The sequence below is a fragment of the Microcoleus sp. OTE_8_concoct_300 genome (assembly GCF_031383065.1).
GTDB lineage: Bacteria > Cyanobacteriota > Cyanobacteriia > Cyanobacteriales > Microcoleaceae > Microcoleus.
Genome location: NZ_JANMZH010000391.1, coordinates 1 through 57671, shown reverse-complemented (window position 1 = coordinate 57671; position 57671 = coordinate 1). Strand labels below are relative to the sequence as shown.

Genomic DNA, 57671 nt, shown 5'->3' with positions numbered 1-57671 from the left:
GAGGATTATATCAACCACCTTACTCCCTATCACTTCCAATTCTTCACCGATCCCCCAGCGTTTATTGATGAAAAATGGTATCGCAACAATTGGATGATGGTAGAATTTACTTTAGTTTATCGTTGGCATAGTATGCTGCCCGATAAGCTAATCCATAACGGGAAGGAAATGCCTATGCCCGAGTCGATGTGGAACAATGATATGATCATTAACAAGGGTTTGGGAGCTATGTTTGAAGAAACTTGTTCCCAACCAGCAGCGCAATTGGGTTTATTCAATACGCCTGATTTCCTAATTCCAACCGAAATCGCCAGTATTAATGCAGGTCGTGCAGCCAAATTAAGAACCTATAACGATTACCGCGAACTGTGTAAGTATCCACGGGTGACCGATTTCAATCAAATTAGTGGCGATGAAGATGTCCAAAAAGAATTGAAACGATTGTACGGTCACGTAGACAACATTGAGTTGTATGTTGGACTCTACGCAGAAGATTTGCGGCCAAATTCAGCCTTACCTCCTTTAGTCGGACGACTGATAGGAATTGATGCATTTTCTGAAGCTTTCACCAATCCTCTATTAGCCGAAAATGTCTTCAATCCCGAAACTTTTTCACCAGTAGGTTGGGAAGAGATTAAGAAGACCAAGACCCTCGAGCAGGTGCTGAACCGTAATGTTCCTGGCGGTAAAGAGTACAAAGTTTCTTTTTATAATGATGGTTGGAAACGATCTTAATGAGCTGACAGAACACGAGGAAAGTGGGGTTACAAATTGTAAAGTGTACGCCTTTTTTTCCAATGTATAACTCCTGTTAAATAAAAGCCGACAGTCGCAGTGGTGAGTTGTTCGCGGTTTAGAGGATTACGCAATTAACCGCGAACAACTTACACCTGAGTTCCCTCGACATTAGGTGAAAAATCAGGTAAAATAGAAGGGAAAAATGCCAACCATTATCGCCACAATTAGCTTCTCAAAGGTTATTTATGAGCAAGAAGTTATTTACCGAATATCCCGAACAGGACGAACGCAAATACTACGATCTTTTGGTTGAGCAGGCCAAGCTTCGGATGGATAATCTTTACGGGGATAAGGAGCGGGCGCTGCGAGATACTCACGCCAAAACTCATGCGTGCGTTAAAGGAACTCTGGAAATTTTTGACTTTGATCAGGAAGCGATTAAACAGGAATTGGGCAAACGCGCTTCGTTAAGTTCTTCGCGACTCAATGCTATTTCCCTTAAGCAAGGTTTGCTAGCAAAACCCAAAGAATATCCTGTTTGGTTGCGATTTGCTAACGGGGCTACCAAAGTATACCCTGATTACCAAAAAGATTCGCGCTCAATGTCAGTGAAAGTGATGGGGGTGGAAGGGGAACGACTGGGGCAAAGCCACGAGTCAAAAACCCAGGACATCATTGTTCACAATTCAGAGATATTTGTGAGCCAAACCATCAAAGACTACTACGGCTTTTTTTCTGCTCTGGTTGAATCACCAGAGACATTGAAAAAGTGGCTAATACGACATCCCAGACACTTTATAGCTGTCTCGACGCTTACGGGTAGCCGGACTCCGAAGAGTGTGTTAACAGCAAAATATTGGAGCGGTTCACCCTCTGCTTTGGGTCTCTACCCCGATTTCGATCCCTCCCAGCCTGGTCTAGTTCCTGTCGAATATCCTGCTGTAATTAAGTATGGGTTTACTCCGGTTTCATCCAAACCACCGCACGAGATAATTCCAGAACAATCTCGACCGGGAATTCCTAAAATTCCCTTTGTCGATCGCGCTAAAGCCTTGGGTTTAGATCCCAATAAACCAGACAATTATTACCGGAATGATCTAATTCAAGCCTTGGCGAAACCTGGTGCCGAATACTGGTGGGATTTTGGCATTCAGTTCCAAACCAGCCTAAAAATGCCGATCGACGATGGCATCAATGTCTGGAAGGAAAAGGAATCACCCTTCTTGACAGTAGGTCGTCTCACCGTGAAGCATCAGATTATTGATTATGAAAAACAATCTGATTTCAACGAAAACCTGAGATATTCTCCCTGGAACGGCTTAGCAGTTCATCGTCCTGTAGGTGCGATCAATCGGATACGCGGTGTTGTGTACCCGGTTGTAGCGAATTATCGCCTTCAAAAGCGAGGCATTGTCCACCAAGAACCAACAGGACAAGAAACTTTTTAGTACAGCCTAGAAACCCGGTTTCGCAGAAGTTACCGGGTTTCTGTGTAGTAATATCATGTCTTTCTGTAAGAGTTTGGATCGATTATCATCGTGCGATCCCCAAACCCTTTAAATGTAGCCAGTTTCACCTTTTTTTCCTAAGTTTATCTTTAATCATTTGCTATTTCATCCTCACCTTGATTTGTCACCTCTGAAGGAAACGATAACTTAATATTGATATCTATAGAAATTGTTGCATTATTATTTTCTTTATTATTAATAAAATTAATATCAGTTATATGTATCTTAGCGTCTTTTGGTAAAGACCTACCGACAGTAGAATCCCCCGATAAATCTATTTTATAACCAGCTTTATCCAACCATTGATGAACATTGCGCCAATTACCAACATCATCACTAGGAGTTTCAGGAATACCCTTAAAATATTGGTAGAGAGTTTTGCACATATAAACCTCAGCCCCTCTAGCACTTTTCGACAATTGACGCGCAATATCACTAGGGCTGTAATTGCACAAAAGACCACGCAAATATAATTTTTCTGTATCAGTGAGACCTTGGCGGGCGTTGGGGAAAATACGACGTTTAGCTTCGGTAAATAGTTCATAGATGCGATTCAAGTCCCAAGTTTGGGCAGCTTCGGCAAATAGATCCTTTCTAGTAGGTTTTCGTGTAACCATTTTTAGTCTTGGTGGAAATTGCTAACGTAATGGTAGCATAAATTAATAATGTTCAATAGTTGCGGATTATTTTTTTTTGTTTTAAGGTAGATATAACAGTGATATTACATACATTGGTTTTTTATAGAACGCTTGCGGTCATATTTTTTTGTGGCTGTTTCGAGTATTTGGGAGAAGGCTAATGTAATGATAGTGTAATTTGGTAGTCTTAGTTAGCTTTAAGTTCGTTATCAACAAAACAATCCTAGCTTATCCAACAGTTGAATCATAAAAAGTATGCGAATTATATTTTTAGGCCCGAATGGCGCAGGCAAAGGCACTCAAGCTGCGATCGTAGCCAAGAACTTCGGGATTCATCACATTTCAACGGGCGAACTACTGCGCCAGGAGCGAAAAAACAAAACTGAGAGAGGTCAAAAAGCACAATCTTATATAGATAAAGGGTCATTAGTCCCTGATAGCATTGTGCTAGATATTGTAAAAGAACAATTGACTAAAAAAGAAGCAACACCAGGTTGGATATTAGACGGATTTCCTCGGAACGTCGCTCAAGTAGGAGCTTTAGACAAATTATTAAAGGATTTAGGTCAGCCAAGTTGTGATTGTGTTATCAATTTTGATGTACCAGACTCAGTTTTAGTTCAGCGACTGAGAAAGAGGGCCATCAAGGAAAATCGTACAGATGATACTCCAGAAGTTATTCGGCGGCGCATCCAAATTTTTCAGGAAGAAACTGCACCTTTAATCAACTTATATAGTGAGTGGTTGTTGCTAGAAACTATCAACGGGTTTATGTCTAAAGAGGCAGTGACATCAGCAATAAAAGAAGTTTTGTCAGAAGTAAAAAAGCCCACTAAGTCCTAATTCAGTCCTGGACCCATACCTAACGCAATTCTGTCATTTTTCGCTGTGCGTCGCAATTTCAAACCCATGTTTTTCGTACTGCGTAAGTCCTTTAATTGATAAATCAAGGAGTACACAAGTTATGCCTTTTAATCAAGTTGATAGAAATATCATTCGTGGTGGCCCAGGAAGTAGCAGTGAGCTTAATTATGATATTTACGCAGAATTACTGTGTAATTTGGCGATCGAGGCTACACAAGGACAAAATCAAGATCATAAAGAAGGTGCTTTTACCATTGGTATTTTTGGTTCTTGGGGGAGTGGCAAAACCAGCCTCATGGCACGAATGAGAAGTGACTTTGAAAAATTAGGAATTCCTTCAGAAAAAAAATATAAAACGGTTTGGTTTAATGCTTGGAAATATGACGATAAACTGGACATTAAAAATGCTCTTATTCAGACTATTCTTAGTCAAATATGTGAAGACATAAGTATTAATGTAGCAGAGCGCAAAAATATTACAAAAGCAGCTTTAACCTATTCAGTTTGCGCTGTCAAATTAGCTGGTGTTTTAGCAAGAGGATATATTAACGATAAAACAGCAGGGATAGTTGATACAGAAGCCATAGCTAAACAACTTGAAATGTTGGTTAATCCAGATCAAAAACCTCACCTCATTAATCCTTATCAATTTATCAACAACTTTGAAAATGTCTTTAAAATGCAGTGCAAAGTTATGTGGGTAACGATGGCAGATTAATGATATTTATTGATGATTTGGATCGTTGCTTACCAGAAAATGCTTTATCTGTCCTAGAATGCTTGAAATTACATTTGGATCAGTCTAATTGTATTTTTGTCATTGGAATTGATAAAAGAATTATTGAGCAAGCGGTGGGACAAAGATACCCGAAAGAGCTTGGTATTACTGGTAGAGAATACATAGAGAAAATCATCAATCTTAACTTTTTTCTATCTGATAAAGATCGAGATGAAGTTAAAAATAGACTGCTTCAAGGTTCTTTAACTGCCGAGTATAGTAATGATGAAAAAATATGGGGGATGATTTCTAAAGCTACTAATTCAAATATCCGTAAAATGCAACAATTTATTACGGCTTTTTATATGATTCAAGAAATTGTTAAAAAACATAACTTTATGCTTGCTGATAAGCTGGCACAACCACGATTAACACCCGAGCATCAAAGCAGAATTGAAAAGAAAAAAATAGAATGGAATACTGATGAAAAGTATAAATTTTGCAAAATAATTTTACTCCAGTTAAATTTTCCTGATTTTTACGATCGTTTAGCTAACAATCATCAACTTATGGATCAAATATACACTGCTTGGCAAAATGAAGGTGGAACAGATGATAGCATAGATATTGGCATAGATAATTTAATCAAGTCTACGAACAAACATCTAATATTTGCACAATTCTTAGAAAATCGAAATTTAATAGACTTTATAGTTACCTACTATAATGATGGTAAAATCACAAATAGTGATGACTGGAAAGCGATTCAAAAATTATCTCAATCAGTAACTTATATGTAATTGTTGAAAAATTATGGAAAATAGCGATGAAGTTAGTATAGAAGACACAAAAGTTATAACCAATGACTTTTGTATCTTGAAAGATACAGATACAGTAGCAGAAGCATTAGCTTTAATTACTGTGCAAAATGCGAGTGAAATTGTTATTGTAGATGAGGCTAAAAAAATTGCTGGTATTCTAACTGACTTATCAATTTTACGATCGTTACCACCGCCAGTGTTAGATGTACCTGTTAAGTTTAGAATTAAAATCCCTAAATTTCGCAAACAATTAAATGAGGAATTAGTTAATAGTTTAAAAAAGCCGATAACAGAGGTATTTAAACTAGAAAAAATCAAGCCTTATACTTCTAAAAATCAGAGGCTAATTTATGCGATGGATAAATTAGTGGAATCCTATAAATCAACTTCAGCCATCAGAGTTTTACCTATTATCAATGAGGACGAAACAGTTTATGGCGTAGTTTCTCCAGAAAGCATCTTAAGTCACATTAAATCTAATCAAAAGTTTTGTCAATTGAAAGTCGAACGCTTTTTAGCGTTATCGGAAGTAGATAGTATGGAACAACCATATACTCTACTACCATCAGATACCCTAGCTCAAGCTCGATTTGCGATGAAATATTTGCCTATAGAGCATATAACTATCTGCGATCGCGATGGCAATTTGCTAGGAATGGTTGATAAAAAGCAGGTGACAACACTGACTCATCCCATGTATTTTAGTTTAATGGGTATATCTTTATCTAAAATAATGAAACCTGTAACTAAATTATGTTTGGTTGAGAAAAGTCAAACCTTGGAAGAGTGTATTAATGCTTGCTTGAATTTGGGATTTAAGGAAGTAGTTATTATAGAGCAATTAGACGGCAAAACTTCCCCGAAAATGGTAGTAACGCCGATTGATATCTTACAACTTCGCTTACAAGTTTACCGTCAAAATTAAACAACAATGGAGGATTTTACCCATGTCTATTAATAACCCAGGATCACTTTTTAATCAGGGGTTCCCTGAATTCCAAGAGAATAGACCATTATGGTGGTTAAAGCCAACTGATAAAGTGGCCAAGTTAGATGCTATGATGGACATACGGAAGATCAGGCACGTTCCCATTATTGAGCCTATTGATCCTAAAAGTGATGAACCCAGAGGGGAGCTAAAAACTGTTATTAGCAAGACAGACCTAGCAAAAATTTTAACCCCTCCCAATGAACTATATCCACCAGAATTTCCTCTGACACCTCAACAAAAATCGGAAGTTCAAAAATTTACTAAAGAAATTCATGCAAAACGTCTCGATCAAATTCCAGATTTTGCACAACTTATGACGATACCTGTCAAGACTCTTTCTCTCAGAAATAGTACAGTTGGAGATGTTTTTGAGGCTTTAATGAATTCTGTAAGACCTGAAGGACAAAATTTTACTCGACGATATCGGACTCTATGTGTATATGGAGACAATAATCTTATCGTAGGAACAATATCCTACACCGATGTATTGCGTAAAATCAACGATTCAAATGAGCCACAGTTCTTAAGGGCAACTATAGATAAAAATAGCCTATTTAAGAAAAGAGAGGATCTTACTGTATTAACTGAGGATGACGATTTGTTGCAAGCCAGAAGTACGTTGAATGAAAATCCCTTCACTCATATTCCTATCACAACACCAGATGGTAGATTTGTGACAGGAATAGTTGATGATATAATGGTTAATACTTTTTTACACGATATAACTTTTGATCGATACTCAGACTTGCCGTTGAAACATATTATGCTTCGGCTAAATGAGAGAAATACCGTAAGTCCTAATACTATTACCTCTAAAGTGATTGAAACATTTGTTCCCCCTAATTCGAAGGATAGACCTACTGCTCTTGTAGTCTGCACAAAAGACTCTGATGGTGGTAAATTTACATTGGACGGAATCATCAGCTATACTGATATCTTCCGAGGCTTCCCAAACGGGGCAAATCCACCCAAAGCGCCAACTCCTGAAACTCCCAAATAAACCGCAAGATAATTGACGCAAACCAACTCCAAAAATGATTGTAGGTGGTCTCACCGTCAAGCATCAGATTATTGATTATGAAAAACAATATGATTTCAACGAAAACCTGCGATTCTATCCTTGGAACGGCTTAGCAGTTCATCGTCCTGTAGGTGCGATCAATCGGATACGCGGTGTTGTTTACCCCGTTGTAGCGAATTATCGCCTTCAAAAGCGAGGCATTGTCCACCAAGAACCAACAGGAGAAGAAATATTTTAAGGAAATAATTTGAGGCTGGGACATAATTTAATGCCATCAGCCAGGTGTCGTCTGAGCAAATGGCAACTCAAAGAAGTTAACAAGCGAAACCTTCAAAAAATCCCATCCCTTTTTAGGGGGTGGGAGTGTTGAAAATTATTAATTTTTAGTCCTCAGTCCTTAGTCCTCATTATTCAGTAGCAATTAATAAATAACTGGGTTCCTACCGAATTATTAATTACTTGCTAGCAAATAACTGATGACTAATGACCAACGACTGATGACTAATAAATTAGGCTTGCCGTGAGTAGTATTCCACCACTAGCAGTTCGTTAATCTGTAGAGCAATCCACTCGCGTTCGATAACGCCGTTAACTTTGCCAATTAGCTTTTGCTTATCAAATTCCAAGTGATTGGGCAAGTGAGCCAAGCCTGGGTCTTTGAGATTAGCTTCTACCATTGTGCGCGATCGCTCTCTATTTTTCACAGCAACCACATCACCAGGCTTGCACTGATAGCTGGCTATATTGACTTCGCGGTCGTTGACAGTTATGTGACCGTGATTTACCAATTGTCTAGCGGACGGAATGGTTGGAGCCATTCCCATCCGAAACACAGTATTGTCCAAGCGCATTTCCAAAAATTGCAGTAACACTTGACCTGTGGAGCCCGTGACACGGCGGGCTTTGCGGACGTAACGGAGCAGTTGGCGTTCCGTCACACCGTAATTGAAACGGAGTTTTTGCTTTTCTTGCAAGCGAACCGCGTACTCAGAGAGCTTTTTGCGGTTTTGACCGTGCTGTCCGGGCGGATAATCTCGTCTGGGGGTTTTGCGGGTTAGACCCGGCAACTCTTTCAGGCGACGGACGATTCTCAATCGGGGGCCTCGATATCGAGACATTTATTTTCCTCTCTAATATCTGTATGCAATTTTATGCAGACTCTATATTATATGTTAGTAACGGTCAAAATTCCAACAAAGATCGATAAAAAAACGATCGACCGCAGCGCGAGCCATAATGTGCGGTAAATCCTGAAGGAAAAGCCGATCGCTCGATCGCCCCAATCAGCCAAAAAACTCACTACTCGATCTGCCATGCACAACCGCAATTTTTCCCGCACTTCTTCCCCAAAGCCAGCACCGACAGGCTCAAGCGCTACCGGGCGCTGGATGTTGGCCCTGGGCACGCAGCTAGCAGCACTCGGTTTGTTGGCGAGTGCACTGCCAATCTCGCCAGCATCAGCCATCACCCTTAGATTTCCTCGCTCTAGGAATCCCTATCGTGTCTGCGCCCTGGAACTAATCGAAGCCGGAGTTGAGGCAGAGGCAGCCGCGGCCGCTTGTGCTGACGCGCTCCACCCCCGCGACATATCTAAATGCGCCCTCCAAATCAACCGCAAAACTAATATTTCTGGTATCGAAGCGCTCTCTAGCTGTCGGCGGGTGAGGCGTCCCAAGGAATTGGCTACTTGCGTAGTGAATATTAACGGCAAAACTCGAACTCAACCTGCGGATCCCCTGCTAGTTCTCGATGGATGCCGCCGCAGTTTATTGCCACAACAGTTTGCGGAATGCGTAGTAGGCTTGAGCGGCAGGCTCGATTTTCCAACTGACAGGTTAATCGCCACTTGTCTTGACCCGAGGGGCAGCGTGAGCCAGTTGGACGGGCCTCCTGCACCGACCCCTCCTGCGGAGCTAATTTCACCGCCTTCGCGCCTCAATTAATTTGTCAGTTGTTAGTTGTCAGTTGTCAGTTGTTAGTTGTTATTTGTTAGTTGTTATTTGTTATTCCACAGCTATTAGCTACTGCCAACTACAAACTGCCAACTGCCAACTGCCAACTGCCAACTGCCAACTGACTTCTTCCTTCTAATCAAATGTCACAAATTTTTGCTGAAATTACAGTGGAAGAATTAGCTCGCCAATTAGCCGAAACCAATGCTGAGAAATTGCAGCTTGTAGACGTGCGGGAACCTTACGAAATTGAACTCGCGGCGCTGCCGGGATTTGCAGTTTTTCCGCTGAGCGAGTTTGCCGAATGGTCTGGTGAAATTGACGATCGACTCGATCGCGACAAAGAAACCCTAGTTCTGTGCCATCACGGAGTGCGATCGGCTCAAATGTGCCAGTGGTTAGCCAATAGAGGATTTACCAACGTTAAAAATATCGTTGGCGGTATCGATGCTTACTCAATGGTGGTGGATCGAACCGTCCCCCGCTATTAACATCAAATCCAGTTCTTAGGATCGCGAATTAAATAACTTACAATTTTAATTATTATTGTGGGATGGGCGTCCCGCCCGTCCAAAAAGGACAGGCGGGACGCCCATCCCACTTTCCTTGTGGAAGTTATTTAATTCTCATTCCTTAACTATCGTTTTCTTCAGAGTCCGCGCGGGCGGACTTTGTATGTGTAGAAACGAATTATATTTCCCCCGAATTACCTAATTAACAGTAGCAAATCGAAAATTTAAAAGCTTACTCATAGTGAGGCGATCGCGCCCATGCCTTTTCGAGTGATAAAGAGCCTCATCAGCCGCCAGTACCAGCGTTGCTGCATCATTTTCCTGCCCCGGAACAACGCTGGCAATTCCCAAACTAATCGTTACCACAGAATTAGGCAGACCGTCAAATCTCTCCGGTTTAAAAAAAATCTTCAAATCTTTAACTTTCACTCTAATGTGTTCGGCAACAAGCAGAGCACTCGCCGCATCAGTTTGAGGTAAAATCACAGCAAATTCCTCGCCCCCGTAGCGAGCGGCTACATCAGTAGGACGCTGGAGTGATTGGCGAATTGTCTGAGCTACCGCCCGCAAACAATCATCTCCAGCTTGATGTCCGTAGGTATCATTATATATTTTGAAAAAGTCGATATCGCACATAATCAAAGATATCGGCGACCCATCGCGAGCCATCTGTTTCCATTCCGCTCGCAAGCAAGTGTCAAAATACCGTCTGTTGCCAATTTGAGTAAGTTCGTCCACATTCACCAAAGCTAGCAGCCTTTCATTTTCTTGCTGCAACTCCTCCAAACCACCAGCCGAGGAACTGTCGGAACACAAATTTTGCTCTTGAAAATACAGGCGATATAATTCGCAAGACAAGCTACAGTTATTTCCCTCTAATTTGACAAGTCCCATGCTGTCTAACTGATAGGCTATAAAAGGTTCGAGGTGAACGCTATTTTTAGCATCGACAACCTGTTGGAATGCGGATGCCAGTTCCGGCTGCTGTTGAATGGCGATCGACTGATTTCGCAAGTAATCGCCATAAATTCCGCTGTGAGTAGGAGCTGCTATTAACAGTTGTTCCAACTCGGCTCGCCCCAGTTCCTCCCCAGACTCATCCCGAGGAACCGACAGGGGATTTTGCAGTAAAATTGCCAGGTGATAGAGCGCTAAATGCACTAAATAAGGTTGCCCCCCTACCATGTTCATTAATTGCTCGATCGGATAGCTATCGCTCCAGTTCAGTCCGTGTCGGCGCGCCAAATCTTGGACTTGTTCAGCAGTAAATTCTGAGAGTTTAATCGGCAGCCCTACATTAAATGGAGATTGATTAAGACTCAAAGCAATATAAATTTCTGTCGAGTGAATGACGACAATGCGGAGTTTTTGCCAAGCTTCGCTGGCGCGAGCTTGTTCGTACCAAAAACGGAGCAGTGGCAGGAATTCTTGAGCAATATTGGCGCGTTTAAATACTCGGTTTAATTCGTTGAGTACCAAGACAACCGGACTGTCACTTTCAGCAAGCAAATAGTTCTCAAAGTACAGAGAGCAGCTTACCTTGCTGCCCATATCTTCATCCCAGAATTCAGCGATATTTGGTTCGAGTTTGAGTTGTCGAGCGACATTGACACAAAGCCAGCGCAAAAATTTATCTAAACTAGCAAAAACCGCTTCGTCGGCTTGCTGAAAGTCTACTGTTACTGTGCGGTATCCGCGCTCGAGGGCCGCGTGAATTATGCGCAGCATTAGCGAACTTTTGCCCATTTTTATGGGAGCTTTAATGCGAATCAGGCTCCCAGGCTTGCTAATTTCTGCGCAAGCTCGGGCTTCGGCGGGCGATCGCTCGATATAAAATGGAGAGTCAATCGGTATGGGGCCGCCGGGAAATTCTAGGTCTGCAACCGTTTGGATTAAGTTTGGTGATTTTTGGATTCCTGCCATAGTCCTTCCGCGACGCGATACCCTGACTGTATCTTACCTTTATCAGGTTAGGGGGGGAGACCCGCGGCGTACAATATCGATCGAGAATCCTACAAAATCTAAGTTTTTAAGGATTTCCCACGACTGACTTTGCTATAGTAGTCTCACTTTACCCAATCTCAAACCCTGCTTTAAGACTTCTGCAGACGAACAAAAATTCGACGGTAGCCCAGACGCCATGATTCTGGGCCTTTACCTGAAACATAACTCGTCGGTCGTTGATGTCGCGCAGGAACAGCCCCCATCAAAGGAGAAATAATCATTGTCACGCCACTACCTGTTTACCTCTGAATCGGTCACTGAAGGCCATCCCGATAAAATCTGCGATCAAATTTCAGATACGATTTTAGATGCCTTACTGACCGAAGACCCTAAAAGCCGCGTCGCAGCCGAAGTAGTCGTCAACACCGGCTTGATCCTGCTGACGGGCGAAATCACCACTAAAGCTCAGATAAATTACATAGAATTGGCGCGGAAAAAAATAGCCGATATTGGCTACATCCACGCTGACAACGGCTTTTGTTCCAATAGCTGCTCGGTCTTGGTGGCTCTTGATTCTCAGTCTCCCGATATTGCCCAAGGGGTCAATACGGCTCAGGAAAGCCGGGAAGAAGCTAGCGAAGAGGAATTGGACTCCATCGGCGCTGGCGACCAAGGTTTGATGTTTGGTTTTGCTTGCAACGAAACGCCGGAATTGATGCCTCTGCCTATAAGTCTGGCGCACCGGATTTGCCGTCAACTGGCCGCAGTCCGCAAAACCGGTCAGTTACCTTACCTGCGTCCCGATGGCAAAAGCCAAGTTACGGTGATTTACGAGGACGGCAAACCTGTTGGCATAGATACGATTTTAATTTCTACGCAGCACACCGAAACGATCGGCGACATCACAGAAACGGCCTCCGTTCAAGCCAAGATCAAAGAAGACCTTTGGGCAGCAGTCGTCCAACCCGTGTTTGCCGATATTAGCGTGAAGCCGGATGCAGAAACTCGCTTCCTTGTCAACCCCACCGGCAAATTTGTCGTCGGCGGGCCTCAAGGGGATTCGGGTTTGACGGGCCGCAAAATTATTGTGGATACCTACGGTGGCTATTCCCGCCACGGCGGCGGCGCTTTTTCTGGGAAAGACCCCACCAAGGTAGACCGCAGCGCGGCTTATGCTTGTCGCTACGTTGCTAAAAATATCGTGGCTGCTGGTTTGGCCCAAAAGTGCGAAGTGCAGTTGAGTTATGCGATCGGCGTTGCGCGGCCTGTTAGCATGATGATCGAAACTTTTGGCACTGGAAAAGTTGATGACGATCGCCTTTTGGAAGTTGTGAAGCAGCATTTTGAACTGCGTCCTGCGGGCATCATTCAAGCATTTAACTTGCAGAATTTGCCTGCTGAAAGAGGCGGCCGTTTCTATCAAGATGTGGCTGCTTACGGTCACTTCGGACGCACTGATTTAGAGCTGCCTTGGGAGCAAACTGATAAGGCAGAACTTTTGAAAGAAGCTTTGAGCGACCAGTTGTTGGAAGTAGCCCGATAGTACAATTTTGGGGTGCGCAATGCGCACCCTATTTATTAGTTAGTTGCAATCTTTTGTCTTTTCTTGATTGCAACAATACTTGTCAAACCCAAAATAGAACCTGCGATAGTTGTCGGTTCTGGAACTGCTTAGGGAACCACTATCTCTGGCCCAAAATAACTGACGGTAGCACTTGGATCATTTCCTATCGAACGCCCCATAAGCTTTCTACTGGACATAAACTTATCATTCTCTATGCTCCAAGTAACTCGAGATATAGGAGCCAAGAAGCTGTACCCCCTCAAGCTGAGTCCTGCCAATTTCGTCTCTTCGCACATTGACCACTCCACCTGATACCTGCGTGAAATAATACTCACCACTTTCTGAATTAGGCGTCTCCGTAAAATTATAAGACCAACGATTCTGATAATCGGACGGTGAAAATCCGGGCAATAGATAATTGAATACTCCAGAAATTACACTGACTGATTCGTCACCATATCCCGTTAGAGACGAGTTGTTAAAGCTGCAATTACCGTTGTAATTACCAATATAAGGACTAGGCCCGCCGCAGAATAAGCTTGTAGCATCGCTTGTAAAATCCTAAGTGAGAACAGTGGCTTGTGCAGAGGCTAGCAAATTGAGTTAATATGGCTCCACAAGCCAAGACGCTACTTGCGATCGCAACACTTAATTGATTCCCTTTGTATTTTGCCATTTTTTGAATGCCGAATAAATTATTGTATGCTACGACTCTCAACTTTGATGAATCTCACATCTTGCACCATTCTCAAGAACAGGCAAGATGCCTGTTCCACTTGCACCATTCTCAAGAACAGGCAAGATGCCTGTTCCACAAAAAGTAGATTTTCTTGTGGAACGGGCATCTTGCCCGTTCATAAAAGGCTTATTGACAATGGTGCAACATCTCAAATGAATGGAATGTCTATACAAAAGCTAGAGATTTTATTAAAATTTACAAAAATCAGCTAGGCTCTGTACAATCAATTAATATCTAAAACTTTGACGTTTAATTAGGTTCGCCGACTTATCAGGAAAAGCATCTTATCCATAAATAATATCCGGTGCTACCAATTAATAAGGTAGCGTGCGCCGTGCGCACCTTACAACAAAAATAGAATAAATAAATGCCATTTTTCACACCTTTCCAATCAGCAATTCGCAGTTTGGCTTCCGAACTCAAACAGCGGTTTGCGGGTGAAACTTTTGCACCAAATCCAGCAGCGCTGCCAAGTTCGTTGGCATCTGAAAATCCGGGAATTCGTGGCGTTTGGATACCCAGCACCGACTGCAAAGTTCTCACCTCAAAACAGCGAATTGCTGAGGCAATGAAATTTCTCGCCGATACGGGATTTAATACAGTTTTTCCTGTAGTTTGGAACCGGGGCTTTACTGCTTATCCTTCTCAAATTATGGGCAAAAATTTTGGGGCGGAAATTGATGCCCGCTATCAAGGTCGCGATCCGTTGGCAGAATTAATTGTTGAGGCAAATAGAGTCGGTCTCAAAGTTATTCCTTGGTTTGAATACGGATTTGTGAGTTCTTACAATCTCAACGGCGGTCATTTGCTGGCGAAAAAACCGGAATGGGCGGCGCGCGATTGCAGGGGCAATTTACTTAAGAAAAATAACTTTGAATGGATGAATTCTCTAGACCCGGAAGTGCAAGAATTTTTGCTGGGGTTGATGCTGGAAGTTGCTAATAATTATCCGGTAAATGGCGTTCAAGGAGACGATCGCATTGCGCTTCCGGCAGAAGGCGGTTACGACGAAAAAACGGTTAAACGCTACCGAGAAGAGTGCGGGAGAGAACCGCCGTTGCATTGTAGAGAGCGACATTGGCTGCACTGGCGCGCTGATATTATTACTAAGTTTGTGGCTCGCGTGCACCGAGAATTGAAAGCGATTAATCCTGATTTGTTGCTGTCGATGTCGCCGAGTCCTTATGAGTGGGGACTGGTGGAATATTTGCAAGATTCTCAATCTTGGGTTGACAAAAAGTTGGTCGATATGCTTCACCCGCAGTTTTATCGCCGCGATTTTAACGCTTACAAACAATTGGTCGATCGGCTGATTGGCCAACAGCTTAGCGGCGAGCAAGTACAGTGCGTATCGCCCGGTATTTTGTTGGCGAATCGCGGCAGCCATTATAGCATAACTCCCGAGCTGTTGTTGCAAGTAATTGCTTACAACCGCTGTCGCGGCATTCAAGGAGAAGTGCTGTTTTTTTACGAAGGTTTGCGAGATAACGGTAACGCTTTGGCTGAGGTTTTGAAAAATGGGCCCTATGCTCCTTGAGAGACTGTCCCGCAATCAAGCTGTTTCCGTTTCGCTGCGTTCAACTGAGCCGATCGCTATTTCCAGCCAACTTGCTATAAAATGATATAGCAGAGTTAGGCTAGCTAAAAAACCAGCTCGCGCCAAGCAGCAAGCGGTACTAATTGTCAAGCTGATTGCCCAAACAAACCCGATAATTAATAATGGGGGAGTTGCAAAAATAGTGGGATCAGACATATTTTAGAAGTGGTGCAATCTTTTTTTAGAAGTAGAGTTTTGTAGACCCTGTATTTTTTTAAAGACAGACAGTTTAAAAGAGCAATCTCAAGCGCTCGCCAAAATAATAGGTAAATCAATGAACTCAGCAGCCACCCTCATCCAACAGCTACCCGAGCTCAGCGATGCTCAATTTAATGAAAAATATTTGAAACAAAAACAAGGGATGCACACCTTGGCGACAATATTGCCGCAAGTAGAACAGCAAAGTCTGGCTTTGCGGGCAGTAAAATTAGCCCTAAAAGTAAATTTAAAACTCGGCTCGAAGCTAGCAGGAACGGTAAAGCCAGAATTTCAAACAGCCACAATAAAATTAATCGGAAAAATCCCAACCTCGCCCCAGCTCAAAATTCAACTGCTGGCCCTGACAAGTTCCGATAGGGCAATTCCGATGCTGGTCGCCGCATTGAACCACAAAGAAAGTGCAGTGCGCCGGATGGCCATTCGGGCGATCGGGAAAATCGGCTCCGAAGCTGCAGTAATTGAATTAGCCCGATCGCTCGAATCCGAAGATTCCCAAGTGCAAGCTTGGGCGGCTTGGGCTTTAGGAGAAATCGACTCGAAACCAGCAGCCGGAGCACTGCTCAAAGCCCTCAACCACCAAGCCTCCGGGGTGCGCGTCTGGGCTGTTTGGGCCTTGGGCAAAATTCACCCCAAAACAGCCGTCCCCGCACTGCTCAAAGCCCTCAAACACCAAGACTCCGAGGTGCGCTGGCGGGCGGCCGTCAACTGCGGGAAAATCGGCGCCTGTGAGGTAGTTCCCTGGCTGATGAACGCCCTCAAAGACTCGAATCACATTGTCCGCGCTAGGGCAGCAGCGGCTTTAGGGAAAATCGGCGATTGTGAGGCAGTACCCCGCTTAGTAGAAAGGCTCTACGATCCCGACTCCTATGCAGTTTCTTTAAGGGCCGCCGAGGCCTTGGGACAAATCGGCACGGAAACGGCTGTGGCCGGCCTGCTGGAAGCCCTCAACCATGACGACTCAGACGTGCGCGGCAGTGCAGTTTCTGCCTTGGGGGAAATCAGCAGCGAGGTGGCTGCAGTGGCGGTAATGCGAGCACTCTCCGATCGAGACATTTTCGTGCGCGGCAGGGCGGCGGTTGCCCTCGGGAACCTCAATACAGCCGGAGATCCTAACTTGCAAAAAATGGTGACAGCGGGACTGGCGCTGGCCATCGGCGACAGCGAATCTTATGTGCGGTGGAGAGTAGCTGCTGCTTTGGGGCAAATTGGGACAGAGGAAGCTGTGGCAGGTTTGGTGCGGCTGCTGGAGGACGAAACCTCTGGAGTGCGTCAAAATGCTGTTAAATCCCTCGGTCAAATTGGCTCGACGGCTGCTCTTTTGGCTCTGGAAGCAGCTTTAAACCGGGAATTTGCTGACGTTCGCGCGCTGGCAGCGCAATACTTGCCCGATGCCAGCACCTCGGCAGAAACCGTTGATTTAGAGCCCTCAGCTTCTGGAGATTTCTCGGGTGAAAAACTGCCGAAAATCCTGATTGCAGCGGAAGCAGAAGCCAGCGACTACATTGTCGATCGCCCTGCCGGGCGCCAGATCAAATACCTGATCTCGATCGGCAGTCCCGGCGTGCGCGAGCCCAGAAATTTTCACAAAGTCCCGAACCGACTGCGGCTGGAATTTAACGACCTCGACACCCCCGTTGACGACCCCGATCGGGTTTTGCCTAAACTTGAGGACGTAATCAAAATTATCGACTTCGCCCTCAAAATGTCGGCGAGCCCGGGCAATTTGCTCGTCTGCTGCCAAAGCGGCATCAGCCGTTCAACAGCCACAGCTTTGACTGTTTGTGCTGCCCTGTTGGGCCGCGGCAAAGAACAAGAAGCGTGGGCCGTGGTGCTTGCCGCCAGACCCCAGGCTAAGCCGAATCGGTGGATGGTACAATTGGCAGATGAAGCTTTGGGTAGAGACGGTAAGTTAGCACTGGTGCTCGAATTGACCTCTGCTACTCCAGAACTCGAAATTGCCAACAGTTGACTCGCAGAAACCGGGTTTCTTTTGGTAAGACCTACAGCTATACTCAACTTACACGACTTCGCTTCAGACTTGTCTTTGCGGGGCAGCGATGCCAAAAGTCGATCGCCAGGGTGCAAAAGTTCGATCGGCTGCCGCATTTGTTACATTCTGTACTGTGAATTCGTCCCATGCTCAATAAAAATCGTCCAGCAATCGTCGCATTGCTGGCAGCCAAAGTCCAAAGCGAAGGAATGGGGTGCATTGTTAACAGACAATATCAGCTTTGGGCCACTCCCAGGCAAAACGGGTCAGACAAAATTTTCTGCCTGTATAATTCTATGCCGGGATAATTCCATGCTGGGATAAAATTTTCTTTATTATGCCTGTGGCCGACTTTTACGAGTCGAAAAAGTATTTTGGCAACAGCCATCAACACCCTAATTACGTATTAGACATCAACCGAATTTAAGTTTCTCCTCTGACTCCACAAGAGTTTCAGATGCTTTTTGGCAGATGTCTACTGGAAAACAGAAAAGATTTTCCGTGTGGAGAACTTAAGAGCGTGGTAGATTTTAACAAAATACAGGGGTTGCATATGTCAAAATTTTACTTGCTAAAAAAAAACAGGGAACGAAGCAAGTTTATCAGTTGCCGTTTGGGAATGCCAGGGCGAGTTCAATCCAGAGTTAGAACCACTTAACCCGCCGCAAAAACCTGTGGCAACGCGAAAGGTCAACCCAAAAAATAGCAATGTAGGTAAACTGATGTCGCTCTTTATTTCTGAAGAAGCCGCTTCTATAGAAACCCCACAAAAAAAAATATCCAGCCAGGATTTTGTAGAAAGATCATCCTTAATAATCAGCAAAATCTTGCCATTTAAAATTGGAGGTTGGCCCATCCATCAAAAAATTGGTGGTGGGTATTTCCTGGCAATAGGAATCGGATTTATAGGCTCCCTGAGCGGACTGGCAATAGCCGACTACTACCAAGGACAAGGAGTAAACCAACTCAATGATGCTCACCTGCAGGCCCAATTGCTGGGCAATTTTAAAGATTCAGCGCTGGCGGCGCAATTGCAGGGAGCGCAGCTAGATTCTTTTGTAGACAATTCGGTCGAACTAGAATTGCAAAAAGAGCAGTTGAGCGCGAGTATTACTAAGGCAAAGAACCTGCGGTTGAAAATAGAAAAGTTTGCCGACAGCAAACCCGCTTGGCTGGCAGCAGAACCTGCGATTCTCAAAGCTTTACTGCAAGATTGCACAGAAGATTTAGAATCTTACGCCGATACTCTCCTGTCCAGCTTGCAGCAAATCCAGGGATCGCAATTATCACCAGCCCAGATAGAGTTAGCCCGAAAAATGCTCGCAATTAAAAGCGGAGAAGGTGCAAAACAACTCGACAGTCGCCTTCAGGAACTGAGCAAAATCCTTGACATTGCCCAGCAGCAAGAGAGGCAAGGCGGTGAATTGATGGAGGACGCGCAAGGCCTCGAAAAGGGCATAATTATTATTAGTATGCTGGTGTCGGTAGCGGTGGCGGGAATGGTGGCTTACCAAACGAGTCGGGCGATCGCCCAACCTGTGATCAGCGTCACTCAGGTGGCCGAACAAGTAGCCGCCGAGTCTAATTTTGATTTGCGAGCCCCCGTCACCGGACAAGACGAAATAGGCTCATTAGCTGTGTCTCTCAATCACCTAATCGAGCGGGTTTCGGAACATACAAAAGAATTGGAAAAAGCTAAGGAAGCCGCCGTCGCTGCTAACACTGCTAAAAGCCAGTTTTTAGCAAATATGAGCCACGAATTGCGGACGCCTTTAAATGCGATTATCGGCTACAGTCAACTACTTTCAGAAGATGCCCAGGAGGAGGGATTGGATGATTTTGTACCCGACTTGCAGAAGATTTACGAGGCCGGCACGCATCTGCTATCTTTAATTAACGATATCCTCGATCTTTCAAAAATTGAAGCGGGAAGGATGAAACTCGAAATCGATGAATTTGACATCGAATTGCTGGTAGAAAATGTGGCGAGTGCTGCGAAACAGTCCATAGAAAATAATGGAAATATTTTAGAAATAGAGTGTGATAAAACTGCGGGTATCATTCACGCAGATTTCAAGAAAGTGCGGCAGATTTTGATGCACCTGTTGAGTAATGCTGCTAAGTTCACCAAAAACGGCAGAGTGAAAGTGAGTGTCAGGCGCATTGCAGGAAGGGGAGAATCGAATGCTACTGGGCGCGAGGGTATTGAGAATTCTATGGCTGCGGGTGAAACAGATTCTGTGGGGATAGCTTGTCCCCTGCCGAATGTTGAAGAGTCGGATTGGATTTGCTTATCTGTTAAAGATACCGGAATTGGAATGTCGGAAGAACAACAGCACAGGTTGTTTGAAGCTTTTGTGCAAGCTGACTGTTCAACAACGCGACGATACGGTGGCACCGGATTGGGGCTGACAATTAGCCGTTACTACTGTGAGATGATGGGCGGGGAGATTTTGGTAGAAAGCGAGGAGGGGAAAGGGTGTAATTTCACTGTCCGTATACCGGTGGGAAACGGGTGATGTGATGTTTGGGCGAGAGATGTAGGGAGTACGCCGAGGGGCGAAAATTTATGTTTCAAACCTCTGGCTTTATATCCAAATGCTTCACTCTTGTCAGTGGGGGCGATCGCTTCCGACGCGATATTTGATTTTTCCCAGATGTCTATTTTATTAAGTTGGTCTGATACGGTTTGTTACACCGTTTTCAGTATTCTTGCACTATTTCCAGGCTTCGTCTATAATAATTATATGTTGATATTTTGCAAATTTATTAAAAGAAAAAACGTTTGTGTAAGGATGTGGATTGAGCCATGATTGACAGTCTCAATGTTGCTCGCTACTTCATTATTAGAGCTTATGAGGATGGTATAGAAGCTGAAATGACCAATATGAAGGTTCAGAAGCTTTTATATTATGCTCAGAGCTTACATTTGGCGCTGTACAATGAGCCATTGTTTGCAGAAGAAATCCAAGCTTGGCGCTACGGCCCGGTCTGCCCTCCTGCTTATAAGTTCTACAGTGAGTTTGAAGCCAAACAACTACCAATTCCTGACAAAGAATCTTTGTTGCAGCTTCCGCGTGAGAAGAAAGAACTTTTAGAAGAAATTTGGGAATACTTCGGCGGCTACCATGCTTATAAACTGAGCGATATGACTCACCTAGAATTTCCTTGGAAGAAAGCTCGGAGAGGTCTACCGCCTCAAGCAAGTTCAACCGAGCCAATTCAGCTTGATGACATGAAAGAATTAGGTTATCAAAAGCTCGATCGGATAGAGCGCGATCGCCCTGAATACAAACTAGCAATGTCTGAAATTTTGAACGATGCGTTTGCTTCGGAATCCTTAAATCGTATTGGCAAAGGAGAAGTGCATGACTGGCTCAACTCCCTTCTCGATTGAAGAATCCGATAATTTCAAGCGTTCTTTCAAGAAACTTGCAAAAGTTCACAGAGATAGCTTTGTTGCGGTGATTGGAAAAACTTTGGAAGATTTGATAGACGATCAATATCCCAACAACTCTCGTAATGAACCTTTACCGGGAAAAACTCAGTTACCGGAAGACTGGACATTTCATAAATTGGAAATCAGGTTTGCAAAAGGGGGTTCGGGGCAAATTAGACTGATGTACTTGGTTAACGCTACTACTTGCACAATTAGACTGGTTTGGATTTATAGTCATGAGCAGTTTGCCAAACGTCCTGCTGATGACAATCTAAAGAGTGCGATCAGAGAAATACTAGATTTTTAAGTGTATGTCCTAACCGAAAACTTGCGGTTACTTAGACATCGTTTTGTACAGATATCCTTAAAGCTGCACCCACTAAATAATTGAGTTCTAACGACTAAAATCAGCGGCTACAGACAACCTCGAACTCAGCACCAGTGGCTTTCGACCGTCCGCTGCATTTGAAGCGTAACCCACCATTGATCGAGTCCTTCACAGGATATTGAGATAAGATGGTGCATTAACAAAGTGTAACGCACCGCACAAAATCGCCGCTCCCACTATATCTAACTGCCAGCGATCGCAACAAAGAAGACCACGAGTAGACCTAGCCCTACGATCACCCCCAAGATTAGAAGAGGAATACCAATAACAGGATTAGTTTGCACCAAATTTCCGATAAATTCTGCTGGTCCTGCAAAGGCTTGGGAAAATATACTCCACGCTGCAGCAAGAACCAAACAAACGAGAAGGATACAACCGATAGCGTAGACGATTTTCTTGATAATTTCCATGTGCGCTTGACTTGCGGTTTAACTTATTATTAACTCATATCATCTCCGGTTGAATAGTTATAATAATTTTGTCCAGCCATGCCCAAGGCCCAATGCTTTTCGGCCCAATGCCCGTACAGGATTTATAAGTAATTAACCGGACTTGATATCACATATGCGGGACAAACACCTAACTTTTCTATTAAACACCGCATATTTGTGCGTTTTGTCACGATCGCTAAAAAAATAAGATTTTTCAATATCCGTAGTTTGCAGATAACCTCGATCCGATCGCCCTTCTCGATTTCTCATGTCGCGATCGCAACCAGCGCCACTGTTATATATATATAATCACATAATTTTACCTGCGTTCTATTCCTGTTTTAGCAATTTCCAGTATAGCAATCCTAAATCATTTGTGTAATTCTTGTAGAGGCAAACCTCCCGTGGTTGCCCCCATGAGGCCGGGGTAGGCACGGGGGCACTACCCCTACATCTTTTTACGACTCCTGCGAGGATTGCTATAGTTATCTATACCTCCTCTTTACCTTCCGTCGCCCGTTGGTCATATTCTGCAATGATGCTCCGAAGGTCATCTGCTGCAATATCCACTTGTTCAGATTTTGTGTAAATCGTCAGCAAAATAATTCCCCTTGCTGTTTTGACATAGTAAATCAGACGGTAGCCACCACTTTTACCTTTCTGAGTATCGCTATTTCGGACTCTCAGCTTGAAGACTGCATAACCAACATCCGGTATTTGGTCACCGGGTAACTCCCCCTGCTCAAGTTGTTCGATGACGGGTTGTATATCATTCCGAATACTGCGATATTTCTTGGCAAGAGCCCGTAGATTTCGGTTGAACGTGGGCGAAACTTCAACTTGAATTAAAGGCGGCTCAGACATCTTCAAGCCCTTCCCAAAGTTTAGCAACTGAGATAGTTTGACCAGTCATGGCTTCGTGCCAAGCTTGCCGAAAATCAGCTAATACTTCGGCTTGAGAACAATCGTTTATGTCAGTCTCTTCTGGAATTAGAACAATGACTTCTACACGGCTATTTTTATCAGTTATGAGAGGCCGATCTAAGGTTAGTTGTCCCTGCTCATCTATCGTTGCCATGACTTTAAGTGCTTTCATTGCTACTCCAAATAATCGGTTCAAAACCACAAACGATTCCAGTAATCATAGAAATATCTTCGTGCGTCCCCCGAATCGACGCACATAACCCGAACCAATGCGGACAATCCATATCTCAGCGTCTGGGTGATGCGCTTCAAGCCGATCGCACGCAAGGATTTCACTGGCGTCAAATTTAAACGATCCGGTTTCAAAATCGATCGCGACAATTTTGTCATAATAGCCTTCCTCGACTCGCGATCGCACTTGCGACTCATAGATTTCGTCGCCACCTCGGGCAAATTCTTCTTTGCTGTAACGGGGTTGCCGGACTACCATAGGCTTAATCTCATCCCAGATTTACCATTCTACTTGAACTTGGGTGATCGCTCTTTTTGTAGTAAGGACTTTAGTCCTTATTAGCCGTTTGTAGTAAGGACTTTAGTCCTTATTAGCTCAAACATTTAAGGAAAAACTGAAGTCCTGACTACAAACTGTATCAAATCCGATTATTTTCCCACACCAGCCGGCTGCTGACGGTTTCGCACTTCCAGAAAAATCAACAAAGCATTAACATCAGCCGGATTCACCCCACCAATTCTCGCCGCTTGGCCAATCGTCAGTGGCTGCACTTTAGCCAACTTTTCCCGCGACTCCTTCGAGAGAGTTGTAATTGCCATATAATCCAAATCCGCAGGCAATTGTCGGCGTTCGTGTTTGGCAATGTCATCAATTTGATTTTGCTGTCTTTGCAAATAACCCGAATATTTGATGTCAATTTCTGCACCCTCTTTCTCAGCCAACTTCAGACTCGAATTGCCTAAATCGTACCGTTCCAAATCGACATAATGAAAACCAGGACGGCGCAGCAAATCAGCGAGAGTAATTGAACCTTTAATCGCTTGTTGAGTGTCAGCCAAAATTGCCTTGCCAATCTCCTCGTGTTCTTTCACACGAATCGAGTACAAACGGGCTTTTTCCGCCACAATATTAGCTTGTTTCCGCTCAAATAACTCCCAGCGACGATCGTCAATCAAACCAATTTCCCGTCCCAGGGTCGTCAAGCGTTGGTCAGCATTGTCCGATCGCAATAATAACCGATATTCCGATCGCGAAGTCAGCATCCGGTAAGGTTCCCGCAAATCCTTCGTACACAAATCATCTATCAGAGTGCCGATATAACTTTGCTCGCGAGGAAACACAATCATCTCCTGATTTTTCGCAAACCGGGCCGCATTAATACCCGCCACAATCCCCTGTGCAGCCGCCTCCTCATATCCAGTCGTACCGTTCACCTGACCCGCGCAAAACAGCCCTTCAATCTTCTTAGTCATCAGCGTCGGATAACACTGAGTCGCGGGCAAATAATCGTACTCCACAGCATAAGCAGGGCGCATCATCTCGCACTTTTCCAAACCAGGAAGAGTCCGCAGCATTTGCAATTGCAAACTTTCCGGTAAACCAGTCGAAAATCCTTGAATGTAAAGTTCAGGAATATCCCTACCTTCGGGTTCAATAAAAATCTGGTGACTTTCCTTATCTGCAAACCGCACAATCTTATCTTCAATACTCGGACAATAGCGCGGACCCTTCGCATCAACCCAGCCGCCGTAGACAGGAGAAAGGTGCAAATTGTCTCTAATTAACTGGTGAGTTTCTGGCGTAGTTCGAGTTAGGTAACAAGGCATTTGTTCCCGTTCGATCCAAACTTCCGGGTCGAAACTAAACCAGCGAACATCTGCATCTCCCGGCTGCGGTTCCAGGTTAGTAAAATCGAGAGTGCGTTTGTCAACTCTGGCCGGAGTTCCAGTTTTCAACCTGCCAGTTTCAAAGCCCAAACGGTTGAGAGTTTCTGTCAAACCAACCGCGGCAAATTCTCCGGCGCGTCCGGCGGGCATCGACTTATTGCCCACCCAAATCGTGCCGCCTAAAAAAGTTCCTGTGGTGAGAATTACAGCTTTGCATTCAAAAGCGACGCCGAAGTATGTTTCAACTCCGATAACTTCTTCGTTTTTGCCCAAAACTAAGTCTGTAACCATCGCTTCGCGGACGGTCAAATTCTCTTGATTTTCAACAATATTATTCATCACAGCAGCGTATTCCCGCTTGTCTGTCTGTGCTCTCAGCGCCCACACAGCGGGGCCTCGTGAAGAGTTGAGGATGCGTTTTTGTAAGTAAGTGCGATCGGCCATTTTGCCAATTTCCCCACCTAACGCATCCACTTCATTAGTGAGTTGAGATTTAGCCGGGCCGCCGACAGCAGGATTGCAGGGTTGCCACGCAATTTTGTCGAGGTTGAGGGTGAGTAAAAGAGTGCGACAGCCGAGGCGAGAAGTGGCGAGGGCGGCTTCGCAGCCGGAGTGTCCGCCACCAACTACGATGATGTCGAAACTGTCTTGGAATTGTACTGGTGTTTGTGCGGTCATTCGATTTTAGATTTTAGATTTTAGATTTTAGATTGAAGAGGTGACTCCACTGATTAATCGGGCGGCTTGTATCCTGGATGTTGGCCATCACTATAAGCGCAGGTGAGAGATGGGGTCATTCGATTTTCGATTTTCGATTTTCGATTTTCGATTGAAGAGGTGCCTCCACGGATTAATCTGGGGGCTTGTATCCTGGATGTTTGCCATCACTATAAGCGCAGGTGAGAGATGGGGTTTTAGTCTTGTCTTTATTCTAGTATAACTTAAAGGCTAAAAAACACTTATAATGTAGCGTTTATGTCAAAAAGTTATCATAGGGCAAGATGACGATTTTATTTTACGTTGATGAGGGTGGCACTAGCTGGAAAGATATGGAGACAAATTTCTTTTTTTTAGCTAGCTTTGCTATCTATATCCAGCACTGGTCACAAATGGATAGAGAAGTTTCAGCACTTAAAAACGAGCTCTTGAGTCGAAGGGAACCTGAAGACTGGGAACTTAAGGGGCGCGATATTTGGCAAGGTGTGGGTTCATTTAAGAATTTTCCAAGGGAATTCCGTCTTAGAGCGTTCAAGAAAGTTTCAGAAACTATGAGTCAGTTACCTTGCCATATATTCGCTGTTCAAGTCAACAAAAAAAGATTGCGCGAAACCAGCGAAGATATTAAAGATGAAACTGGTTTGTATCGCTTAACTTTCAATCAATTATTAGAGCAGCTAGATGCTTATCTAAAGCAATCTAACGAAACTGGAATATTACTTATGGATTCGCGCTCAACTCAGCATACCAGTATTCAGGATGGGAGATTGCTCAGAGTTTATCGAGATTGGAAGTCACAAAAAAAATCTTCTAACTTTGTGGAACTACCTTTGTTTGGGTTCTCAGAATTTTACACTGGTTGGCAGCTAGCAGATTATGTGGTGTACTTGATTGATCGTTATTCAAAGGAAGCAGGGACAGCCAGTGGTCATACTGAATTGGAGGAAGCCTTCCATCTACTTGAGCCGAAAATGCAGTTGTTGAAAATTCCTATTCTAGAGCATAAAATCCACTTTGAAGACCGCTAAAATGAAGGGTAACTTTAAATGCGAATCCACGACTATAATAGTCGTGGATTTCGCCCTTATTGAGAGCTTAACCCTCTTTTAAAAGGGGCTTAAAATAACTCTCTACGCCTTGGCGGGGCGTTATTTTGGTAGCGATGGTTTCTTTCATGAAAGTATCTTTCAGGTTGACAGGCGCACGGTATCTCAACCGTACCATAACTCCCCGTGCAGTTCGGGGCACCTTGTCTCTGACAGGCGCACGGTATCTCAACCGTACCATACCTCCCCGTGCAGTTCAGGGCACCTGTCATTTAATACCATTATATATTATAGTAAAAGGTTTGGTCAAATATCGAACGCTCATAATTGGGGCATATTAATTGAGATTAAGATGATGCGATCGCCAGCCAGGGACCAAAAGGGCAAAATTACCAGAACCTTGTTAGGGTCAGAAGGCACATTTGAATGTTTAGAAATTCCATGCCCAAGCGATGCGCTGTGAGGAGTATTCCCCCTCCAAATGCTAGGAATTGCACTCGACTTGAACAATCAAAGATCGGATATTTGGCCGATCGACCAAACAGAAACCCCTCTCACAATTAGGTAAACTTATCCCCAACAGCTAGCAGATTACCGACCTCTTCTCCACTCTTCCTTCGCGTCCTTAGCGTCTTCGCGGTTCAATAATTCCGTAATCAGGCAGTTTTGCGCTATGTTAGACAAAAAAATCTCAACAAGCGTACACAACAAATGAAATATTTTTTCTTATCCGACGGGTGGAAAGTTGGGCGAGTCTGGGGAGTCGGCGGCGAGTGGACTTACGCCGCTTGGAGACGCCACCCCGACATTGTACAACTCGACCTCTGTGTGTGGGATCACCAAGAAAAAATGTGGCTCTACCGCGTCGAAGACGCTGTACTCATGGTAGAAGTCAAACCCACAGCCCCCGCAGATCCGAACGATCCTGCCAAAAACATCGGCAACGTCGTGCTGACCAGACTGATCGATGCCGAGCAAGTCCTAGAACGCCTCGGGACGATCGCCACCCGCTGTGAAATGGGCAATCCGCAACTAATGTAACGCCGAACATATTGCAATCGGTTCTAACACTCGATACACTTCTTTAAATAACTTTCATTTTTATGCCTCCACCTTTGAAGGTAGAGGGCATTCGGCAAAAGGCAGAATTTAAAGCCCGCAGGTAACTGCTCGGCATTGAGAATCTGATTTTTCCGTCAAAATAGACATCATCACTTACACCTTGGAGAACCGCAATCAATGGGACTACCCTGGTATCGCGTACACACAGTCGTCTTAAATGACCCAGGCCGATTGATTTCTGTACACTTAATGCACACTGCCCTCGTGGCAGGTTGGGCCGGCTCAATGGCCCTTTATGAACTAGCAGTTTTTGACCCCACAGACCCAGTTCTGAACCCGATGTGGCGTCAAGGGATGTTCGTGCTACCCTTCATGACCCGCTTGGGAGTTACGGGTTCTTGGGGCGGTTGGAGCATCACGGGCGAAGGTAACGTCGATCCCGGCTTCTGGTCTTTTGAAGGCGTCGCCATCGCTCACATCATCCTCTCGGGCCTGCTGTTCTTAGCAGCAGTTTGGCACTGGGTATTTTGGGACTTAGAACTTTTCAGAGACCCTCGCACCGGTGAACCAGCCCTCGACTTGCCAAAAATGTTTGGCATTCACCTGTTCCTCTCCGGCTTGCTCTGCTTCGGCTTCGGCGCATTTCACCTTTCGGGACTTTTCGGCCCGGGAATGTGGGTGTCCGACCCCTACGGCCTGACCGGTCACGTCCAGCCAGTGGCGCCTGCTTGGGGTCCTGAAGGCTTCGATCCCTTCAATCCGGGCGGCATCGTGGCTCACCACATTGCAGCGGGCGTAGTCGGCGTAATTGCCGGTTTGTTCCACTTGACAGTGCGGCCGCCGGAACGTCTTTACAAAGCCCTGCGGATGGGGAATATCGAAACTGTACTTTCTAGCAGTATCGCTGCCGTATTCTTTGCAGCCTTTGTGGTTGCCGGTACTATGTGGTACGGTTCTGCTGCTACTCCGATCGAACTTTTTGGCCCGACTCGCTATCAGTGGGACGGAGGCTATTTCCAACAAGAAATCGATCGCAGAGCTCAAGCTAGCTTGGCTGCGGGCCAAAGCTTCCAAGAAGCTTACGAACAAATTCCCGAAAAATTGGCTTTCTACGACTACGTGGGCAACTCTCCTGCTAAAGGCGGTTTGTTCCGGGCAGGCGCCATGGTCAATGGCGACGGTATTGCTAAATCTTGGCTGGGCCATCCAGTATTTACTGACAACGAAGGCCGGGTTTTGTCGGTGCGCCGCCTCCCCAACTTCTTTGAAACTTTCCCAGTAATTTTGACTGACAAAGATGGGGTCGTTCGCGCTGACATCCCCTTCCGCCGCGCTGAATCAAAATACAGCTTTGAACAAAGCGGAGTTACTGTCAGCTTCTACGGTGGCGAACTTAACGGCCAAACCTTTAATAATCCTCTAGATGTTAAGAAGTTTGCTCGCGCCGCCCAAAAGGGTGAAGTATTTGAATTCGATCGCGAAACCTTGAATTCAGACGGGGTTTTCCGCACTTCGACTCGCGGTTGGTTCACTTTCGGACACGTTTGCTTTGCTTTGCTGTTCTTCTTCGGCCATATCTGGCACGGTTCTCGGACAATCTTCCGCGACGTGTTTGCTGGAGTTGAGGCTGACATGGAAGAACAAGTCGAGTGGGGCTTGTTCCAAAAACTGGGCGACGTGACCACCAGAAGAGAAGAACCTCTCTAGATTTCGCCAGCCTCTGGCTAGCCGGGAAACTTCCCCGGTGTAAAAAAACCCGGTTTCTTCAAGAAACCGGTTTTTTTTAGTTAATAATAAAACCCGTAATTAAGATAAAATAATACGGCAAGGGAAGATAGGGAAAATTTAACATGGAAAGTGTTGCTTACATTTTGATTCTGGCTTTAGCCATAGGCGTACTATTTTTTGCGATCGCCTTTCGGGAACCTCCCCGGATTGGCAAATAATTAGCTATACGCCTGCAGCAAGTCCAAAATATCCTGAACCGGACAGCGGTTAGCCCGCATCATAGTGATCCTCTTCGAGGGCTGCGCTAACGAATTTGGTGCGGGACTATTTCACCGCTGTTTGCTTTCGTCATTTTCCTAGTCCAGCCATTCATCTTACCCCAGGCGGTGAGATGAATGGCAATTTGCTGGCAATGCCTGTTAAAATCAGCAATCATGCGCTGTTCCTCCTGCCAACACACAAATAGTCGCGTTCTCGAATCGCGTTCAGCCGAATCAGGTCAAAGCATCCGTCGGCGGCGCGAGTGTTTGAGCTGCCAGCACCGCTTCACAACTTACGAACGCATAGAATTTGTGCCGATTACGGTGATCAAGCGGGACGGCAAGCGCGAATCTTTTGACAGGTCAAAATTAGTCAGGGGGCTGATTCGGGCCTGCGAAAAAACCGGTTTGTCTTCCGGGCATCTCGAAACCCTCGCAGAAGAAATCGAGGCGCAACTCCAAGGTCGATCGCTCCGAGAAATCGCCAGTTCCGAAATTGGGGAACTGGTGCTGTTGCACCTGCGCCCGCTCAGCGAAGTCGCTTATGTCCGTTTTGCCTCGGTATACCGCCAATTTCGAGGCATCCGAGACTTTGTAGATACCCTAAATCACCTTCAGAATCCGCTCAACGAAGCTCAAGAACCAGAAACAAAGCCAGATTTTGACCCAGATTCGCCACAGCCGGGTGCCTGCGATCGAGAAAGCCCCGCATCCTGCGCTACTGGAAGCTAAACTCCCTTAAATTAATTTAAAAGCACTAAGCTGCTGTGCATCTAATTTGACAGTCAATTTTTCTACAATTATTGTGGGACGGGCATCCTGCCCGTTTTTTTACAATTATTGTGGGACGGGCATCCTGCCCGTCTTTTGGGCGAGGTAAGTTATCGAAATATTCTCTTGAGATTGAAAACCCTGTCCGTTTAGGCCCCGGATTCCAAGCGACGGCGGGAGCGGCTTGCCGAACTCTGAGCGCTTCGCCCAACCTCTCTTGGGGCGAAGAGTCCCCGTGTTCTTTTTTCTGGGTCTTTGTGCTAGGTGTGTTATGATCGTCATCGGTCTAAAATTGAGTATAACTAAACAACGTAAAAGCTTAACTCGATTGGTTAAGTGCTCCGTCACACCTCACGGTGTTGCAGTTTAGGAAAGCTAAATTTGAACAAAACCTAACTACAGGTGAAGAACTAATTAAATACGGTAAGGCATACCGGAATTTACGCTTCTGGAAAAACCGACCTCTACTTAAACTGGAGTAATCCTGTCGCGAGTGGCGTCGGCTCGTTCAATGAAGAATCTCAGTTTCTTTTTACCTGAGAGTGTCAATGGACTCTGAATGTTAAGATTAAACCTTTTAACGCAGAGTGCAGAGTTTCGAGTAATAGCAGTGGCAAGCCCCCATGTGCAATTGCACAGGGAAAAAGTTAGCAAAAACTGACTTTAGTAAAAGATTTTGAAAGAAGTTAACCGCTTTTTAACCAAAATCTCTAATATCTGCCTGCACAAACGAAAAACATGAAGGAGAGAAATCCTAGGAAACTATTCGCATGGTCAATCTCAAAACCACAGTCAAAGACATCGGCTTTACTCACGAAGATTTTGCAGCCCTACTTGATAAATATGACTATCACTTTAGCCCGGGCGATGTAGTAGCGGGTACAGTTTTTAGTATAGAACCGAGGGGCGCTCTGATTGATATCGGTGCTAAAACAGCAGCGTACATTCCTATTCAGGAAATGTCCATCAATCGAGTGGAAAGCCCTGAAGAGGTATTGCAATCAAACGAAACCAGAGAATTTTTCATTCTAACCGATGAAAATGAAGACGGACAATTAACCCTGTCCATCCGGCGCATCGAGTATATGCGGGCCTGGGAAAGAGTGCGACAACTGCAAGCAGAAGATGCTACAGTACGATCGCAAGTATTTGCCACCAACCGCGGCGGCGCACTCGTGAGAATAGAAGGCTTGCGAGGCTTTATTCCCGGTTCTCACATCAGCACCCGCAAACCGAAGGAAGAATTAGTCGCTGAAGAATTACCATTAAAATTCTTAGAGGTAGACGAAGACCGCAACCGCTTAGTGCTCAGCCACCGCCGCGCTTTAGTAGAAAAGAAGATGAACCGTCTCGAAGTCGGGGAAGTGGTAACCGGTACAGTGCGCGGCATCAAGCCTTACGGTGCTTTTATCGATATTGGCGGCGTCAGCGGCTTGCTGCACATCTCGGAAATTTCGCACGATCACATCGATACGCCTCACAGCGTCTTCAATGTCAACGACGAAGTGAAAGTGATGATTATTGACTTGGATGCTGATAGAGGCCGGATTTCTCTCTCTACCAAGCAGTTGGAACCGGAACCGGGCGCGATGGTCAAAAATCGCGAATTGGTGTACGAAAAAGCTGAGGAAATGGCAGCTAAGTTCCGCGAGAAAATGCTCGCTCAAAAGCAAGCTAAAGCAGGCATAGAGGTTCCTGTAGACTCGATCGATCCTGATGATGACATCTCCGACGAAATACTTGAGGACGTGCCCTCAGCAATGGAAGAGGATCTGCCAGAAGAAGTAGCACCGGAAGTAGCACCGGAAGCCGCACCGGAAGCCGCACTGGAAGCAGTATTAGATGTAGAGGAAGAAATCCCTCCTGCGACGGTAGAATAACATCGCAAGTCATCGCAAGTAACTGTCATTAAAAGAGGGTATTTTCCCTCTTTTTTTTCCTTCAACGCCCCAATTAGCAATTAGCAATTACCAATTAATATCATGTCCGATCGATAAACCATAATATCCCGGTCGGGGCGGGTTTTTGAGATGGTCAATTATTGGCAGGTATTGTTGGTGAACCCGCCCCTACATAAATCGTGGTCGCTCGACCGGACATGATATAACAATTAGCAATTAACAATTAACGATTAGCCATTAGCAATTACCAACCATTTAATACCATCGTCAAAAAACTATACAACGGTAAGCCGGCGATCCAAACCCTTACGGAATCATATAGCAATCCTAAATCAGTTTCAATAACTGGTTAACTGGTTCCTAGGCTCTGCCTGGGAACCGATGTCCAGAGGCTCTGCCTCGGCCCAGACTATGGAGGCAGAGCCTCCGAATATGTGTTACCAGGCAGAGCCTGGTAACGAGTATAATCATTTAGGATTGCTATATCAATTCCGGTTACAGCCTCCGTGATTGTTGACTGTTGACTGTTGACTGTTGACTGTTGAAGGAGGGATTGTTGACTGTTGACTGTTGACTAATGACTGATGACTAATGACTAATGACTAATGACTATAGTATCTTACTACAGACAGATGCAGCGATCCCTCTTGGGATTAATAAAAGTAGCCGATAGCTCTGCCTAAATAGACATGACCTTCATGCTGCTAATTTGTTAAGATTTATAAATATCAGAGACATCGGCACAGGTGCAAACTCATCAGAATTCTCAGGCAAGAACAAGCCAAACGAGCCAATCACACAACATAATCTTTAGAAATTTCTTGCCCTGACGCTCAAAGGCGAGTGGATAATGAACATCGAACTATTAAAAGAAAAATTAGAACAGCTCAAAAAACGTCCCAATTCTAGCAAAGGAACGATCGACCAAATCGGAAAATGGTTAATCGGTTCCCACATTTTGCAGAGATTGCGGATTAACCCTTACTACGTAGCAGGCGATACAGTCAAGAATATTAAAAGAATTACTTCGGAATTTCTGCACGGAGTGAAAAGCGGTGCTTTTGACTTGCACTGGGATATTCACTGCCCGCACTGCAACATGATTACAGACGAATTCAAGGATTTGGCAGACACATCAGAAATGTCTTTTTGCCCGATGTGCGAGCGCGAGTTTAAACTTGATTTGCTCGATCGCGTCGAAGTTACTTTTTCCCTGAACAAAGAAATCGAAGACCCGAAATTGCGACCTGTCTGCGCTCCCCCTCCCGTACTCCAAAACAAACTGGAACTGGTAACGCCTTTATACTGCACCGAATCCGAGACTGTCACCTTAGAACAAGGTCGATATCGGTACTGCTGTCCCCTGACTTTAGCTAAAGGGATTTTAAAGGTTGAAGGCGAAGAAACAGAAGACATACAAGAAATTAAACTCAAGCAGTTGGCCGGCAAAGATTTTGACAAAACCGATCTGAGCGTGCGTCCGGGAAAAGTTAAGATAGAATTAACTAATACCGATCACAATTTGTCGGGGCTGATTTTGCATACAGAGGAATTGCCCCAGGAATTGACATTAGAACAACTGCCCCTGCGACTGTCAGGAATCCAACTGCTTCATCACCCGGATTATAAGCGTTTGTTCGGCGATCAAATAATATCGGAAAGAGAGCGAGTCAAGATTCGGGCGATTACTATAATGTTTACCGATATAACCGGTTCTACCAGAATGTACGAAACGCTGGGAGATACTAAAGCTTACAATATTGTGCGCGATCATTTTGAAATTTTCTTTGAGTCGATCGAGAAATATGGCGGTAAAGTCATTAAAACCATCGGCGATGCCGTCATGGCTTCCTTTATCAGCAACGAACAAGCAATTATGGCGGCAGTGGGTGCTGTGACCAGTTTCAGAGAGTACAATTTTACTCGCCCACAAGCAGAGTGGATTCAAGTCAGAATTGGCATTCACCGAGGGACGGCTTTGCTGGTAAATCTTAATAATTCGATCGACTATTTTGGTTCCACAGTCAACAAAGCCGCCCGCCTTCAAAATCTTTCTAAAAGTGACGAATTTTCGTTTTCCGAAGATGTTTACAACGACCCAGCATTTTTAACAGCATTACAAGCTGCTGGAGTGTCCGAAATTCACAAACGAGTTGAAGATTTAAAGGGAATACAAGGCGCACAAGTCGCTTATACTGCTAGAATTAATACCGAATCTGTAATCGCGCTGTCTGGTAAACTGGTCGCTCAAAGAAGCTAAGTAGGTAATCGCATATACCGAGTTATTGGCAGCCTCTTCTTGCGATCGCCCCAACAGCAAACTGGTAGGGACATGGCATTGCCAAAGGCGTGTCAACTTAACGTAAAACCGACCGTCTCTCTCGTTTATAGCCGAGTCTCGATCCCCCCTAGCCCCCCTTAATAAGGGGGGGACAAGAAGTATTTCTCAAAGTCCCCCTTCTTAAGGGGGATTTAGGGGGATCTGGACTCAGGTAAAAACGGGATTTATCAAGGCTTTCAGGCGATTGTTGACACTAATGGGCTCTTGGAGTTTCCCTACTTAAAAGCTACACCTCATCCTTAAGCTACTTGCCTTCTGGTGGCAAATTAAGCTTCTCTTAAGAAGAGTCCGAATTACTTAGCCGCACGCTTACCAGATATGTTTGCGGCTCAATAACTGAAGTCGAGGACTTTACATCATGACTTCTCCTCAATTATCTCCAGAAAATACACCCGAATCGATCGCACCAGCCGCCCTCGACAGCCAACAATTAGCCGAAACCGATGCCCCCTTTCCCATAGTTGGGATTGCCGCCTCTGCTGGAGGGTTGGAAGCATTCACGGGGTTACTCAGCCATTTACCGATAGATACGGGTATGGCGTTTGTGCTGATTCAGCATTTAGCCCCCGATCACAAAAGTCTGCTAACCGAGATTCTCGCGAGAACGACGCAAATGCCTGTTAATGAGGTACAAGACGGCATGGCTGTAGAACCCAATCAAGTCTACGTCATTCCGCCCAATACCAAGATGGTGCTATCTAAAGGCGTGCTGCAACTATCACCCCGCGAGAAGATTTATGGCAAATATATGCCGGGAGATGCGTTTTTTACATCATTGGCGCTCGATCGCGGCCACAAAGCAATCGCCGTAGTATTATCCGGGGGAGACGGAGACGGTTCAGAGGGGCTCAAGGCAATCAAAGCAGCCGGAGGCATGACTTTTGCTCAATGTCAAGACACGGCAAAATTCGATAGTATGCCGAATACCGCTGTCGCCACAGGAAATGTCGATTTTGTTCTGCCGCCGGAAAAAATTGCCGAGGAACTGGCAAACTATAGTGGCAGTAGCCTTCTCACTTCCACGATTTCCTTGACAGAACTTGAGGAATCGCCCGAACAGGGAAAAGCCCTGGCAACTATTTTTGCGCTGCTGAAATCGACCACAGGCGTTGATTTTAGCCACTACAAACCCACCACGATCGCTCGACGCATCCAGCGACGCATGGTATTGTACAAGCTAGAAAGCTTGGATGATTACGCCGAACACCTTCGACACCATTCGGATGAAGTCAAAGCTTTGTATGAAGAAATCCTGATCCACGTTACCAGTTTCTTCCGCGATCCCGAAGCCTTTGAAAAGTTAAAAAAGCTGGTTTTCCCCACCATTACCCAAAATAAATCGGCCAATGCTCCCATTCGGATTTGGGTGGCGGGATGTTCCACAGGTGAAGAAGTTTACTCGATCGCCATTTGCTTGTTAGAGTTTTTGGGCGATCGAGTTATCCCGCAGCCGATCCAGATTTTTGCGACGGATATCAGTGAGGCGGCGATCGGCAAAGCGCGGTCTGGTTTCTACTTAGAAAACCAGATGGTAGACGTTTCACCAGAACGACGTACTCGCTTCTTTATTCGCGCCGAAGAAGGAGGTGGTTATAGAATCAGCAAGGCAGTCCGCGAACTATGTGTATTTGCCCGACAAGACTTAGGCAGCGACCCGCCTTTTTCCAATCTCGATTTAGTTAGCTGTCGCAATGTGCTGATCTACTTGGCAGATTCATTGCAAAAAAAAGTGATGCCGATTTTTCATTACAGTCTTAACCCAACAGGCTTTCTCCTGTTAGGCACTTCTGAGAGTACCGGAAAATTTTCATCATTATTTACTGCACTCGACAAAAAAAATAAAATTTATGCCAAAAAGTTGACTGCGACTCGTCCCACTTTGTCGTTTACGCCGAGCTCCTATCCAGTCGCTAAAACTGTTCAAAAACAGGAAATGAATGAAGAAAATTTAATAAATAGCTTGGACTTACAGCGAGAAACTGAGCAACTGATTTTGAATCGCTATGCCCCAGCCAGTGTGCTTGTCAACGAGGAGATGAAAATCCTGCAAGTGCGGGGAGACATCGATCCTTACTTTAGAGTGGCAGCCGGAACGCCGGACTTAAACTTGCTGACAATGGCAAGGGCAGGCTTGGTTGTTGAGCTTCGCACCGCAATTTATCAGGCACAAACGCAGAACGTGACTGTTAGGAAAGAAAGGGTAGTTGTTGAATCGGGCGGACGATCGACTATGGTCAATATTGAGGTGATGCCGTTCCAGCCACACACCTTCACAGCACGCTATTTTTTGCTGCTACTTGAAGAGGTTTTACCCCAGGCGATCAACTTCCGCACCGTCACTTCTGAAAGCTGCGAGCAAAGTGATTTAGCTTCTGAAAATGAGTGCATGAGGCAGGCACTTGCCACCGCTAACCAAGAAAAAACTGCGGCTCAAGTGCACCTGCAATCGCTGATTCAGGAGCAGGAAAATCTCAACCAAGACCTCAAAATTGCCAACGAAGAAATCCTATCGAGCAACGAGGAGTTGCAAAGCACCAACGAGGAGCTAGAAACTGCAAAAGAAGAGATTCAAGCCACTAACGAGGAACTCACCACCACTAACGAGGAACTTCGCAGTCGAAATATTGAACAAAGCCTGGTCAATAACGATCTGACAAATTTGCTTGCTAGTATCAATATCCCAGTCTTAATGCTGGCAAACGATTTACAGATTCGACGCTTTACACCAACGGCGCAGGCAATTTTTAATCTGATTCCCACAGATATTGGACGACCCTTTAGCGACATCCGATCGACTCTTGACGTTCCTGACTTGGAACAGATGATTTGGGAGGTGATTGATACTCTCCAGACGCAAGAACAAGAAGTTAAAACTTTATCGGGGTATTGGTACAACCTCCGCATTCGTCCTTACCGCACAACGGAAAACCAGATTGACGGTGTGGTGATGGTTTTGATCGATATTGATGCTCTTAAACGCAGTTCCCGAACCTTGGAGGATGCCCGAAACTACGCTGAAACCATCGTGGAAACTGTGCAAACGCCTTTAGTCGCGCTAGATGCTAATTTCCGAGTGAATAAAGCAAATCGATCGTTCTATGAAACGTTTCAGGTTTCACTGTCAGAAACAGCAAAGTCTTCGCTGTTTGAGCTAGGCAATGAGCAGTGGAATATCCCCCAATTGCGATGGATACTGGAAGATATTCTGGTTAGTGATGTTCAGCTTCAAAACTTTGAGTTGGATCACCTGTTTGAGCAGATAGGGCAGAAAACTATGTTGCTGAATGCTTGTAAACTGGAACGAGAAGATCGAGCTTTAATGATTCTGTTGTCGATCGAGGATATCACCGAGCGCAAGCAGTTTGAGAGAGTACGATCGCAGTTATTGCAGCAGGAACAGTTGGCCCGCCAACAAGCAGAAAGTGCTAACCGTGCTAAAGATGAATTTCTCGCAAATCTCTCTCACGAGCTCCGCAATCCCCTGACTCCGATCCTGGGGTGGGCACAAATTCTGCGCTCTGGCAAGCTTAAGGAAGCAGCCGTTACTAACGCTTTAGAGGTGATCGAGAAGAGCGCTAGGGCGCAATCTCAGTTAATCGAAGATATCCTGGATGTTTCCCGGATTACGAGTGGCAAGCTGGCTCTTGATACCTGTTTGATCGATCTGCAGTTAGTGGTGGAAGCTGCGCTGGAGGGGGTTCAATTATCAGCGGAAGCAAAAAGTATTCAAATTGTTTCGGAGCTTAGTTGTGCGACTGTTTTAGGCGATGCTGCTCGCTTGCAGCAAGTTGTGTGGAATCTTCTGTCTAATGCCATTAAGTTTACTCCTGCGGGGGGACGAGTGGAAATCACGCTCTCGGCGATCGAGAATCGCGCTCAACTTCAAATCAGCGACACGGGAAAAGGCATTCGGGCAGACTTCTTGCCGTATATTTTTGATCGTTTCCATCAAGGCGATGCCAGCACCACTAAGGCGAATCAAGGGCTGGGATTGGGTTTGTCGATCGTGCGTCATCTGGTAGAAGTGCACGGGGGAACGGTGCAAGCCGATAGTCCGGGTGAGGGACAAGGAACTACAATGACTCTGAGATTGCCGTTGCTAGCCTCGTCTCAAAATTTGACACCGGCGATCGATTTAGAGCCAACTTTTTTGGTAGAGCCTTTAAATGCCTCAAGAAGCGATAGTGTCCCCTCTCTCGAAGGCTTGCACATCTTAGCTGTAGACGATCGGATCGATACCCGGGAGCTCGTAGCATTTGTGCTCGAAAGCTACGGGGCTGAGGTTTTGACAGTTGCATCTGCCAGAAGTGCGATCGATGCTTTGACTGAGAATCCCGGCCGATACGACGTGCTCATCTCTGATATCGGAATGCCAGAGGAAGATGGGTATTTCTTAATTCGAGAAGTGCGAACCCTTGCTGCGGAAGCCGGAGGAGAAATCCCAGCCGTCGCCCTGACTGCTTATGCCAGCGATAAAGAACGGCAAAGGGCGATCGAAGCTGGTTTTCAAACTCATATTGCTAAGCCGGTCAAGCCAATCCAACTAGGATTAATTATTGCCAATCTAGCAGGACGATTTTAATAGACCTCTTGCGTACTGATTTTGTAGGAAAACAACATTGTTTATTGCTACTCACATCTTGCACCATTCTTAATTACTTGTTTAGGAACAGGCAAGATGCCTGTTCCACAAGAAAACTCATTCTTTGTGGAACGGGCATCTTGCCCGTTCTTGACAATGGTGCAACATTGTTTATTGCTACTCACATCTTGCACCATTCTCAATTACTTGTTTAGGAACAGGCAAGATGCCTGTTCCACAAGAAAACTTACTCTTTGTGGAACGGGCATCTTGCCCGTTCTTGACAATGGTGCAACATAGGAGTTGCTATCAACTTAAGCCGATCGCCTCCTGTAACAAAAGGTAAAGCGATCGTCCTTTTTGTGAGTGCTTGACCGATCGCGAACAATGACATACTATTTGGCATTGACTTACGAACCGTGTGTTTCAAGCAAAAAAAATTATTATATCCGCCATTGAGATTATAACAAACCGATTTTTTTAGTATTTTTGCTTAATTTCTTTAATTACTATAATACTCTACTTAATCCTTAAGGCAGTTGCCTCAAGTGGGCAAATTAAGATTTTATATAGGAGATCTCATCCCTATTAGTTACTCCCAGGTTGGCAAGATTAGTTAGCTGTTAATCTGCATTACTTAAGTGGATTGTTATGAACTTATCTGAAAAAAATACATTGACGCCGATCGCCCAGGGCGCGATCCACTTAGATCCGGAACCTAAAACGGATGCCCCCTTTCCCGTCGTTGGGATTGCGGCTTCTGCCGGAGGTTTGGAAGCATTCATCCAGTTGCTCAAGCCCTTACCCGCAGATACCGGCATGGCATTTGTGCTGATCCAGCACTTAGCGCCCGATCGTAAAAGCCTGCTGAGCGAGATTCTCGGCAGAAGCACGGAAATGCCCGTGAAGGAGGCGCAAGACGGCATGGCTGTAGAGCCGAACCATGTCTACGTCATTGCGCCGGATAGCAAGCTGCTGCTGTTAGAAGGGCTGCTGAGACTGCTGCCCCGAGAGAAGATTGATGGCAAATATATGCCCGCAGATGCGTTTTTCGAGTCCTTAGCAGCCGATCGGGGCAACAAAGCCATCGGCGTAGTTTTATCGGGAGCCGATGGAGACGGCGCCTTGGGGCTGATGACAATCAAAGCAGCCGGAGGCGTGACTTTTGCTCAATCCGGAGAAACAGCCAAATTCGAGGGTATGCCGAGTACCGCCGTGGCTACAGGTAATGTAGACTTCGTTCTGCCACCTGAGGCAATTGCGCGGGAACTGGCAAATCTTAGCCGCCATTCCTTTCTGGCTGGGCCGCTCCCTGTCACAATCCCTGAAGAATTGCCAGAACCGGGATCGGCCTTGGCGACTATTTTTGGGCTGCTGAAATCGAGCGCAGGGGTTGACTTCACCCAGTACAAAGCGGCAACCCTGAACCGGCGAATGCTGCGGCGGATGGTGCTGTACAAAATGGAACGATTGGAAGATTACGCTCAATATCTCCTCGACAATCCGGCGGAAGTCACAGCTTTGTATGAAGAAATTCTGATCCATGTCACGAGTTTTTTCCGTGACTTAGAAGTATTTCAACGCTTAAAAGAGTACGTTTTCCCCACGATTACCCAAAATAAATCCGCAGAAGTTCCGGTTCGGATTTGGGTTGCAGGATGTTCGACAGGGGAAGAAGTTTACTCGATCGCCATTTGCTTGTTAGAGTTTTTGGACGATCGAGCTATCGGGCCGGCGATTCAGATTTTTGCCACGGATATCAGCGAGGCGGCGATCGGCAAAGCTCGGTCTGGTTTCTACTTGGAAAGCCAGATGTTAGGCGTTTCCGAAGAACGACGCCGCCGCTTCTTTGTCCCCGTAGAAGGAGGCGGATATCGCATCTCCAAAGTAGTCCGCGAACTGTGCGTATTCGCCAGACAAAACTTAGGCATCGACCCGCCTTTCTCTAATCTCGATTTAGTTAGCTGCCGCAATGTGATGATTTACTTGGCAGAACGTTTGCAAAAACGAGTTGTGTCAGTTTTTCATTACAGTCTCAACCGAACTGGCTTCCTGATGCTCGGCACTTCCGAAAGTACGGGCAAATCCTCGGACTTATTTACTTTAGTGGATGGGCCATCTAAAATTTATGCCAAAGAGTTAAGCGCGACTCCTCCCCGACTTCCCTTTGGCACAAGTTTCTTTCCCCTAACCCGAGCCGATAATCCGCAGCCAATGAATGCCAATTTTGCCAATAGCTTTGACTTACAGCGCGAAACAGACCAATTGATTTTAAAGCGCTATAATGCTGTCGGTGCGGTAGTCAACGAGCAGATGGAGATTTTGCAACTCCGGGGAGACACCAATCGGTACTTAAGACACACATCCGGAACGCCGAGTTTAAACTTGTTCGCAATGGCAGTACCAGGATTGTCTGTTGACCTTCGCACCGCAATTTATCAAGCGCAAACTCAGAACGTGACGGTGAGAAAAGAAGGGCTGAGGGTGCAAGAGGGCGATCGGACGAATCTCGTCAATTTTGAGGTAATTCCGTTCCAGCCTGCGAGCGTGGAAACACGCTATTTTTTGGTGCTGTTTGAAGAAACTTTACCCGCAGCCATCGACCTGGAAATCGACAATTTTGACAGCTTAGAACCAAGGGATTTTGAGCGGGAAATAGTGCGACTGAGGCAGGAACTTGCCACGGCTAAGCAAGAGAAAAACATGGCTCAAGCGCACCTGCAAGCGGTGGTTGATAACCAAGAAAATCTCACCCAAGACCTCAGAATTGCCAACGAAGAAATTATATCGAGCAACGAGGAGCTACAAAGCATCAATGAGGAACTAGAAACGGCTAAAGAAGAAATTCAAGCTACTAACGAAGAACTGATTACCACTGTGGAGGAACTTCGCACTCGAAATCTCGATTTGCAGCAGGTTAATAACGACGTGACTAATTTGCTGGCTAGTATCAATATTCCAATTTTAATGCTGGAAAACGATTTGCGGATTCGCAGCTTTACGCCAATGGCAGAGCGGCTGTTCAATCTGATTTCTAGCGATGTCGGGCGTCCCTTGAGCGACATCCGAGTCAATCTGGAGATTCCCAACTTGGAAGAGATGATTTTGGAGGTGATCGAGACTCTCAACACGAAAGAACAAGAAGTGCAAACTCAATCGGGATATTGGTACGCCCTCCGCATTCGTCCATACCGCACAGCGGAAAACCAGATTGAGGGTGTGGTAATGGTTTTGATCGATATTGACGCTCTCAAACGCAGTGCTGCCACCATAGAAACAGCGCGCAACTATGCGGAAACAATTGTGGAAAGCGTGCCAACGCCTTTAATGGTGCTGGATGCTGATTTGCAAGTGAACACCGCCAATCGAGCGTTATACGAAACGTTTCAAGTTTCATCTTCAGAAATTGCCCAAGATTCCTGGTTTGAATTAGCTAACGGGCCGTGGAATACCCCGGAACTGCGAGAGCTTTTGGAAGATATTCTGGTTAGTGATATTCAGCTTAATAACTTTGAGATCGAGCAGAATTTTGGGCGGCTCGGGCGCAAAAATTTGCTGCTAAATGCTTGTAAGGTAGAACCAGAAGATAGGGTTTCAATGATTCTGCTGTCGATCGAGGATATCACCGATCGCAAGCAGTTGGAAACAGAGCGATCGCAGTTATTGGAGCAGGAACAGTCAGCCCGCCAACAAGCAGAAAAAGCTAACCGAGCTAAAGATGAATTTCTGGCGAATCTCTCCCACGAATTACGCAATCCCCTGACTCCGATTCTGGCGTGGTCACAAATGCTGCGATCGGGGAAACTGAAGGAAGCAGAAACTAATCGCGCTCTAGAGGTGATCGAGCGCTCTGCGAGGGCGCAAGCTCAGTTAATCGAAGATCTTCTCGATATTTCTCGGATTACCAACGGCAAGCTTAAACTGTCTACCCGTTCGATCGATCTGCGGTTAGTGGTGCAAGCTGCGCTGGAGGGGGTTCAATTCTCAGCCACCGCAAAAAACATTCAAATTGTTCCGCATTTGATTTCTGTAACGGTCTTAGGCGATATCGATCGCTTGCAGCAAGTTTTATGGAATATCCTGTCTAATTCGATTAAGTTTACTCCGGCGGGGGGACGAGTGGAAATCGTGATGCAGACGATCGAGAATTATGCTGAAGTTCGAGTCACCGACACCGGAAAAGGGATTGCGCCTGAGTTGTTACCGCATATTTTCGATCGCTTCCGCCAAGGAGATTCCAGCACGACTAAGACGAATCAAGGGCTGGGATTGGGCTTGTCGATCGTGTACCATCTTGTTCAACTGCACGGGGGAATGGTGGAAGCCGAAAGTCCGGGTGAGGGACAAGGAACTACAATAACTCTGAGATTGCCGTTGAAAGCCCCGGCCCAAGAGTTTGCACCGACAAGCCCAGCAGAGCCGGCTGCATTGCCAGATCCCGCCACAGACGCCAGCACAGAGGCGATCGATTGTCGCATCCCCTCTTTGGATGGTTTGCAACTTTTAGTTGTAGATGATGAGGCTGATACCCGGGATCTCTTAAAATTTATGCTGGAAAAGTACGGCGCTGAGGTTTTGACAGCAGCATCAGCAAGAGAAGCGATGGCAGCTTTGACGGAAAATCCCGGCAGATATGACGTGCTGATCTCGGATATCGGAATGCCTGAGGAAAACGGGTATTTCTTAATTCGGCAAGTGCGAGCCCTTGCTGCGGAAGCCGGAGGAAAAATCCCAGCCGCCGCGCTGACTGCGTATGCGAGCGATCAAGAAGAAGAAACGGCGATCGAAGCTGGTTTTCAAACTCATATTTCTAAGCCGATCAAGCCGCTTCAACTAGGATTAATTATTGCCAATCTAGCAGGGAGATTTTGATTTTCTTTTCTTTTGTTTTTGTATTTTTTTTTTGAATTAATAATCGGAGGTTTCATATGATGTCCGGTCGATTACCCTGATTCCTGTAGGGGCCCGTGAGCCAATAATATTTGCCAAAAATGGACAATCTCAAAAACCCGCCCCGGCAATTGTATGATGGGCGATCGATCGGACAAGATATGATGGGGAGTAGGGAGTGGGGAGTGGTCCGTGGGGGAATGTGGAATTATTGACCTTGACTTTATCATTCCCATCCAACCGGAAATGATATCATATCATGTCCGATCGATTAACCATAATATCCCGGTCGGGGCGGGTTTTTGAGATGGTCAATTATTGGCAGGTATTGTTGGTGAACCCGCCCCTACAAAAATCGCGATCGCTCGACCGGACATGATATCATTCCCTGGCGGATTCGCAGACTATGGGTTTTACGTTAAGTTAACTAATTTTATAGGAACACAAAATTGTTGTGTCCTGATTTTATAGAAACACAACATTATTGTTAGCAATTAACAAATTTTAAAAATAATTGCTAAAAAAAACCCAACGTGAGAAAATAGAAAAAAATATAGAAGTTCGGGAGTTATGATTCTTGGTAACTATTAAATGTCGGGGCATTACCTTCTCAAATATCGAAGCCGTAATCTTTGACAAAGACGGCACTCTAGAGGATTCTCAGGAATTTTTGAGACTATTGGGGATTAAGCGAGCGCGCCTCGCAGACGCTCAAATTCCGGGCGTTGGAGAGCCTTTACAAATGGCTTTCGGTATCGAAGGCAGCAGCATCGACCCCACGGGTTTGCTAGCAGTCGGTAGTCGCAGGGAAAATGAGATTGTTGCGGCGGGATACATCGCCGAAACCGGCAGGGGATGGCTGGAATCTTTAACTATTGCGCGCCGCGCTTTTGACGAAGCTGACGAAATGTTTAAAAATAGTGCTGTTTCTCCTTTATTTGTCGGTAGTTTGGAAGTGCTGAAATATCTTTCAGAAGCGGGTTTGAAGCTGGGAATTCTTTCTGCTGCTACGACTGAGGCTGTGCAGAAATTTGTGAAACACCACGCATTAGGGGACTGGGTTCATTTAGAAATGGGAGTTGATTCAACGGTTCATAAACCCGACCCGAAATTGTTTTTGCAAGCTTGTGAGAAACTCGGAGTAAATCCCGCAGCAACTTTGATGGTGGGAGATTCGGCGGGCGATATTCAGATGGGGAAAAATGCTAAGGCGGCGGGCTGTATCGGGATTTGTTGGGGGAATGCCCAGGTTAGTCATTTGGAAAAAGCTGATGTGGCGATCGCATCTTTGGATGAAATTACAATTTTAGCAGATTGAGCAAACATCCCATCAATTCCGGTTGTACCGGAATGATTGTTGACTGTTGACTGTTGACTGTTGACTGTTGACTGTTGACTCGATTTGATTATTCCGATGCAACCGGAAACGATATGAGAGGTTGCAGCATTGTCATCCTTTTATGAACAGGCAAGATGCCTGTTCCACATGAGAGGTTGCAGCATTGTCATCCTTTTATGAACAGGCAAGATGCCTGTTCCACATGAGAGGTTGCAACATTGTCATCCTTTTATGAACAGGCAAGATGCCTGTTCCACAGGAGAGGTTGCAGCATTGTCATTTTTTTATGAACAGGCAAGATGCCTGTTCCACAGGAGAGGTTGCAGCATTGTCATCCTTTTATGAACAGGCAAGATGCCTGTTCCACAGGAGATGAATTTTATTGTGGAACAGGCATCTTGCCTGTTAAGCGAGAGATGCCTGTTCCACAGGAGAGGTTGCAGCATTGTCAATAATCCTTTTATGAACAGGCAAGATGCCTGTTCCACAAGAGATGGATTTTATTGTAGAACAGGCATCTTGCCTGTTAAGCGAGAATGGTGCAATATCTCAGTTCCTACAGACAACGCAAACCCAGAATTACGACATCTCTTTCAACGCCGTCAAGTTCGGCAACTTGCGGCAGATATCCCCACCGCTGAAAGCCAAATTTCTCAAACAATCTTAAACTCGGCTGATTGTGAGCGAAAATTATCGCCATCAGGGTTTTAAGCTTCAATTCTCGACTCCGCCCAATTGCCGATTGCAATAAATTTTGTCCGATTCCGCAGCGTTGGCGATCGGGTGCGATGTAGATGCTAAGTTCTGCTGTATGCTGATAAGCTGCGCGTCCGTAGAAAAGCTGAAAACTCAGCCAGCCAACAATATTTTGTTCTGATTCGATTACCCAAATCGGCAAGGAATTGGGGGAGTGTTCTCTGTACCACAGAAGGCGACTTTCGACTGAGACTGGTTTTAAATCGGCTGTGGCTATTCTGCCTGGTACTGCTGCGTTGTATATTTCGACAATTGCTGGCAAATCACTTTCTACTGCGTCGCGGATTTTCATCGTTTGGTTGACTGTTGACTGTTGACTGTTGACTGTTGACTGTTGACTGTTGACTGTTAACTGTTAACTGTTAACTAATGACTAATGACTAATGACTAATGACTAATGACTAATGACTAATGACTAATAACTAATGACTATTGTACAGTTCCATAATATCGCTGACAGCCATCCGCGAATTTGCTCCCAAAGTCAGCGGCGATGTGTGTCCTCGCTGCAAGTGTTCGGCCGCCGCACAGCCGATCATTGCTGCGTTGTCTGTACAATATTTTAATGGTGGAAACAATACTCGCAAGTTGTGTTTTGCTGCTGCTGCTTCTAAGTGTTTTCGCAGTCCGCTGTTTGCTGCAACTCCGCCGCCGACTACAATAGTGGTAAGCCCGAAATTTAGCGCGCAGTCGATCGCTCTTTTTGTTAAACTCTTAGCTACTGTTTCTTGAAAGCTAGCCGCAATATCATTAATGGTAGATGCAGGCAAGAAGCCTTCGACACCCACATTGTTATTTTGTTTTTTGAGTTTCTGCACTAATTGCAAAACTGCTGTTTTCAACCCGCTAAAACTGCTATCGTAGGGATGGTAGCCGCCACCTGGCAGCGAAATTCTGCCTTCTGGCAGGGGGTATGCTTGGGGATTGCCAAGGGCCGCCAATTTGTCAATCAGTGGCCCGCCGGGATATCCTAGCTGCAATAGTCTGGCGACTTTATCAAAAGCTTCTCCGGCGGCGTCGTCTCGTGTTTGTCCCACAGTTTCGTAAACGCCGCAATCTTTGACGTAAATTAAGCTGGTGTGTCCCCCGGAAACTAACAAACACAAAAACGGTGGCTGCAAGTCGGGTTGGGTAAGGTAAGAAGCGTAGATGTGCCCTTCGAGGTGGTGTACCCCTAAAAAAGGTTTTTGACGGACTATTGCCAAGCTTTTCGCCGCTGTCAGCCCGACTAATAATGCACCTACTAAACCCGGGGCACAAGTCGCTGCAATGCCATCAATTTCTGACCAACTCAGGTTTGCTTCACAAAGACACTGGGCAATTACCTGATTTAGCATTTCTAGGTGACTCCGCGAAGCCACTTCGGGCACTACTCCCCCGTACTGCTCGTGGATTTTAATTTGCGATGCTACAACATTGCTGCAAACTTGACGATTCTTAACAATTGCTGCTGCTGTTTCGTCACAACTTGTTTCGATTGCGAAAATGGTTGCCATTAACTGGTAATTTTATTTGATAGGTTAGCTATTGCTAGCTTAACTAATTCGGCGCAAGTCCCCCGCTATACCTGTACTCAGGTTATTGTTAAGGGATATTTGCCCCCCGATCGACAGGTAAGGCCATCATCTGATGCCATGAAGGAATATCCTCGCGGTATTGCTAGCTCAGCATTGACCTATGCAAACGCGAATCCCTCATTCTATTGGGCTTTGCCGCATCAATGATGGATACTTTAGACTGTCAACAAACACGGTAATCTGGATTCGCGATCGGCAAGTTGAAATGCTTGTACAAAAACTTATTGTTTTGTAACAAAAGGAAACAATTCCATGCGACGATTGTTTGCTGCAATTTTAGTGTTGAGTGTCTGGATCAGTTTTGCTCCAGTTGCTTCGGCTTACAATTTAGTGCCGTGCAAGGACTCTCCCGAATTCAAGGAACTGGCTAAAAATGCACGTTCAACCAATGGCGACCCGGCATCGGCGAAAGCGCGGTTCGATCGCTATTCTCAAGCTATGTGCGGCCCGGAAGGATACCCGCACTTAATCGTAGACGGCAACTTGAGCAAAGCAGGGGACTTTTTGATTCCTAGCATACTGTTCTTGTATATGGCAGGTTGGATTGGTTGGGTGGGCCGTTCTTATCTGCAAGTTACCAAAAAATCAGCAACCCCAGAGGAAAAAGAGATTATTATCGACGTTCCTTTGGCAATCAAATGTATGCTGAGCGGCGTTTTATGGCCTCTGGCAGCTCTCTCATCAATCACCAGTGGTGAAATGTTTGCCAAGGACGACGAAATTACTGTTTCCCCCCGCTAAAATAGGGAAATGGAGAAGCTCTAATAGCTAACAGTTAAGTAATTAACTAGAAATTAGCAATTAGGGCTAGACCGATCGGCAATTACCAACTGTCTCGAATTTTCAGGAGCAGAATTCATGCAATACTTTCTCAAGTTTCTTTCGACCGCCCCAGTATTGGCTATCCTTTGGCTATCTATTCAAGGCGCGGCTTTAATTGAATTTAACCGCTTTTTCCCAGACCTGCTTTTCCACCCGATGCCTTAAGATTTGAGGGAAATTAGGTTGCAAAACCTAGGAGGAAAAAGTTGAGAGTTTTGAGTTTTGAGTGATGAGTTACAGGTTAATTTAAAGCTCAAACATCAAAGCTCTCAAACCGTAGAAGTTGGCGCAAGACCAGCGCATATAGCCTTTCTCAGTAACATGAGGTACCCGACGTGCATAGGGCATAGGGGATAGGGCATAGGGGATAGGGCATACCTCACCACGCGATCGAACCGCTATAAATGGGAAAAAAACCAAGAATCTCAACTATTTAGTTATCAAATTAGTTGCCAATGACTAATGACTAATGACAGATGACAGATGACTAATGACAGATGACTAATGACTAATGACTGATGACTAATGACTAATATTGTGAATCGATGAAGTCTTATCTCGCCGCAGCAATTCAAATGACTAGCTTGCCTGACCTGAAAAAAAATTTGGTTCAGGCAGAGGAATTAATCGACCTGGCAGTGCGTCAGGGTGCGGAGTTAGTTTCCTTACCAGAAAATTTCTCGTTTATGGGATTCGAGGAAGAAAAGATTGCTTCAGCAGAGGCGATCGGACTCCAAAGCGAAAAATTCCTCAAAACGATGGCCCAACGGTTCCAGGTAACGATTCTGGGCGGCGGATTTCCTGTGCCGACTCCAGGGGGGAAGGTATACAATACTTGCTTGCTGGTAGACCCAAACGGCACTGAGGTGGCAAGGTACCAAAAAGTACATTTGTTCGATGTGAATGTTCCAGACGGCATTACTTACAGGGAATCGAACACTGTGAAAGCTGGTGAAGATTTGCCGCCGGTTTATGTGTCGCCGGAGTTGGGAACCCTAGGACTTTCGGTGTGCTATGACGTGCGGTTCCCGGAAGTGTACAGGCATTTGTCGTACAAGGGGGCTGATATTTTATTCGTGCCGGCGGCGTTTACGGCTTACACTGGCAAGGATCACTGGAAGGTTTTACTGCAAGCTAGGGCGATCGAGAATACTTGTTATATGATCGCCCCGGCACAGACTGGACACCACTACGACCGCCGTCAAACACACGGTCACGCGATGATTGTAGACCCTTGGGGTGCGGTTTTGGCGGATGCTGGAGAGGAACCGGGTGTGGCGATCGCAGAAATTAATCCCTATCGACTAGAACAAGTCCGCCGCCAAATGCCATCGCTGCAACACCGGGTTTTTCTGTGAAGGAATTTTGAAACCAATTGGTCTCAAAATTTCAGTCCCAGTGGGCGGCGCGACCTTTCAAGTTTTTATTCGCTCAAGTAATTGTGTAGGTTCGCAGACAAAAAAACTTAGATTGTGTGCGTGCGATCGACCACAAGAACCAGATTGTGGCGGATTTACGCTAATCTATGACTGATCTTGTCGATCGGGCGTGACTAGGGCCCCGACAGCTTAATATATTCTTTTTTCCTGGAGATGAACGGCCAATAACTCGCGATAAAATGTCTAAGGCAGGTTCAATGGGCGTGCACTTCTGCTCTGGGGTGAATGGGCGAAAGTAGAATTGCACAAAATGCGTCTTTTTTGAGAAATGAAACACACTCTTTCGGTTTTAGTTGAAGATGAAGCGGGTGTCCTCACTCGAATTGCTGGTTTATTTGCCCGTCGGGGTTTTAATATTGAAAGTCTGGCCGTTGGCCCGGCGGAGCAAGTGGGAGTATCTCGGATTACGATGGTTGTACCCGGAGATGACCAGATTATCGAGCAGTTGACCAAGCAACTGTACAAGTTGATAAACGTGCTAAAAGTTCAGGATATAACAGAAATTCCCTGTGTGGAACGGGAGTTGATGTTGCTGAAAGTTAATGCTGCTAGCGGGACGCGATCGGAGATAATTGAGTTATCTCAGATTTTTAGAGCGCGAGTGGTGGATATTGGTGATGATACGCTGACCTTGGAAGTAGTGGGAGATCCGGGTAAAATGGTGGCGATCGTCCAGGTTCTCAATAAATTTGGGATTAAGGAAATTGCTCGTACTGGGAAAATTGCCCTGACGCGAGAGTCGGGAGTAAATACTGAGTTTCTCAAGTCTTTGGAAGCGAAAGTTTAACGAAGTTGACTGTTGACGGTTGACGACGGTTGACGGTTGGCGGTTGACGGTTGACGGTTGACAGTTGACTTGTATTGGTCATTAATAAATTGTTGGCTATTAATTATTTAAACAAGCTATAGCCATCCTAAATCATTTGTAAATTTCTTACTCCTTCCCCGCGAGTTCGGGGAGGGTTGGGGTGGGGTAAAAAATTTACGACTCCTGCAATAATTGCTATAATATTGAAAGCTTTCAACAGCTACAAGTTTATCAATTATATCATATTCGGTCGATTGACCATGATTCCTGTAGGGGCGGGTTCACCAGCAATAGTCGCCAAAAACCGACAATCTCAAAAACCCGCCCCGACTATGTATGATGCGCGATCGATCGGACATGATATTAGCAGAAAAAATATCAAACGAAATATGGTTTATTGTTAAAAAATGGGACGAGTTTACGAAGGATACGATGGGCAAACAAATAGTGCGATCGGCTGATAGTGTTGGTGCTAATATTGCAGAAGGACATGGACGCTATAGCTGCCAAGATAATCAGCGTTTTGTGAAAATTGCCCGAGGTTCATTAAACGAAACAAGACACTGGTTAAGACTTGACGGAGCTCGAAATCTTTTAACTCAAGAACAGAGCGATCGCCTGCATCCCTTATTAAATGAACTTTCACCAAAACTTAATGCTTATCTTAACTCACTAAAACAAAAAGCCAAAGGTTAACAGTCAACCCTCAACCCTCAACAGTCAACCCTCAACAGTCAACAGTCAACCCTCAACCCTCAACCCTCAACCCTCAACAGTCAACAGTCAACAGTCAAATTACCATTCAGGTTGACTTTCTATCAAAAGTGTAGCTGCGATGCTGTCTACCGGCTTTGAGAAAAAGAATCCTTGTCCGTATTCGCATTGCAGTGCTCTGAGTAAATTAAGCTGTTCGAGGGTTTCGATTCCTTCAGCAATTACATCCATGCCTAAATGACTGGCTAAAATTAAAATAGTCTGTACAATAGCTTCGTTTCCTTTATCTTCAGTCATGCGACTCACAAAAGCTCGATCAATTTTTAAAGCATCAGTTGGAAAAGTGTGTAGGCGGCTCAAAGAAGAATAGCCAGTGCCGAAATCGTCAATATATAATTGAATTTGTAATTTTTTCAATTCCGCGAGGATAGCGACTGCTGATTCGGCATTATCCATAATGACGCCTTCAGTAATTTCTAACTTAAAAGTGCGGGGGTCAAGCTGAGTTTCTTGTAAAATTTCGCGAATGCGATGGATTAAATCCGGTTGTTTAAATTGTTGATTAGAAAGGTTGACGCTGACAGTCAACGGCGGAGTAGCTGGGAATTTTTGGTGCCACTGGTGGATCTGACGGCAAGCCGATCGCATCATCCACCAACCAATAGGTATAATCAATCTAGTTTCTTCTGCTACTAAAATAAACTCGCCGGGAGATACGACACCCCGCTGCGGGTGATACCACCGCAGCAGCGCTTCAAAACCGCTGATTGTACCGCTAGTTAGAGACACGATCGGCTGATAGTAAAGCTGAAATTCCTCGGAGTCTAAAGCGCGCCGCAGGTCGTTTTCCAGTTGCAAAAGGGCGACGGCGCGAGTGTGCATACTTAAGTCAAAAACTTCGTGACGAGCTTTGCCCAATCCCTTAGCATGATACATGGCAGCATCTGCATCTCGAAGCAGTTCTTCAGGTCGATCGTACAATATTGCGAAGGGGACATTGGGAACAGAAGAGTCGGAAGATAAGCCAGACAAAGAAGTTTCCCGATCGCTATTTCCCTGATTTCCGGGGTTCGACAGTTTGCCGGTTTCCCTTGGAGGCCCAGGAAAACCAGAACAAACAATCCCAATGCTAGCACTGGTAAAAACTTGATACTCGTTAAGGTAAAAAGGCTGTGCCAGTTCCGCTTGCACTCGTTCGGCAATTTGGCTGGCATCCTCGGTGCTTTTGATATTTTCCAGCAAAATAGCGAATTCGTCGCCGCCGAGACGCGCAACCGTATCTCCAGCGCGCAAACAGATGGCCAGGCGCTGCGCGATCGCGATCAGCAACCGATCGCCCACTAAATGCCCCAAACTGTCGTTAACAACCTTAAAGCGATCGAGATCGATAAACAGCACCGCAAACAAAACCTCGGGGCGGCGTTTTGAAAGGTCGATCGCGTGTCCCAAGCGATCCATAAATAAAGCTCGGTTGGGCAAACCGGTTAGCGTATCGTGCAAAGCATCGTGTACTAACTTCTCTTCTGCTATTTTGCGGACGGTGATATCTTCGACAGTACCTTCGTAGTAAAGCAAGTTGTCGCCAGGGCCCCGAACAGCCCGGGCGTTCTCGGAAACCCAGATAGTGGTGCCGTCAGCGCGGTAAACTTGGGACTCAAATTCTGACACAAAACCGTGTTTTTCGATCGCGTGCAAAAACTCGACGCGACGCTTGGGATCGACGTAGACTTGGCGGTCGATGTTGCGTATCTTCGCGATCAATTCAGCGGCCGACTCGTAGCCATAAATTCTCGCCAAAGCAGGGTTAGCGCTGAGGTAGCGTCCGTCAGGCGTTGCCTGGAAAATGCCTTCGATCGCATTTTCAAAGATGCTGCGGTATTTCTCTTCGGCCTGTTGCAGCGCGAATTCTGCCTGCTTGCGATCGCTGATATCGGTCAACGTGCCGAGATAGCCCACAACTTCCCCGCTTTTGGCAATTTCTGGCACTGCTTGCCAAAATACCCAGGTGATCAAGTCCCCGTTGCAAAAGCGGTACTCTAACTTAGAGGGCAACTTGTCTATGACAGCGCGATACCACTGGCTCAAAACGCGCGATCGGTCTTCGGGATGTAAACTTTGCGCCCAACCTTCGCCCAGTGCCGTTGCCACAGTCAGCCCCGCCATCTCCAAAAATCGCTGGTTGACGTACAAGCAATCTCCAGCAGGGTCCGCGCGGAAAATCCCGACCGGCAGTATTTTTACCAAGGTGTAATAGCGGTATTCGCTTTCTAGCAGCGCGCTGGCAGCTACTTTAGTCTCCGTGATGTCAAACATTGCGCCTTGAAGGATGACGGACTTGCTTGCTTCATCGCGAACTGCCGTTGCTTGATCGCGGAACCAGACGACTCGGCCGTTGCGGGCGATCGCGCGGTATTCTGAAACCAGCGACCCCTCGCAGAAGATATCTTCTCCATCGGTAAATTTCTGTGTGGCATTTTCAACTAACACGCGGTCGCGGTCTTCTGGGTGAACGAGTTTCAGCCACAGGTCGGGGTCTTCCCTCCATTCAGCTACTGAATAACCCAGAAAAGTCTCGATTTGCGGGCTGATATAAAGTTTGGCCGCCGTCTGGTTGAGGGGAGAAATGTAGGTGACAGCCGGCATTTGTTCTACAAGGGCGCAGTATTTCGCTTCTACAGTGTACAGTGCTGCTTCTAGGCGCTCCCGCTCTAATTCGGCGGCGGCTCGTCCGGCAAAGATGCTGATAATTAGTCGGAAGTTGGCAAGATGTGCTTCCGGGAGGGGTCGATCGTGGAAAATACAAATAATGCCTAAAGGTTCGCCGTAAGAGTTTTTGAGCAAGACTCCCAGGAAACTGCGCGCACCTGTAACTACGGGTCTGCGGTCTTCTGGAAAGGTTTCCAGGAGGCCGTCGGGACAGCAGTACATTCCCTGCTCGATCGCCAGCGCTTCGGGAGTATTGGCAGTATCGCACTCAAAGTTTGGCTGCCACTGTCCATTGCTCCAAAAACTGATAACTTGCAATCTATCGAGAGCAGAATCGGCGCCTGCCATCGACTTAATCGATTTGGCAGCCACGGCGCTGCAAACTCCGAGTGCTGAGGCTAAGTGGCGAACTAAGGCATCAAATAAATCTGCTCCCCCCGGCGAATCAGTACCTGCTAGGATTTCGCCGAGCAAGTCTTCCTCTAATTGGGGGCAAGCAGTGACTTTGGGAGGATTGTCTGCCTTCGGGCGATCGCGATTTTCCCCCATCGCACCCGAAATCCTCCGACTTAGGGTTTTGATGCTTCCAGGCCCGACAAGAGGCGAAGAATTCACAGTTGGGCGCTGTTGCTGGGCTAATAATAGAGCGCGGCCCATACCTAAAACTGGACCCAAGAACCTGTCAGTTGGCGGCCACAGATTTGAGTTGGGGAAAATCCCAAAGTTTTTCCGAATTTTCAATCTCGCAGATAAATCCTCGGGGTTTAATTCTGCCAACGGCCGTTTCTCTGGGGCCAGAGGGAGACTAGGGGGTTTGCGCTGCCACTTGAGATAAATCGCGGACGCCAAGGCTAAAGTCGCCGATAATCCCAGAAGATATGCAAGAATCTCAAAGTAAAAAAATAAATCTAGATCGAACATCGATTAGCACCGCTCGACAATTTTTGTATTTATTTGAAGCCAATCTATGTGAACCGGACGCTCATTGCTAGGCCATAGAGCGCGGGCTTCGGGCTTCAACGGCAACCGCCTCAGATACGGAAGAGTTCCGCACAACATGAGGTCTTACATTGCCTCCACTGGCAGTAGCACTGGTTGCCAACGCTAATATACGTAAGCCTTCATGACGTAAGCCTTCATGGAGAATATTGATAGCTGCGTTTACATCTCGATCGTGCTTTTCCTGAAATTTGGAACAAGTCCAGCTCCCCACATTAAGAGGCAAGCTACCTACCTGATTGAGGTCTACATGACAAATCTTACTTAATGGAAAGAACCGCCCCATTTCTAGGTAGGTCTTCCCATCTTTTTGAGCCTTGTATGTTAGTTGTCGGGTGAATTCTGACCAACCACAATCGCTCATTGCTTTGGCTAAACAGTGATTCTTCACCATGTTCTTGACTGCCACATTCTCGACGACTATGACTTGGTTGTCGTTCACAAGTTGGCGAGATAACTTATGCTGGAAGTCTTTACGAGTATTGGCGAGCCGCTCATGGACTGGTGCCACAATCCGTCTTGCTTTCCCCCGACGCTTTGACCCTTTTTCTTTGCGTGAAAGCGAGTGCTGCTTACGCTTAAGGTTTTTCTCACGATCCTTGAGGGGTTTGGGATTGTCAAACTTGGAGCCGTCAGAAATGATAGCAAAATGGGTTAGCCCCACCTCAAGCCCTACTGCCTTACCCTCTGAGCTAATTTCTAATTCAGGCAGTCCATCATCAAACAAGAGAGAAGCGTAATACTTCCCTGTCTTGCCCATGCTGATAGTGACTGTTTTTAACTTTCCTTCAAACATCCGATGCAATTTTGTCTTGACCTCCCCAATCTTGGGAATCTTCAATACATCATCTATTGACATACTCCCCAGCGTTTACGACGGGGATTCTAGGATCAAACAGCAATTGCAGGCATAGCCTGTCTGACATCGCCTAACCTAACCGTTGATGCCCCAACAGCTTGAATGTTCAAGGCGGCATTTTCATCCTGTCCCTTAATAGATTGACAAAACGACCAACGCCACTCTCTAACCGATATATCTAGGCTTTCGAGAACATGACCGCAATCGGAGCAGGTCTTGCTCGACGGATACCATCGCCAGAGGAAAACAACGTGTTTGCCTTTTTTAGTGGCAATCCATTGGAGAATTTGTAGAAACTCTCCGAATGCCAGGTCTGATATTTTGCGACCCCAAAGACGCTGCATCCCTTTGATATTAAGTGTCTCGAAGCACAGCACATCAAATTTGTCTGTCAATTCATGTGCCATTTTCCAGAACCAATTACAGCGGCGATTTGCCACATCCTCATGCTTGCGAACAAGGTTTTTTCTAGCACGTTCTCGGTTTGCCGATTCTTTCCGTTTCTGAGAATGCTGACAACTTGCTGTTTTAATGGCGTTAATGGATTGCTTCAGAAATTGTGGTGATTCGATTTTTGTTCCATGCGAGATAGTGAGAAATGTTTTCCAACCCAAGTCAAAACCAGCGATTTTACCCGTCTTGAATTTTCCTTCAGGTTCGCTGACATCGTCAACAACCACAATCATCAACAACTCGCCTAATGCGGTTCGCTTAATGGTTAAGGTTTTGACCGTTTCCTCAATCTCTCTAGAATCCCAATACTGATACACGCAATTGGCAATTTTTACCCAGTTGCCACCGATAAACTTATATCCGGCGGGCTTCAGGGTGAATGACTTGTATTTCTTGATTTTTTTGAATCCGGGGGGCGAGACTCCTTTTTTGTGATGCTTGAAAAACAGTAGATACGCCCTTTCAATGCTTTGGCAAAGTTCTTGGACTGCTTGCGAACCGACGGTTTGCCAAAACGGCTTACATTTTCGCAATTTGACCCTGTAGCTCTGAAGTTTAGCACAATTCAAGTGGTTGCCATACATCCGATAGTACCGACGATGGAGGGCAATACAATGGTTATAGATTACCCCGGCAGCATTTATTGACCGCTTGAGGTATCTATTTTGCTGATGATTGTAGAGCTTGAACTTCAGAGTTTTCATGTTAATTATCGTAGCAGAGATGGCTACTCATTGGCTACCCATCTATGAAGAAAAGATTGAGTCTTCCTGTTGACTCAGAAAGGCTTAAAAACCTCAGAAGAATTGCCAAACAGAAAAATAAAACCCTGACTCAATCCATCGAGGAATGGATTGATAAACTGTAAGGATTCAGGTCATGTGAAAAGCAGTAAAACCTATACGGTGTAACCATTTGATCGAATAATCATCAAATATCCATTCTTATTAAGAAACCCTGAAAGCTTTTATTTTCGTACCTATTGAGAATCAAGCTGTTGATTT

At 45.7% G+C, this 57671-nt stretch carries 49 protein-coding genes and 1 pseudogene (1 of these 50 running past the window's edge); 33 read left to right on the top strand and 17 right to left on the bottom strand.

Annotated features, from left to right (window positions below; translation table 11 throughout):
- Nucleotides 1–735 carry the 3' portion of a peroxidase family protein gene (locus tag ACUVJL_RS17720; protein ID WP_445247056.1) on the top strand. 912 nt of this gene lie to the left of the window's left edge, so the window shows 735 of its 1647 coding nt (coding positions 913–1647); its start codon lies off the left edge, out of view; it ends in the stop codon at nt 733–735.
- 248 nt (nt 736–983) lie between these two features.
- The gene (locus ACUVJL_RS17715; protein WP_445247055.1) at nt 984–2186 is read left to right on the top strand and encodes a catalase; all 1203 of its coding nucleotides are present in this window, start codon (nt 984–986) and stop codon (nt 2184–2186) included.
- A gap of 149 nt (nt 2187–2335) precedes the next feature.
- On the opposite strand, the gene ACUVJL_RS17710 is transcribed toward ACUVJL_RS17715, so the two are convergent.
- The gene (locus ACUVJL_RS17710) at nt 2336–2863 is read right to left on the bottom strand and encodes a DNA-binding response regulator (protein WP_445247054.1); all 528 of its coding nucleotides are present in this window, start codon (nt 2861–2863) and stop codon (nt 2336–2338) included.
- A 276-nt stretch (nt 2864–3139) separates the two neighbouring features.
- Here ACUVJL_RS17710 and ACUVJL_RS17705 point away from each other — a divergent pair, with 276 nt between their 5' ends.
- From ACUVJL_RS17705 to ACUVJL_RS17680, 6 genes are all read left to right on the top strand, one after another.
- Nucleotides 3140–3727 carry an adenylate kinase gene (locus tag ACUVJL_RS17705; RefSeq protein WP_445247053.1) on the top strand — a complete coding sequence of 196 codons (588 nt, stop codon included), beginning with the start codon at nt 3140–3142 and terminating at the stop codon, nt 3725–3727.
- Nucleotides 3728–3848: 121 nt separating this feature from the next.
- Nucleotides 3849–4466 (top strand): P-loop NTPase fold protein, encoded by a 618-nt coding sequence (locus tag ACUVJL_RS17700; RefSeq protein ID WP_445247052.1) that lies wholly within the window; start codon nt 3849–3851, stop codon nt 4464–4466.
- On the top strand, nt 4445–5266 hold the full coding sequence (locus ACUVJL_RS17695) for a P-loop NTPase fold protein (RefSeq protein WP_445247051.1): 822 nt from the start codon (nt 4445–4447) through the stop codon (nt 5264–5266). The genes ACUVJL_RS17700 and ACUVJL_RS17695 overlap by 22 nt, the downstream gene beginning before the upstream one ends.
- A gap of 13 nt (nt 5267–5279) precedes the next feature.
- Nucleotides 5280–6212, top strand: coding sequence for a CBS domain-containing protein (locus ACUVJL_RS17690; RefSeq protein WP_445247050.1), 933 nt, complete (start codon nt 5280–5282; stop codon nt 6210–6212).
- 22 nt (nt 6213–6234) lie between these two features.
- Nucleotides 6235–7278, top strand: coding sequence for a CBS domain-containing protein (locus ACUVJL_RS17685; protein WP_445247049.1), 1044 nt, complete (start codon nt 6235–6237; stop codon nt 7276–7278).
- A 34-nt stretch (nt 7279–7312) separates the two neighbouring features.
- Complete coding sequence (locus ACUVJL_RS17680; protein ID WP_445247048.1) at nt 7313–7537, top strand: hypothetical protein; 225 nt, start codon at nt 7313–7315, stop codon at nt 7535–7537.
- Nucleotides 7538–7808: 271 nt separating this feature from the next.
- Here the strand turns inward: ACUVJL_RS17680 and rpsD are convergent, their stop codons facing one another.
- Entirely contained in the window at nt 7809–8417 is a 609-nt protein-coding gene (rpsD, locus tag ACUVJL_RS17675) for a 30S ribosomal protein S4 (protein WP_193975783.1), read from the bottom strand.
- 195 nt (nt 8418–8612) lie between these two features.
- Here rpsD and ACUVJL_RS17670 point away from each other — a divergent pair, with 195 nt between their 5' ends.
- Both ACUVJL_RS17670 and ACUVJL_RS17665 read left to right on the top strand, forming a co-directional pair.
- Nucleotides 8613–9242 (top strand): hypothetical protein, encoded by a 630-nt coding sequence (locus tag ACUVJL_RS17670; RefSeq protein WP_445247047.1) that lies wholly within the window; start codon nt 8613–8615, stop codon nt 9240–9242.
- A 152-nt stretch (nt 9243–9394) separates the two neighbouring features.
- Nucleotides 9395–9742: a rhodanese-like domain-containing protein gene (locus ACUVJL_RS17665; RefSeq protein ID WP_445247046.1), complete on the top strand. Its 348-nt coding sequence runs from the start codon at nt 9395–9397 to the stop codon at nt 9740–9742.
- 219 nt (nt 9743–9961) lie between these two features.
- On the opposite strand, the gene ACUVJL_RS17660 is transcribed toward ACUVJL_RS17665, so the two are convergent.
- Nucleotides 9962–11686, bottom strand: coding sequence for an AAA-like domain-containing protein (locus ACUVJL_RS17660; RefSeq protein ID WP_445247045.1), 1725 nt, complete (start codon nt 11684–11686; stop codon nt 9962–9964).
- A 301-nt stretch (nt 11687–11987) separates the two neighbouring features.
- Between ACUVJL_RS17660 and metK the strand changes: the two genes are divergently transcribed.
- Nucleotides 11988–13250: a methionine adenosyltransferase gene (gene metK / locus ACUVJL_RS17655; protein WP_445247044.1), complete on the top strand. Its 1263-nt coding sequence runs from the start codon at nt 11988–11990 to the stop codon at nt 13248–13250.
- A 35-nt stretch (nt 13251–13285) separates the two neighbouring features.
- Here the strand turns inward: metK and ACUVJL_RS17650 are convergent.
- Nucleotides 13286–13366, bottom strand: a pseudogene (locus ACUVJL_RS17650) (hypothetical protein); the annotation flags it as partial.
- Nucleotides 13367–13954: 588 nt separating this feature from the next.
- Here ACUVJL_RS17650 and ACUVJL_RS17645 point away from each other — a divergent pair.
- The gene (locus ACUVJL_RS17645) at nt 13955–14095 is read left to right on the top strand and encodes a hypothetical protein (protein WP_445247043.1); all 141 of its coding nucleotides are present in this window, start codon (nt 13955–13957) and stop codon (nt 14093–14095) included.
- Between the two features lie 282 nt (nt 14096–14377).
- Entirely contained in the window at nt 14378–15547 is a 1170-nt protein-coding gene (locus ACUVJL_RS17640; protein WP_445247042.1) for a glycoside hydrolase family 10 protein, read from the top strand.
- A gap of 15 nt (nt 15548–15562) precedes the next feature.
- On the opposite strand, the gene ACUVJL_RS17635 is transcribed toward ACUVJL_RS17640, so the two are convergent.
- Nucleotides 15563–15763, bottom strand: a complete 201-nt coding sequence (locus ACUVJL_RS17635; protein ID WP_445247041.1) for a hypothetical protein — start codon at nt 15761–15763, stop codon at nt 15563–15565.
- 118 nt (nt 15764–15881) lie between these two features.
- On the opposite strand from ACUVJL_RS17635, the gene ACUVJL_RS17630 reads away from it, so the two are divergent.
- On the top strand, nt 15882–17795 hold the full coding sequence (locus tag ACUVJL_RS17630) for a HEAT repeat domain-containing protein (RefSeq protein ID WP_445247040.1): 1914 nt from the start codon (nt 15882–15884) through the stop codon (nt 17793–17795).
- A gap of 592 nt (nt 17796–18387) precedes the next feature.
- On the opposite strand, the gene ACUVJL_RS17625 is transcribed toward ACUVJL_RS17630, so the two are convergent.
- Complete coding sequence (locus ACUVJL_RS17625; RefSeq protein WP_445247039.1) at nt 18388–18672, bottom strand: hypothetical protein; 285 nt, start codon at nt 18670–18672, stop codon at nt 18388–18390.
- Between ACUVJL_RS17625 and ACUVJL_RS17620 the strand changes: the two genes are divergently transcribed.
- The 3 genes from ACUVJL_RS17620 to ACUVJL_RS17610 all read left to right on the top strand — a co-directional run bounded on the left by ACUVJL_RS17620 (nt 18644) and on the right by ACUVJL_RS17610 (nt 21562).
- Nucleotides 18644–20335 (top strand): ATP-binding protein, encoded by a 1692-nt coding sequence (locus ACUVJL_RS17620; protein WP_445247038.1) that lies wholly within the window; start codon nt 18644–18646, stop codon nt 20333–20335. The two genes, ACUVJL_RS17625 and ACUVJL_RS17620, sit on opposite strands and share 29 nt — an antisense overlap.
- A 290-nt stretch (nt 20336–20625) precedes the next feature.
- Nucleotides 20626–21213 carry a Panacea domain-containing protein gene (locus ACUVJL_RS17615; RefSeq protein WP_445247037.1) on the top strand — a complete coding sequence of 196 codons (588 nt, stop codon included), beginning with the start codon at nt 20626–20628 and terminating at the stop codon, nt 21211–21213.
- Nucleotides 21185–21562, top strand: a complete 378-nt coding sequence (locus ACUVJL_RS17610; protein WP_445247036.1) for a hypothetical protein — start codon at nt 21185–21187, stop codon at nt 21560–21562. Before ACUVJL_RS17615 ends, ACUVJL_RS17610 begins: the two co-directional genes overlap by 29 nt.
- Before the next feature lie 263 nt (nt 21563–21825).
- Here the strand turns inward: ACUVJL_RS17610 and ACUVJL_RS17605 are convergent, their stop codons facing one another.
- The 5 genes from ACUVJL_RS17605 to mnmG all read right to left on the bottom strand — a co-directional run bounded on the left by ACUVJL_RS17605 (nt 21826) and on the right by mnmG (nt 25575).
- Complete coding sequence (locus tag ACUVJL_RS17605; RefSeq protein WP_445247035.1) at nt 21826–22053, bottom strand: hypothetical protein; 228 nt, start codon at nt 22051–22053, stop codon at nt 21826–21828.
- Nucleotides 22054–22563: 510 nt separating this feature from the next.
- Nucleotides 22564–22938, bottom strand: a complete 375-nt coding sequence (locus ACUVJL_RS17600) for a type II toxin-antitoxin system RelE/ParE family toxin (protein ID WP_445247034.1) — start codon at nt 22936–22938, stop codon at nt 22564–22566.
- Nucleotides 22931–23170, bottom strand: coding sequence for a type II toxin-antitoxin system RelN family antitoxin (locus tag ACUVJL_RS17595; RefSeq protein ID WP_445247033.1), 240 nt, complete (start codon nt 23168–23170; stop codon nt 22931–22933). Before ACUVJL_RS17595 ends, ACUVJL_RS17600 begins: the two co-directional genes overlap by 8 nt.
- 45 nt (nt 23171–23215) lie before the next feature.
- Nucleotides 23216–23488: a hypothetical protein gene (locus tag ACUVJL_RS17590; RefSeq protein ID WP_445247032.1), complete on the bottom strand. Its 273-nt coding sequence runs from the start codon at nt 23486–23488 to the stop codon at nt 23216–23218.
- A gap of 170 nt (nt 23489–23658) precedes the next feature.
- Entirely contained in the window at nt 23659–25575 is a 1917-nt protein-coding gene (mnmG, locus tag ACUVJL_RS17585; protein WP_445247031.1) for a tRNA uridine-5-carboxymethylaminomethyl(34) synthesis enzyme MnmG, read from the bottom strand.
- A 323-nt stretch (nt 25576–25898) separates the two neighbouring features.
- Here mnmG and ACUVJL_RS17580 point away from each other — a divergent pair, with 323 nt between their 5' ends.
- The 8 genes from ACUVJL_RS17580 (at nt 25899) to ACUVJL_RS17545 (ending at nt 39305) form a co-directional block, all read left to right on the top strand.
- Nucleotides 25899–26642 carry a DUF3800 domain-containing protein gene (locus ACUVJL_RS17580; protein ID WP_445247030.1) on the top strand — a complete coding sequence of 248 codons (744 nt, stop codon included), beginning with the start codon at nt 25899–25901 and terminating at the stop codon, nt 26640–26642.
- Nucleotides 26643–27371: 729 nt separating this feature from the next.
- On the top strand, nt 27372–27701 hold the full coding sequence (locus tag ACUVJL_RS17575; RefSeq protein WP_445247029.1) for a hypothetical protein: 330 nt from the start codon (nt 27372–27374) through the stop codon (nt 27699–27701).
- Between the two features lie 198 nt (nt 27702–27899).
- A complete protein-coding gene (psbB, locus tag ACUVJL_RS17570) occupies nt 27900–29429 on the top strand; it encodes a photosystem II chlorophyll-binding protein CP47 (RefSeq protein WP_445247028.1) in 1530 nt (509 codons plus the stop codon).
- Nucleotides 29430–29572: 143 nt separating this feature from the next.
- On the top strand, nt 29573–29668 hold the full coding sequence (locus ACUVJL_RS17565; protein ID WP_006635641.1) for a photosystem II reaction center protein T: 96 nt from the start codon (nt 29573–29575) through the stop codon (nt 29666–29668).
- A gap of 216 nt (nt 29669–29884) precedes the next feature.
- Complete coding sequence (nrdR, locus tag ACUVJL_RS17560) at nt 29885–30442, top strand: transcriptional regulator NrdR (RefSeq protein WP_445247082.1); 558 nt, start codon at nt 29885–29887, stop codon at nt 30440–30442.
- An 809-nt stretch (nt 30443–31251) separates the two neighbouring features.
- Complete coding sequence (locus ACUVJL_RS17555) at nt 31252–32361, top strand: 30S ribosomal protein S1 (protein ID WP_445247027.1); 1110 nt, start codon at nt 31252–31254, stop codon at nt 32359–32361.
- Between the two features lie 871 nt (nt 32362–33232).
- Entirely contained in the window at nt 33233–34642 is a 1410-nt protein-coding gene (locus ACUVJL_RS17550; RefSeq protein WP_445247026.1) for an adenylate/guanylate cyclase domain-containing protein, read from the top strand.
- Between the two features lie 439 nt (nt 34643–35081).
- The gene (locus ACUVJL_RS17545; protein WP_445247025.1) at nt 35082–39305 is read left to right on the top strand and encodes a chemotaxis protein CheB; all 4224 of its coding nucleotides are present in this window, start codon (nt 35082–35084) and stop codon (nt 39303–39305) included.
- A 247-nt stretch (nt 39306–39552) separates the two neighbouring features.
- Here the strand turns inward: ACUVJL_RS17545 and ACUVJL_RS17540 are convergent, their stop codons facing one another.
- Nucleotides 39553–39699 carry a hypothetical protein gene (locus ACUVJL_RS17540; protein ID WP_445247024.1) on the bottom strand — a complete coding sequence of 49 codons (147 nt, stop codon included), beginning with the start codon at nt 39697–39699 and terminating at the stop codon, nt 39553–39555.
- A 257-nt stretch (nt 39700–39956) separates the two neighbouring features.
- Here ACUVJL_RS17540 and ACUVJL_RS17535 point away from each other — a divergent pair, with 257 nt between their 5' ends.
- The 3 genes from ACUVJL_RS17535 to ACUVJL_RS17525 all read left to right on the top strand — a co-directional run bounded on the left by ACUVJL_RS17535 (nt 39957) and on the right by ACUVJL_RS17525 (nt 45989).
- Nucleotides 39957–44177, top strand: a complete 4221-nt coding sequence (locus ACUVJL_RS17535) for a chemotaxis protein CheB (RefSeq protein ID WP_445247023.1) — start codon at nt 39957–39959, stop codon at nt 44175–44177.
- A 595-nt stretch (nt 44178–44772) separates the two neighbouring features.
- Complete coding sequence (locus tag ACUVJL_RS17530; RefSeq protein WP_445247022.1) at nt 44773–45513, top strand: HAD family hydrolase; 741 nt, start codon at nt 44773–44775, stop codon at nt 45511–45513.
- A 320-nt stretch (nt 45514–45833) separates the two neighbouring features.
- Complete coding sequence (locus ACUVJL_RS17525) at nt 45834–45989, top strand: hypothetical protein (RefSeq protein ID WP_445247021.1); 156 nt, start codon at nt 45834–45836, stop codon at nt 45987–45989.
- 101 nt (nt 45990–46090) lie between these two features.
- On the opposite strand, the gene ACUVJL_RS17520 is transcribed toward ACUVJL_RS17525, so the two are convergent.
- On the bottom strand, nt 46091–46582 hold the full coding sequence (locus ACUVJL_RS17520) for a GNAT family N-acetyltransferase (protein WP_445247020.1): 492 nt from the start codon (nt 46580–46582) through the stop codon (nt 46091–46093).
- Between the two features lie 130 nt (nt 46583–46712).
- Complete coding sequence (gene tsaD, locus ACUVJL_RS17515) at nt 46713–47786, bottom strand: tRNA (adenosine(37)-N6)-threonylcarbamoyltransferase complex transferase subunit TsaD (RefSeq protein ID WP_445247019.1); 1074 nt, start codon at nt 47784–47786, stop codon at nt 46713–46715.
- A 333-nt stretch (nt 47787–48119) separates the two neighbouring features.
- Between tsaD and ACUVJL_RS17510 the strand changes: the two genes are divergently transcribed.
- The 5 genes from ACUVJL_RS17510 (at nt 48120) to ACUVJL_RS17490 (ending at nt 51632) form a co-directional block, all read left to right on the top strand.
- Nucleotides 48120–48608, top strand: a complete 489-nt coding sequence (locus ACUVJL_RS17510; RefSeq protein WP_333132240.1) for a Photosystem I reaction center subunit III — start codon at nt 48120–48122, stop codon at nt 48606–48608.
- Between the two features lie 117 nt (nt 48609–48725).
- Entirely contained in the window at nt 48726–48854 is a 129-nt protein-coding gene (psaJ, locus tag ACUVJL_RS17505) for a photosystem I reaction center subunit IX (RefSeq protein ID WP_332960962.1), read from the top strand.
- A 380-nt stretch (nt 48855–49234) separates the two neighbouring features.
- On the top strand, nt 49235–50047 hold the full coding sequence (locus tag ACUVJL_RS17500) for a carbon-nitrogen hydrolase family protein (protein ID WP_445247018.1): 813 nt from the start codon (nt 49235–49237) through the stop codon (nt 50045–50047).
- A 349-nt stretch (nt 50048–50396) separates the two neighbouring features.
- The gene (gene ilvN / locus ACUVJL_RS17495) at nt 50397–50915 is read left to right on the top strand and encodes an acetolactate synthase small subunit (RefSeq protein WP_445173970.1); all 519 of its coding nucleotides are present in this window, start codon (nt 50397–50399) and stop codon (nt 50913–50915) included.
- 378 nt (nt 50916–51293) lie between these two features.
- Nucleotides 51294–51632 (top strand): four helix bundle protein, encoded by a 339-nt coding sequence (locus ACUVJL_RS17490; protein ID WP_445247017.1) that lies wholly within the window; start codon nt 51294–51296, stop codon nt 51630–51632.
- Nucleotides 51633–51731: 99 nt separating this feature from the next.
- Here the strand turns inward: ACUVJL_RS17490 and ACUVJL_RS17485 are convergent, their stop codons facing one another.
- The 3 genes from ACUVJL_RS17485 to ACUVJL_RS17475 all read right to left on the bottom strand — a co-directional run bounded on the left by ACUVJL_RS17485 (nt 51732) and on the right by ACUVJL_RS17475 (nt 57371).
- Complete coding sequence (locus tag ACUVJL_RS17485) at nt 51732–55277, bottom strand: sensor domain-containing protein (protein WP_445247016.1); 3546 nt, start codon at nt 55275–55277, stop codon at nt 51732–51734.
- 67 nt (nt 55278–55344) lie between these two features.
- Nucleotides 55345–56214 carry an RNA-guided endonuclease TnpB family protein gene (locus ACUVJL_RS17480; protein ID WP_445247015.1) on the bottom strand — a complete coding sequence of 290 codons (870 nt, stop codon included), beginning with the start codon at nt 56212–56214 and terminating at the stop codon, nt 55345–55347.
- Between the two features lie 32 nt (nt 56215–56246).
- Nucleotides 56247–57371: an RNA-guided endonuclease InsQ/TnpB family protein gene (locus tag ACUVJL_RS17475; protein ID WP_445247014.1), complete on the bottom strand. Its 1125-nt coding sequence runs from the start codon at nt 57369–57371 to the stop codon at nt 56247–56249.
- Nucleotides 57372–57671: the final 300 nt, after the last annotated feature.

Coding starts and splice junctions, on each gene's coding strand:
- ACUVJL_RS17715 (WP_445247055.1), top strand. CDS start 984: ATGAGCAAGAAGTTATTTACCGAATATCCCGAACAGGACGAACGCAAA.
- ACUVJL_RS17710 (WP_445247054.1), bottom strand. CDS start 2,863: ATGGTTACACGAAAACCTACTAGAAAGGATCTATTTGCCGAAGCTGCC.
- ACUVJL_RS17705 (WP_445247053.1), top strand. CDS start 3,140: ATGCGAATTATATTTTTAGGCCCGAATGGCGCAGGCAAAGGCACTCAA.
- ACUVJL_RS17700 (WP_445247052.1), top strand. CDS start 3,849: ATGCCTTTTAATCAAGTTGATAGAAATATCATTCGTGGTGGCCCAGGA.
- ACUVJL_RS17690 (WP_445247050.1), top strand. CDS start 5,280: ATGGAAAATAGCGATGAAGTTAGTATAGAAGACACAAAAGTTATAACC.
- ACUVJL_RS17685 (WP_445247049.1), top strand. CDS start 6,235: ATGTCTATTAATAACCCAGGATCACTTTTTAATCAGGGGTTCCCTGAA.
- ACUVJL_RS17680 (WP_445247048.1), top strand. CDS start 7,313: ATGATTGTAGGTGGTCTCACCGTCAAGCATCAGATTATTGATTATGAA.
- rpsD (WP_193975783.1), bottom strand. CDS start 8,417: ATGTCTCGATATCGAGGCCCCCGATTGAGAATCGTCCGTCGCCTGAAA.
- ACUVJL_RS17670 (WP_445247047.1), top strand. CDS start 8,613: ATGCACAACCGCAATTTTTCCCGCACTTCTTCCCCAAAGCCAGCACCG.
- ACUVJL_RS17665 (WP_445247046.1), top strand. CDS start 9,395: ATGTCACAAATTTTTGCTGAAATTACAGTGGAAGAATTAGCTCGCCAA.
- ACUVJL_RS17660 (WP_445247045.1), bottom strand. CDS start 11,686: ATGGCAGGAATCCAAAAATCACCAAACTTAATCCAAACGGTTGCAGAC.
- ACUVJL_RS17645 (WP_445247043.1), top strand. CDS start 13,955: ATGCCGAATAAATTATTGTATGCTACGACTCTCAACTTTGATGAATCT.
- ACUVJL_RS17640 (WP_445247042.1), top strand. CDS start 14,378: ATGCCATTTTTCACACCTTTCCAATCAGCAATTCGCAGTTTGGCTTCC.
- ACUVJL_RS17635 (WP_445247041.1), bottom strand. CDS start 15,763: ATGTCTGATCCCACTATTTTTGCAACTCCCCCATTATTAATTATCGGG.
- ACUVJL_RS17630 (WP_445247040.1), top strand. CDS start 15,882: ATGAACTCAGCAGCCACCCTCATCCAACAGCTACCCGAGCTCAGCGAT.
- ACUVJL_RS17625 (WP_445247039.1), bottom strand. CDS start 18,672: ATGGGCCAACCTCCAATTTTAAATGGCAAGATTTTGCTGATTATTAAG.
- ACUVJL_RS17615 (WP_445247037.1), top strand. CDS start 20,626: ATGATTGACAGTCTCAATGTTGCTCGCTACTTCATTATTAGAGCTTAT.
- ACUVJL_RS17610 (WP_445247036.1), top strand. CDS start 21,185: ATGACTGGCTCAACTCCCTTCTCGATTGAAGAATCCGATAATTTCAAG.
- ACUVJL_RS17605 (WP_445247035.1), bottom strand. CDS start 22,053: ATGGAAATTATCAAGAAAATCGTCTACGCTATCGGTTGTATCCTTCTC.
- ACUVJL_RS17600 (WP_445247034.1), bottom strand. CDS start 22,938: ATGTCTGAGCCGCCTTTAATTCAAGTTGAAGTTTCGCCCACGTTCAAC.
- ACUVJL_RS17595 (WP_445247033.1), bottom strand. CDS start 23,170: ATGAAAGCACTTAAAGTCATGGCAACGATAGATGAGCAGGGACAACTA.
- ACUVJL_RS17590 (WP_445247032.1), bottom strand. CDS start 23,488: ATGGTAGTCCGGCAACCCCGTTACAGCAAAGAAGAATTTGCCCGAGGT.
- mnmG (WP_445247031.1), bottom strand. CDS start 25,575: ATGACCGCACAAACACCAGTACAATTCCAAGACAGTTTCGACATCATC.
- ACUVJL_RS17580 (WP_445247030.1), top strand. CDS start 25,899: ATGACGATTTTATTTTACGTTGATGAGGGTGGCACTAGCTGGAAAGAT.
- ACUVJL_RS17575 (WP_445247029.1), top strand. CDS start 27,372: ATGAAATATTTTTTCTTATCCGACGGGTGGAAAGTTGGGCGAGTCTGG.
- psbB (WP_445247028.1), top strand. CDS start 27,900: ATGGGACTACCCTGGTATCGCGTACACACAGTCGTCTTAAATGACCCA.
- ACUVJL_RS17565 (WP_006635641.1), top strand. CDS start 29,573: ATGGAAAGTGTTGCTTACATTTTGATTCTGGCTTTAGCCATAGGCGTA.
- nrdR (WP_445247082.1), top strand. CDS start 29,885: ATGCGCTGTTCCTCCTGCCAACACACAAATAGTCGCGTTCTCGAATCG.
- ACUVJL_RS17555 (WP_445247027.1), top strand. CDS start 31,252: ATGGTCAATCTCAAAACCACAGTCAAAGACATCGGCTTTACTCACGAA.
- ACUVJL_RS17550 (WP_445247026.1), top strand. CDS start 33,233: ATGAACATCGAACTATTAAAAGAAAAATTAGAACAGCTCAAAAAACGT.
- ACUVJL_RS17545 (WP_445247025.1), top strand. CDS start 35,082: ATGACTTCTCCTCAATTATCTCCAGAAAATACACCCGAATCGATCGCA.
- ACUVJL_RS17540 (WP_445247024.1), bottom strand. CDS start 39,699: ATGTCATTGTTCGCGATCGGTCAAGCACTCACAAAAAGGACGATCGCT.
- ACUVJL_RS17535 (WP_445247023.1), top strand. CDS start 39,957: ATGAACTTATCTGAAAAAAATACATTGACGCCGATCGCCCAGGGCGCG.
- ACUVJL_RS17525 (WP_445247021.1), top strand. CDS start 45,834: ATGCCTGTTCCACAGGAGAGGTTGCAGCATTGTCATCCTTTTATGAAC.
- ACUVJL_RS17520 (WP_445247020.1), bottom strand. CDS start 46,582: ATGAAAATCCGCGACGCAGTAGAAAGTGATTTGCCAGCAATTGTCGAA.
- tsaD (WP_445247019.1), bottom strand. CDS start 47,786: ATGGCAACCATTTTCGCAATCGAAACAAGTTGTGACGAAACAGCAGCA.
- ACUVJL_RS17510 (WP_333132240.1), top strand. CDS start 48,120: ATGCGACGATTGTTTGCTGCAATTTTAGTGTTGAGTGTCTGGATCAGT.
- psaJ (WP_332960962.1), top strand. CDS start 48,726: ATGCAATACTTTCTCAAGTTTCTTTCGACCGCCCCAGTATTGGCTATC.
- ACUVJL_RS17500 (WP_445247018.1), top strand. CDS start 49,235: ATGAAGTCTTATCTCGCCGCAGCAATTCAAATGACTAGCTTGCCTGAC.
- ilvN (WP_445173970.1), top strand. CDS start 50,397: ATGAAACACACTCTTTCGGTTTTAGTTGAAGATGAAGCGGGTGTCCTC.
- ACUVJL_RS17490 (WP_445247017.1), top strand. CDS start 51,294: ATGATATTAGCAGAAAAAATATCAAACGAAATATGGTTTATTGTTAAA.
- ACUVJL_RS17485 (WP_445247016.1), bottom strand. CDS start 55,277: ATGTTCGATCTAGATTTATTTTTTTACTTTGAGATTCTTGCATATCTT.
- ACUVJL_RS17480 (WP_445247015.1), bottom strand. CDS start 56,214: ATGTCAATAGATGATGTATTGAAGATTCCCAAGATTGGGGAGGTCAAG.
- ACUVJL_RS17475 (WP_445247014.1), bottom strand. CDS start 57,371: ATGAAAACTCTGAAGTTCAAGCTCTACAATCATCAGCAAAATAGATAC.